The 56,439-nt window shown below is 71.8% G+C and carries 53 protein-coding genes (2 of these 53 running past the window's edge); 26 read left to right on the top strand and 27 right to left on the bottom strand.

Annotation, left to right across the window (positions count from 1 at the left end; translation table 11 throughout):
* The 3 genes in view from ACZ7CF_RS30580 to ACZ7CF_RS30590 are tightly spaced (each overlapping or abutting the next) and all read right to left on the bottom strand, a layout consistent with a single transcriptional unit that may run on beyond the window.
* A protein-coding gene (locus ACZ7CF_RS30580; protein ID WP_470371204.1) for a DUF4910 domain-containing protein crosses the window boundary here: on the bottom strand, window positions 1-870 show its 5' portion. 783 nt of this gene lie to the left of the window's left edge; the window shows 870 of its 1,653 coding nt (coding positions 1-870); it begins with the start codon at window positions 868-870; the stop codon falls past the left edge of the window.
* Window positions 867-2,579 carry an aminotransferase class I/II-fold pyridoxal phosphate-dependent enzyme gene (locus ACZ7CF_RS30585; protein ID WP_470371205.1) on the bottom strand — a complete coding sequence of 571 codons (1,713 nt, stop codon included), beginning with the start codon at window positions 2,577-2,579 and terminating at the stop codon, window positions 867-869. Before ACZ7CF_RS30585 ends, ACZ7CF_RS30580 begins: the two co-directional genes overlap by 4 nt.
* Complete coding sequence (locus tag ACZ7CF_RS30590) at window positions 2,572-3,771, bottom strand: tRNA lysidine(34) synthetase (RefSeq protein WP_470371206.1); 1,200 nt, start codon at window positions 3,769-3,771, stop codon at window positions 2,572-2,574. The genes ACZ7CF_RS30585 and ACZ7CF_RS30590 overlap by 8 nt, the downstream gene beginning before the upstream one ends.
* Before the next feature lie 131 nt (window positions 3,772-3,902).
* Between ACZ7CF_RS30590 and ACZ7CF_RS30595 the strand changes: the two genes are divergently transcribed.
* Window positions 3,903-4,844, top strand: a complete 942-nt coding sequence (locus ACZ7CF_RS30595) for a GNAT family N-acetyltransferase (protein ID WP_470371207.1) — start codon at window positions 3,903-3,905, stop codon at window positions 4,842-4,844.
* Window positions 4,841-5,815 carry a hypothetical protein gene (locus ACZ7CF_RS30600; RefSeq protein ID WP_470371208.1) on the top strand — a complete coding sequence of 325 codons (975 nt, stop codon included), beginning with the start codon at window positions 4,841-4,843 and terminating at the stop codon, window positions 5,813-5,815. Before ACZ7CF_RS30595 ends, ACZ7CF_RS30600 begins: the two co-directional genes overlap by 4 nt.
* Here the strand turns inward: ACZ7CF_RS30600 and ACZ7CF_RS30605 are convergent.
* The 3 genes from ACZ7CF_RS30605 to ACZ7CF_RS30615 all read right to left on the bottom strand — a co-directional run bounded on the left by ACZ7CF_RS30605 (window position 5,762) and on the right by ACZ7CF_RS30615 (window position 7,867).
* Window positions 5,762-6,484 (bottom strand): nucleoside-diphosphate kinase, encoded by a 723-nt coding sequence (locus ACZ7CF_RS30605; RefSeq protein WP_360396393.1) that lies wholly within the window; start codon window positions 6,482-6,484, stop codon window positions 5,762-5,764. The genes ACZ7CF_RS30600 and ACZ7CF_RS30605 overlap by 54 nt on opposite strands.
* A 145-nt stretch (window positions 6,485-6,629) precedes the next feature.
* Complete coding sequence (locus ACZ7CF_RS30610) at window positions 6,630-7,706, bottom strand: nucleotidyltransferase family protein (RefSeq protein ID WP_360396391.1); 1,077 nt, start codon at window positions 7,704-7,706, stop codon at window positions 6,630-6,632.
* A 20-nt stretch (window positions 7,707-7,726) separates the two neighbouring features.
* Complete coding sequence (locus ACZ7CF_RS30615) at window positions 7,727-7,867, bottom strand: hypothetical protein (RefSeq protein WP_154697563.1); 141 nt, start codon at window positions 7,865-7,867, stop codon at window positions 7,727-7,729.
* 176 nt (window positions 7,868-8,043) lie between these two features.
* Here ACZ7CF_RS30615 and ACZ7CF_RS30620 point away from each other — a divergent pair, with 176 nt between their 5' ends.
* Complete coding sequence (locus ACZ7CF_RS30620; RefSeq protein WP_470371209.1) at window positions 8,044-9,237, top strand: AGE family epimerase/isomerase; 1,194 nt, start codon at window positions 8,044-8,046, stop codon at window positions 9,235-9,237.
* A 62-nt stretch (window positions 9,238-9,299) separates the two neighbouring features.
* Here ACZ7CF_RS30620 and ACZ7CF_RS30625 read toward each other — a convergent pair whose 3' ends face one another.
* Window positions 9,300-9,854, bottom strand: coding sequence for a hypothetical protein (locus tag ACZ7CF_RS30625; protein WP_360396387.1), 555 nt, complete (start codon window positions 9,852-9,854; stop codon window positions 9,300-9,302).
* A 23-nt stretch (window positions 9,855-9,877) separates the two neighbouring features.
* Between ACZ7CF_RS30625 and ACZ7CF_RS30630 the strand changes: the two genes are divergently transcribed.
* The 3 genes from ACZ7CF_RS30630 to ACZ7CF_RS30640 all read left to right on the top strand — a co-directional run bounded on the left by ACZ7CF_RS30630 (window position 9,878) and on the right by ACZ7CF_RS30640 (window position 12,989).
* Entirely contained in the window at window positions 9,878-10,543 is a 666-nt protein-coding gene (locus ACZ7CF_RS30630; RefSeq protein WP_360396385.1) for a response regulator transcription factor, read from the top strand.
* Complete coding sequence (locus tag ACZ7CF_RS30635; protein WP_360396383.1) at window positions 10,540-11,823, top strand: HAMP domain-containing sensor histidine kinase; 1,284 nt, start codon at window positions 10,540-10,542, stop codon at window positions 11,821-11,823. Before ACZ7CF_RS30630 ends, ACZ7CF_RS30635 begins: the two co-directional genes overlap by 4 nt.
* A 656-nt stretch (window positions 11,824-12,479) precedes the next feature.
* Window positions 12,480-12,989, top strand: coding sequence for an ATP-binding protein (locus ACZ7CF_RS30640; RefSeq protein WP_360396381.1), 510 nt, complete (start codon window positions 12,480-12,482; stop codon window positions 12,987-12,989).
* A gap of 183 nt (window positions 12,990-13,172) precedes the next feature.
* Here the strand turns inward: ACZ7CF_RS30640 and ACZ7CF_RS30645 are convergent, their stop codons facing one another.
* The 3 genes from ACZ7CF_RS30645 to ACZ7CF_RS30655 all read right to left on the bottom strand — a co-directional run bounded on the left by ACZ7CF_RS30645 (window position 13,173) and on the right by ACZ7CF_RS30655 (window position 16,377).
* A complete protein-coding gene (locus tag ACZ7CF_RS30645) occupies window positions 13,173-14,000 on the bottom strand; it encodes an extensin family protein (protein ID WP_458431344.1) in 828 nt (275 codons plus the stop codon).
* Between the two features lie 150 nt (window positions 14,001-14,150).
* A complete protein-coding gene (locus tag ACZ7CF_RS30650) occupies window positions 14,151-15,077 on the bottom strand; it encodes an SRPBCC family protein (protein WP_360396377.1) in 927 nt (308 codons plus the stop codon).
* Between the two features lie 31 nt (window positions 15,078-15,108).
* On the bottom strand, window positions 15,109-16,377 hold the full coding sequence (locus ACZ7CF_RS30655) for an NAD(P)/FAD-dependent oxidoreductase (RefSeq protein ID WP_470371210.1): 1,269 nt from the start codon (window positions 16,375-16,377) through the stop codon (window positions 15,109-15,111).
* A gap of 63 nt (window positions 16,378-16,440) precedes the next feature.
* Here ACZ7CF_RS30655 and ACZ7CF_RS30660 point away from each other — a divergent pair, with 63 nt between their 5' ends.
* The gene (locus tag ACZ7CF_RS30660) at window positions 16,441-17,922 is read left to right on the top strand and encodes an FAD-dependent oxidoreductase (protein ID WP_360396374.1); all 1,482 of its coding nucleotides are present in this window, start codon (window positions 16,441-16,443) and stop codon (window positions 17,920-17,922) included.
* 65 nt (window positions 17,923-17,987) lie between these two features.
* Here the strand turns inward: ACZ7CF_RS30660 and paaZ are convergent, their stop codons facing one another.
* Both paaZ and ACZ7CF_RS30670 read right to left on the bottom strand, forming a co-directional pair.
* Window positions 17,988-20,009 (bottom strand): phenylacetic acid degradation bifunctional protein PaaZ, encoded by a 2,022-nt coding sequence (gene paaZ, locus ACZ7CF_RS30665; protein WP_470371211.1) that lies wholly within the window; start codon window positions 20,007-20,009, stop codon window positions 17,988-17,990.
* Between the two features lie 250 nt (window positions 20,010-20,259).
* Window positions 20,260-21,165 carry a LysR family transcriptional regulator gene (locus tag ACZ7CF_RS30670; RefSeq protein WP_470371212.1) on the bottom strand — a complete coding sequence of 302 codons (906 nt, stop codon included), beginning with the start codon at window positions 21,163-21,165 and terminating at the stop codon, window positions 20,260-20,262.
* 71 nt (window positions 21,166-21,236) lie between these two features.
* Between ACZ7CF_RS30670 and ACZ7CF_RS30675 the strand changes: the two genes are divergently transcribed.
* Together ACZ7CF_RS30675 and ACZ7CF_RS30680 are read left to right on the top strand one after the other, a co-directional pair.
* Entirely contained in the window at window positions 21,237-21,905 is a 669-nt protein-coding gene (locus ACZ7CF_RS30675; protein ID WP_360396368.1) for a nitroreductase family protein, read from the top strand.
* 28 nt (window positions 21,906-21,933) lie between these two features.
* Window positions 21,934-22,794, top strand: a complete 861-nt coding sequence (locus tag ACZ7CF_RS30680; RefSeq protein ID WP_360396366.1) for an AraC family transcriptional regulator — start codon at window positions 21,934-21,936, stop codon at window positions 22,792-22,794.
* Here ACZ7CF_RS30680 and ACZ7CF_RS30685 read toward each other — a convergent pair.
* The 3 genes from ACZ7CF_RS30685 to ACZ7CF_RS30695 form a co-directional block, all read right to left on the bottom strand.
* A complete protein-coding gene (locus ACZ7CF_RS30685) occupies window positions 22,772-23,983 on the bottom strand; it encodes a hypothetical protein (RefSeq protein WP_360396364.1) in 1,212 nt (403 codons plus the stop codon). The two genes, ACZ7CF_RS30680 and ACZ7CF_RS30685, sit on opposite strands and share 23 nt — an antisense overlap.
* Window positions 23,959-24,780: an SDR family NAD(P)-dependent oxidoreductase gene (locus ACZ7CF_RS30690; protein ID WP_470371213.1), complete on the bottom strand. Its 822-nt coding sequence runs from the start codon at window positions 24,778-24,780 to the stop codon at window positions 23,959-23,961. The genes ACZ7CF_RS30685 and ACZ7CF_RS30690 overlap by 25 nt, the downstream gene beginning before the upstream one ends.
* Window positions 24,781-24,856: 76 nt before the next feature.
* Entirely contained in the window at window positions 24,857-26,533 is a 1,677-nt protein-coding gene (locus tag ACZ7CF_RS30695; RefSeq protein WP_470371214.1) for an AMP-binding protein, read from the bottom strand.
* 115 nt (window positions 26,534-26,648) lie between these two features.
* Between ACZ7CF_RS30695 and ACZ7CF_RS30700 the strand changes: the two genes are divergently transcribed.
* Window positions 26,649-27,413 (top strand): LuxR C-terminal-related transcriptional regulator, encoded by a 765-nt coding sequence (locus ACZ7CF_RS30700; RefSeq protein ID WP_360396358.1) that lies wholly within the window; start codon window positions 26,649-26,651, stop codon window positions 27,411-27,413.
* Window positions 27,413-27,874 (top strand): nitroreductase family deazaflavin-dependent oxidoreductase, encoded by a 462-nt coding sequence (locus ACZ7CF_RS30705; RefSeq protein WP_458431335.1) that lies wholly within the window; start codon window positions 27,413-27,415, stop codon window positions 27,872-27,874. Before ACZ7CF_RS30700 ends, ACZ7CF_RS30705 begins: the two co-directional genes overlap by 1 nt.
* A gap of 54 nt (window positions 27,875-27,928) precedes the next feature.
* Here ACZ7CF_RS30705 and ACZ7CF_RS30710 read toward each other — a convergent pair whose 3' ends face one another.
* Window positions 27,929-28,492, bottom strand: coding sequence for a TetR/AcrR family transcriptional regulator (locus ACZ7CF_RS30710; protein WP_360396356.1), 564 nt, complete (start codon window positions 28,490-28,492; stop codon window positions 27,929-27,931).
* Window positions 28,493-28,701: 209 nt separating this feature from the next.
* On the opposite strand from ACZ7CF_RS30710, the gene ACZ7CF_RS30715 reads away from it, so the two are divergent.
* Window positions 28,702-29,925, top strand: coding sequence for a family 16 glycosylhydrolase (locus tag ACZ7CF_RS30715; protein ID WP_458431334.1), 1,224 nt, complete (start codon window positions 28,702-28,704; stop codon window positions 29,923-29,925).
* 125 nt (window positions 29,926-30,050) lie between these two features.
* Here ACZ7CF_RS30715 and ACZ7CF_RS30720 read toward each other — a convergent pair whose 3' ends face one another.
* Window positions 30,051-30,908, bottom strand: a complete 858-nt coding sequence (locus ACZ7CF_RS30720) for an ornithine cyclodeaminase family protein (RefSeq protein WP_458431333.1) — start codon at window positions 30,906-30,908, stop codon at window positions 30,051-30,053.
* A gap of 45 nt (window positions 30,909-30,953) precedes the next feature.
* On the bottom strand, window positions 30,954-31,772 hold the full coding sequence (locus tag ACZ7CF_RS30725) for a P-loop nucleotide/nucleoside kinase family protein (protein WP_470371215.1): 819 nt from the start codon (window positions 31,770-31,772) through the stop codon (window positions 30,954-30,956).
* Between the two features lie 286 nt (window positions 31,773-32,058).
* Here ACZ7CF_RS30725 and ACZ7CF_RS30730 point away from each other — a divergent pair, with 286 nt between their 5' ends.
* From ACZ7CF_RS30730 to ACZ7CF_RS30740, 3 genes are all read left to right on the top strand, one after another.
* Complete coding sequence (locus tag ACZ7CF_RS30730; RefSeq protein ID WP_360396350.1) at window positions 32,059-32,334, top strand: hypothetical protein; 276 nt, start codon at window positions 32,059-32,061, stop codon at window positions 32,332-32,334.
* A 54-nt stretch (window positions 32,335-32,388) separates the two neighbouring features.
* Complete coding sequence (locus tag ACZ7CF_RS30735) at window positions 32,389-35,514, top strand: phosphodiester glycosidase family protein (protein WP_470371216.1); 3,126 nt, start codon at window positions 32,389-32,391, stop codon at window positions 35,512-35,514.
* 127 nt (window positions 35,515-35,641) lie between these two features.
* Window positions 35,642-37,303 carry a DEAD/DEAH box helicase gene (locus tag ACZ7CF_RS30740; protein ID WP_360396346.1) on the top strand — a complete coding sequence of 554 codons (1,662 nt, stop codon included), beginning with the start codon at window positions 35,642-35,644 and terminating at the stop codon, window positions 37,301-37,303.
* Here ACZ7CF_RS30740 and ACZ7CF_RS30745 read toward each other — a convergent pair.
* From ACZ7CF_RS30745 to ACZ7CF_RS30775, 7 genes are all read right to left on the bottom strand, one after another.
* On the bottom strand, window positions 37,300-38,040 hold the full coding sequence (locus ACZ7CF_RS30745; protein ID WP_470371217.1) for a class I SAM-dependent methyltransferase: 741 nt from the start codon (window positions 38,038-38,040) through the stop codon (window positions 37,300-37,302). The genes ACZ7CF_RS30740 and ACZ7CF_RS30745 overlap by 4 nt on opposite strands.
* A 281-nt stretch (window positions 38,041-38,321) precedes the next feature.
* Window positions 38,322-38,720 (bottom strand): VOC family protein, encoded by a 399-nt coding sequence (locus ACZ7CF_RS30750; RefSeq protein ID WP_360396340.1) that lies wholly within the window; start codon window positions 38,718-38,720, stop codon window positions 38,322-38,324.
* A gap of 4 nt (window positions 38,721-38,724) precedes the next feature.
* Window positions 38,725-39,516 carry a helix-turn-helix domain-containing protein gene (locus ACZ7CF_RS30755; RefSeq protein WP_470371218.1) on the bottom strand — a complete coding sequence of 264 codons (792 nt, stop codon included), beginning with the start codon at window positions 39,514-39,516 and terminating at the stop codon, window positions 38,725-38,727.
* Window positions 39,517-39,589: 73 nt separating this feature from the next.
* The gene (locus ACZ7CF_RS30760) at window positions 39,590-40,555 is read right to left on the bottom strand and encodes an ABC transporter permease subunit (RefSeq protein WP_470371219.1); all 966 of its coding nucleotides are present in this window, start codon (window positions 40,553-40,555) and stop codon (window positions 39,590-39,592) included.
* The gene (locus tag ACZ7CF_RS30765) at window positions 40,552-41,451 is read right to left on the bottom strand and encodes an ABC transporter ATP-binding protein (RefSeq protein WP_360396334.1); all 900 of its coding nucleotides are present in this window, start codon (window positions 41,449-41,451) and stop codon (window positions 40,552-40,554) included. The genes ACZ7CF_RS30760 and ACZ7CF_RS30765 overlap by 4 nt, the downstream gene beginning before the upstream one ends.
* Window positions 41,448-41,843: a GntR family transcriptional regulator gene (locus ACZ7CF_RS30770; RefSeq protein ID WP_360396332.1), complete on the bottom strand. Its 396-nt coding sequence runs from the start codon at window positions 41,841-41,843 to the stop codon at window positions 41,448-41,450. Before ACZ7CF_RS30770 ends, ACZ7CF_RS30765 begins: the two co-directional genes overlap by 4 nt.
* 51 nt (window positions 41,844-41,894) lie before the next feature.
* Window positions 41,895-42,872 (bottom strand): ROK family transcriptional regulator, encoded by a 978-nt coding sequence (locus ACZ7CF_RS30775; protein ID WP_470371220.1) that lies wholly within the window; start codon window positions 42,870-42,872, stop codon window positions 41,895-41,897.
* A gap of 37 nt (window positions 42,873-42,909) precedes the next feature.
* Between ACZ7CF_RS30775 and ACZ7CF_RS30780 the strand changes: the two genes are divergently transcribed.
* The 9 genes from ACZ7CF_RS30780 to ACZ7CF_RS30820 all read left to right on the top strand — a co-directional run bounded on the left by ACZ7CF_RS30780 (window position 42,910) and on the right by ACZ7CF_RS30820 (window position 53,440).
* Window positions 42,910-43,917: a Gfo/Idh/MocA family protein gene (locus ACZ7CF_RS30780; RefSeq protein ID WP_458431322.1), complete on the top strand. Its 1,008-nt coding sequence runs from the start codon at window positions 42,910-42,912 to the stop codon at window positions 43,915-43,917.
* Window positions 43,914-44,381: a heme-degrading domain-containing protein gene (locus ACZ7CF_RS30785; protein WP_470371221.1), complete on the top strand. Its 468-nt coding sequence runs from the start codon at window positions 43,914-43,916 to the stop codon at window positions 44,379-44,381. The genes ACZ7CF_RS30780 and ACZ7CF_RS30785 overlap by 4 nt, the downstream gene beginning before the upstream one ends.
* Window positions 44,382-44,783: 402 nt before the next feature.
* Complete coding sequence (locus tag ACZ7CF_RS30790) at window positions 44,784-46,190, top strand: family 2B encapsulin nanocompartment shell protein (RefSeq protein ID WP_360396324.1); 1,407 nt, start codon at window positions 44,784-44,786, stop codon at window positions 46,188-46,190.
* 3 nt (window positions 46,191-46,193) lie between these two features.
* Entirely contained in the window at window positions 46,194-47,273 is a 1,080-nt protein-coding gene (locus ACZ7CF_RS30795; protein WP_470371222.1) for a terpene synthase family protein, read from the top strand.
* Window positions 47,266-48,276, top strand: coding sequence for a terpene synthase family protein (locus tag ACZ7CF_RS30800; protein ID WP_470371223.1), 1,011 nt, complete (start codon window positions 47,266-47,268; stop codon window positions 48,274-48,276). Before ACZ7CF_RS30795 ends, ACZ7CF_RS30800 begins: the two co-directional genes overlap by 8 nt.
* 37 nt (window positions 48,277-48,313) lie before the next feature.
* Complete coding sequence (locus ACZ7CF_RS30805; RefSeq protein WP_360396318.1) at window positions 48,314-49,714, top strand: family 2B encapsulin nanocompartment shell protein; 1,401 nt, start codon at window positions 48,314-48,316, stop codon at window positions 49,712-49,714.
* Window positions 49,715-49,716: 2 nt separating this feature from the next.
* On the top strand, window positions 49,717-50,775 hold the full coding sequence (locus ACZ7CF_RS30810) for a family 2 encapsulin nanocompartment cargo protein polyprenyl transferase (protein WP_470371224.1): 1,059 nt from the start codon (window positions 49,717-49,719) through the stop codon (window positions 50,773-50,775).
* Between the two features lie 27 nt (window positions 50,776-50,802).
* Entirely contained in the window at window positions 50,803-51,744 is a 942-nt protein-coding gene (locus ACZ7CF_RS30815; RefSeq protein ID WP_360396314.1) for a 4-hydroxy-3-methylbut-2-enyl diphosphate reductase, read from the top strand.
* Window positions 51,734-53,440, top strand: coding sequence for a 1-deoxy-D-xylulose-5-phosphate synthase (locus ACZ7CF_RS30820; RefSeq protein ID WP_360396312.1), 1,707 nt, complete (start codon window positions 51,734-51,736; stop codon window positions 53,438-53,440). Before ACZ7CF_RS30815 ends, ACZ7CF_RS30820 begins: the two co-directional genes overlap by 11 nt.
* Window positions 53,441-53,905: 465 nt before the next feature.
* Here the strand turns inward: ACZ7CF_RS30820 and ACZ7CF_RS30825 are convergent, their stop codons facing one another.
* Window positions 53,906-55,033: a citrate synthase gene (locus tag ACZ7CF_RS30825; RefSeq protein ID WP_360396310.1), complete on the bottom strand. Its 1,128-nt coding sequence runs from the start codon at window positions 55,031-55,033 to the stop codon at window positions 53,906-53,908.
* A gap of 41 nt (window positions 55,034-55,074) precedes the next feature.
* On the opposite strand from ACZ7CF_RS30825, the gene ACZ7CF_RS30830 reads away from it, so the two are divergent.
* Window positions 55,075-56,184 carry a citrate/2-methylcitrate synthase gene (locus ACZ7CF_RS30830; RefSeq protein ID WP_470371225.1) on the top strand — a complete coding sequence of 370 codons (1,110 nt, stop codon included), beginning with the start codon at window positions 55,075-55,077 and terminating at the stop codon, window positions 56,182-56,184.
* On the opposite strand, the gene ACZ7CF_RS30835 is transcribed toward ACZ7CF_RS30830, so the two are convergent.
* Window positions 56,177-56,326, bottom strand: coding sequence for a hypothetical protein (locus ACZ7CF_RS30835; RefSeq protein ID WP_470371226.1), 150 nt, complete (start codon window positions 56,324-56,326; stop codon window positions 56,177-56,179). The genes ACZ7CF_RS30830 and ACZ7CF_RS30835 overlap by 8 nt on opposite strands.
* Window positions 56,327-56,396: 70 nt before the next feature.
* On the opposite strand from ACZ7CF_RS30835, the gene ACZ7CF_RS30840 reads away from it, so the two are divergent.
* On the top strand, window positions 56,397-56,439 hold the beginning of the coding sequence (locus ACZ7CF_RS30840) for a GlxA family transcriptional regulator (RefSeq protein ID WP_470371227.1). Its footprint extends 902 nt past the window's final position; the window shows 43 of its 945 coding nt (coding positions 1-43); its start codon is at window positions 56,397-56,399; its stop codon lies off the right edge, out of view.

Below are 56,439 nucleotides of genomic sequence, written 5' to 3' on the forward strand. Positions count from 1 at the left end.
CGAGGGTTTCTCGTCCGGTGACCGTTCGATCACCAGCGGCCCGCCGCACAGCGCCTGGTCCTCCCCGGCCATGTCGACGTTGACCGCGACCGCCGGCACCGGCGCGTCCTGCAGGTAGGCGGCCGTGCCCACGAACTCCGGTCCCCACACGAACCGCACCGGCGCACCGGCCGTCTCGCGCAGCAGCGACGCGACCGCCATCAACGCCGCCACACCGGAGGCGTTGTCGTTGGCGCTGGGCCGCGGGTGGCACAGGTGGGCGGTGAGCAGCAGCTCCGGTCCCGTTCCCGGGAGGAGCCCGGACACCACCGGCATCTGCACCGGCTCGCCCAGCTCGACCGAGACCCGCGCGTGCCCTGCCTGCCGCAGGACCGCGAGCTGCTCCTCGTCGACGCAGAACGCGACCAGCGGGCTGTGCGGGGGCAGCTCGACCCGCCCGGCGCGCGTGACGAAGCCGAAGACCCCGCGGCGGGCCAGCTCGTGCGGTGAGAGCTCCGGTGCCAGCACCAGCGCCCCCGGCCGGGTCTCCGCGCTCACCGGCACCGTGCGGCCCGCGCAGGCGGCCGAGAACGCCCCGAGCGCGTACGGCTGGTCCGGGTACGACACGAGCGCGGTGCCGCCGACCTCCAGGGTCGCCGACACCGGGGTCCACGCCGGCGGCCCGCGGAATGTCCACCACCGGCTCTCCGGCCGGTGCTGGCGCACCTCGACGTCGCGCAGCGGCACCCGGTCCGCCACGTACTCCGCCGCCCCCTGCAGCCCGGCCGACACCTGGTACCGGTCGAACTCGCACAGCGCCTTCACGTCGGCCATCGCCGCCTCGGCGTCGAAGCCGCGGTGCAGCGCGTCCACCAGCTCCTGCAACCTCACCCGAACACCGCCTCGCGCCGCTGCTGCGACAACGGCACCGACAGCCTGATGTCGTCCGGCAGCACCTTGCCCTGCAGACCGCGTTCCTTGAGCCAGACCTCGGCCGACAACGGCACGCGCACCCACGGCACCCGCGGGTCGCCGGGTGCCACGTCGGGCAGGAGGTCCACGAACGACGGCTTCACCGCCCTGATCCGGTCCCGCAGCGGCCGCAGCACGTCCCCCTGTTCCAGCAGGGCGAGCGCCAGGTCCAGCGACAGCGCCGACACGGCCAGCGGTGCGGCGACCTCCCGCACCCTGGACGCGATGTCCCTGGACGCCAGCGCGAACCCGACCCGCAGGCCGCCGCAGCAGTAGCCCTTCGACATGCTCCTGATGACGACGAGCCCGCGGCGGTGCGGCAGCAACCGCACCGCGCTGTCGTGCGGTTCCAGGTACGCGGCACACGTCTCGTCGACGATGAGGACGTCGGCCTCGATCTCACCGATCTCGTCGAGCCCCATGACCTCACCGGAGACGCCGGGCCGGTCCACCACGACCACGGCGGAGCCCTCCGGAGCCCCGATCGCGGCAGCGGCGAGCGCGAACTCGGGGTGCCCGGCGCAGGTGAAGCCGTCGACCGCCAGCGCGGCCAGCGACCGCAGCAACCCCGTCGCACCCGCACCACAGGTGACCTGCTCCGGTTCCAGGAACATCCCGAAGTACCGCTGCAGCACCGGTGCCGCCTTCGCACCGTACGGGTCGGCCACGTCGTAGCGGCGCGCCCGTTCCGCCACACCGCCCAGCGCCGCCCACGCCCGGTCGATGGCGGGTTGGACGAACTCCACCTCGTCCGGTGCCCACCGCAGGTCGACCCCCTCCGCCGCCCCGCGGTGCCCCTCCAGCGCCGACACCCGAGCGGTGGCGACGAACTGGACGTACCGCGTGTCCGCGGTGACCGGGGCACCCCTGGTGAAGTCCGCGTCCACGTGCTCGACGACGAACCCGGCCCGGTCGAGCAGCGAGGCGACCTCCGGCGGGTGGTACAGCCGCACGTCGTCGTGCAGCACGCACGACGACCCGTCGGGCCGTTCGACGCGCACCTCTCCCCCGCTGCGCCCGGTGAGCGGGTCGAAGCGGCGGTGGAACGTGAACGTGTGGCCGTCGACCTCCGCCACCGCGTGGTCCCGGTAGCCGCGCAGGATCGCCGTGGCGTTGGAGTGGTCGAGCACCAGCACCCCGCCGGGTCTCAGCACCGACCGCACCCGCCGCAGCAACCGCACCTGGTCCGCGTCACCGCCCCACCCGAACGCCTGCACGCACACGACGGCGTCGAACCCTGGATCGATCCCGCGTGGCGGGCCCCCAGGGGGTGCACTTGGTCCGTCGGAACCCGGCCCAGCGGAGTTCGGCCCAGCGGAACCCGGCCCCGAGGAACCCAGGCCGGCGAAGTCCGGCCAGGCCCCCGTCAGGTCGGCCGCCACGAAGACCCCCGGCCCGCGCCGGGCCTGGTCGACCGCCCACTCCGACACGTCGACCCCGACCACGTCGAACCCGGCGCGCGCCAGCCCGTGGGCGTGCCGACCCACCCCGCACCCGAGGTCGAGGACCCGCCCACCGGCCGGCAGCACCGACGTGAGGTAGGCGACCTCGGCGGCGGTGCGGGCCGGTGAGTACTCGGCGGCGGCGAAGACCCAGTAGTCCCGCGTGAAGAACGGGTGCTCACGCAAAGTTGAGTTCCCGGCGCGCGAAGAAGTCGCAGACGTCGCACACGTCGGAGGCGTTCTGCAGGCCCTCCTGCAGCAGGTAGACGCCGCCGCAGTAGCGGCACTTGGCCTCCACCATCGGGAACATGTACCGCTGCATGTTCTCGAACGCCGAGAACAGGTAGTAGTCCACGCCCGGCCACAGGTCGAACAGGTGGTCCGTCACCGCGTACGACATCGACCGCTCGTCCGGTCCCGTGGTGAAGCGGCCCGGTGTGCCCTGCCGGTTCAGCTCGGGCGCGACCAGCTCCAGGTACAGCGTCAGCTCCTTCTTCGTGATGCGGTACAACGGGAACACGTACCGCAGGCCGCCGATCTCGCGCGCCGGGATGCCGCCCATCCGGAAACCGGTCGTGTACCAGGTGACCATGGAGGCCACGAGGTCGTCGGCGTTGAAGCCGAACGCCACCGTCGAGGCGCCGCGGGCACGGGCGTCCTCCTCCAGCATCCGCCGCAGCACCTGGTGGCCGATCACCATCGTCAGGTGCGCGCCGTCGCCGGCGACGACCTCGTTCATGGCCTCCACGAACGGTTTGCGCAGCCGGAACACCCGCTCGACGTCCTCGGCGGTCACGATCACCTGGTCGATGCCGAGCCGTGCGCCGGACTCGCGGGCCGCGGCGAACGTCGCCGGTTCCTCCCAGTCCGGCAGGCCGGTGATCGTCACCGCGGTCATGTCGACCGCGGGCAGCCGGTCGCGGGTCCGCTCCAGCAGCGTCAGGTACGCCACGCTGTCCCGTCCGCCGGACAGGCCGATGACGACGCGTTCACCGGCGTTCAGCACGTAGCTTTGGACGAACGCCTCCTCGACGTACTGCACGAACGAGTCGGCGTCCAGCTGCTCGCACCGGTGTTCCAGCGAACCGTTGGTGTCGAACATGACCTTCTTGGTGTAGACCGGGTTCGGCGTGCCGTAGACGACGGTCTTGGGGCGGCGCGCCACGTCCAGGTCGTAGAAGCGGACCTGCCGCACCTGCACCACGTCGTCCGCGCCGATCACGACGGTGTCCTCGGCGACGATCTCGCCGTTGACCGACGTGAGCACCGCGTTGACCGGAATCCCGTGCCGGCGCAACACGTCCGGCAGCGGCTGGCCGGGGGAGGCAGCGAGCTCCTCGGTCGTGCCCAGCTTCGTCAGGAAGTACACCGATGCCATCTCGATCTCCTCGTTCGCCCTGGCACAGGTCGTAGAGTATGGGCGTGCCGAAACCACCTGCGTCAACGTCGATGCGCGTCGAGTTTTCCCGCTCCATAAGGGAATTCGATGCTGCCGATTGGGATGCGGTGGTGCACGCGGCCGGAGCGCCGGTGTTCTACGAGCACGCGTACCTCGACGCCTACGAGCAGGCACCGCTGACGACCATCGACGCCTTCGCCTACCTGGTGGTGCGGCGCGGCGAGCAGGCGGTCGCGGTGAACCCGATGTACCTCCAGACGGCGGCGGACCCGCTGGGCTGCCTGTACACCGCCTACCCGGAGGCCCGCGACCAGCCCGCGCTGCTCAGCCACACCTGGCACTGCTACGACGCGCACGTGCCGTCCACGATCGGCATCGACGTGGTGCCGACGGTCATCAACGCCATGCTGCGCACCGCGTCGCTGTTCCGCGCGCAGTGGTGCGGGTTCGTGAACGTGCGGCGCGGCAGCGAGTTCGGCCAGGAGCTGCGGGCGAACGGCCTGCCCGCGCGGCACCTGGTCGACCGGTGGGCGGCCGACCTGACCGGTGTCACCGACTACGAGCACTACCTGTCCCGGCTGGGCGAACGGGCGCGGGCGAACCTGCGGCGCAACGAGCGCAGGGCGCGCGAGGCCGGTGTCACGACGGAGGTCCTGCCGGTGACGTCGGCGTCGCTCGACGAGATCACGCCGTTGTGCGGCCGGACAGCGGCCCGGTTCGAGAACGGCGGTTTCTACCCCGAGGGCACGTTCGCGAAGTTCGTGCTGGCGCTGGGCGAGCGCGCGCACGTGATCGAGGTGCGCCAGCGCGGCCGGCTCGTCGCGGCCGGTGTCTGCCTCACCGACGCGACCCGGTTCCACACCTGGACGTGCGGTGTCGACTACTCGGTGGACGGCAACCACAGCCCGTACGGGGTGCTGTTCGCCGAGTCGGTGCGGCTCGCGCTCGCCCTGGGCAAACCGGTGCTTGAAGGCGGGCGCAGCAACGCCGTCTTCAAGCAGCGGCACGGGTTGAGCCCGCGCCACCTCGACGGCGTGCTGCTGCGCGCATGAGCATCCTCACCACTCCCACGTGGCTCGCCGTGATGGGCGGCCGGCTGCCGCCGCCGGTTCCGCTGCGCGCCGACGGGGTCGAGGCGCACGCGTTCGTCCAGCACGAGCCGCTGCCCACCGAGTTCTTCGACCTCGGGTACGCGCTGGCCGGACCGGCGCCCGCGCTGCCGATCACCCGCGAGCCCATCGACTCGCCGCCGTGGGTGCCGGTGCTGACCGTGATGGTGCCCGGTTACGAGTGCCTGCCCGTCGGTCCGCGCGCCACCGACCCGGAGGCGTTGCACGGCCTGGTCAACGCGGCGCTCGCGCACGACGTCCCGACGACGGCGTTCCTCTACACCCGGCCCGGTCCGCTGGAACCGGTGCTGCGCGAGCGCGGTTTCACGTGCGTGCCGCTGTCGATGACGTGGGACCTGCACCTGCCGGGCACGGGGGTCGCCGACTACCTCGCCGCGTTCCCCCGCAAGCGCCGCAAGGAGATCCGCCGCGAGATGCGGTCCGCCGCGGACGTCCGCCGCGAGGAGCCCGACCTCGACGAGCTCGCCGCGCTGAAGTGCCAGCTCGCGCGGAAGTACCGCGGCAGCGCCGACTTCGCCGCCGAACGCCGCAAGCTCGCCGACCTCGCGGCGATGGACGCGACCACGCTCGTGGCCCGGCCGGACAGCGGCAACGCCGTCGGCTACGCGATGTTCGCCCGCCACGAGGGCGACTGGACCTGCACCTCGGTCGGGTTCGACTACACCGACGACCGCTCGCGGCTGGCCTACTTCGGCACCGCTTTCTACGCGGCCGCGGAGCACGCGTACGCCGAGGGCGTGCGGACCATCGGCTACGGCCAGGGTGCGTGGGCGGCCAAGCGCGGCAGGGGGTGCACGGGAACGCCGCTCAACGGCTGGGTCCGCACCCGCGACCCGGAGCTAGCGCAGGTGCTCCGCCGCAGTGCCGCCACGACGCGGCGCGAAGTGCTGTGAGGTGGCGAGCACCAGCCGTTCCCACGGGTCGATCCGCACGCCGACGGTCGCCGCCAGCGCCGCGGCGTGCTCCACGTCGAGCTCCGGTGTCAGGAAGTCGTGCTCCAGCACCGCTTCCACCGGGTGGCCCGGCGGCTCGTGCCACAGCGCGGCCTCGATCCGCGAGTGCAGCCCGACGAGCACCTCGTCGAACCCGCGCGTCTCCGCGACCCCGCCGCGGGCCAGCGTCTTGAGCACCGGCCGCGGGTCGCCCGTGCCGGCGAAACCGCCGGGCAGGAACGCCGCGCTCTCGCGTGCGGAGTCCGCGGGCGTGTCCGAGCTGTGCATGAGCGCGAGCACCACGTTGATCGTCCCGAGGTCGCCGCGGATCGTGCCGGGGGCGGCCTGGGCGGGGTCGCTGGAGCCCTTGAGGGCCCGCAGCTCCTCGTGCGACCCGCTGACCTCCAGCGCCAGGAACGGGCCGTGGGCGAACAGCCGGTCGACGAGCCGGTAGAGGTAGCCCTTCCAGTGCTTGTCGATGTTCTCGGCGTGGAAGGCGTCCAAACCGGACGGTCGCCGGCCGATCAGGTGCCAGCGCAGCGGGGTGAAACCGGCCCCTTCGAGCCGGTCCAGGATCGGGACGCCGAGCTGCCGCGCCACCGCGTCGGGTCCCAGCAGCACGAACACCACAGCGTCCCGACCTCCTAGCGCCGCTTCTTGATCTTCGGCTTGACCGCCTGCTTGTGACCGTGCTTCTTCGCCATCTGGAGTCCTCCTACTTCTTCGTCGGGAGCTTGGGCTTGCGGGAGTTCACGGCCATGACCAACACACCTCCTCAGACGAACTCCTCGGCGGACGACGGCAGTTCGTCGCCGGGAGTCAGCAGGAACCGGGCAACCGGGGTGTCGACCCACGTCAGGTCCCCCCGCCCGCCGACGCGCACGCGGTCGGACCGCCCGTCCACCGGCAGCCCGAAGCACAGCAGCCCCGAGTCGAGCGCCCAGCGGGCACCGACCCGTTCGAACGCCCTGCGCCCGGCTGCGGGCAGCCCGCGGTCCACCATCCGGTGCTGCGCCCTGCGGGCCAGCCCGGCGGTGGACAGCACGCTGCGCACGGCCCGTCCCGCGCGACGCCGACGTGCTCTCACCACGGCGTCACGCGGGACTTGCGGCGACGGTCCCAGTTCTGCGCGCGCGAGCAGCGACGCCAGCTCCGCGTACTCGGGCCACAGGTCGAGCCGGTCCAGCATCCGCTCCACGTCACGGGGTTGCGCCGCCTCGACGAGCAACGCCCCGTCGAGGAGGTCGCGTGCCCGGAACGGCTGCTCGAACCGTTCGAACAGCAGCATCATCAGGTTCTTCACCGGCGCCAGGTCCGGTGTGAGCGTGAGCACCGGCGGCACCGCACCGAGGTCGCCGAGGCTCACGTAGCTCGTCAGCTCCACACCGTAGGGGAGCTGGTAGCGGTCGGGGTGCGGCATCCGGAAGCTCAGCAGCACCTGCAGTGAGTTGTCCACCCTCGTGAACGTGCCGGAGTCGAGCGTCCAGCCGCGTTCGACCAAAGCGGCTGCGACCTCCCACAGCAGTTCGGGTTTTCCAACGTGGTAATCGAGGTCGTTCATGTACCTGACCCAGCCGGCCGGGTAGAGCCGCCCGACCTCCAGGCCCTTGAGCGGAATGATCTCCGGGGAGTCCAGCGAGGCCGCCAGCACCCGGTAGAACGCGACCCGGTCGCGTTGCGCGGCCAGCTCGAAGGCCAGCCCGTCGTTCAGCTCACCCCACGCGGAGCACAGGGTGGCGAGGAACGACGGCTGCTTCTTGCGGGCGAGCCACACCGCCTCCGCCGGGTCGGCGGGTTCTTCGCCGCAGCACACCGCCAAGGCGCGAATCAGCGCATCAGCGTCGAGCTCCACGGCGAAGTCCCCTCAGCCGCTCAGTAGTTGGGCAGGCAGTCGGTGCAGGTGGTGCGGAACTTGGCCACCTGGACGGCCTGCCGGCGGGCGATCATCGCCTGCACCAGCGACGGCGTGAGCACGACCGGCGCGACCGGCTTGCGAACCCGTACCTGTGCCATCTCAAGACCTCCAACTCGATTCGACGCAATCGAGCGTAAGAATCAATTTTTCACACCGTCAATCCCAAGGTTTTCCGTACTGCCCATGCACAACCCGAATACCTCTTGCCGGACCTTGATCGTCTCTGGCAGGGTGGCGCCGGGCGCACGGAATCCGAAAGGGACTGGACGGTCTCGTGAACCTGTCTCGACGCACCCTCCTCGCGTCCGCCGCGACCACCCCGCTGGTCGCCTCCGCAGGCACCGGAACGGCCTCCGCCGACCCGGCCCGCCTGCGCGCGGCACTGGACTACGGCCTGGCGAAGCTCCGCGCGGTCGCACCGGGCACCACCTCGTTCCCGGAGATCACCCGCTTCGAGAAGTGGACCCACGTCGCCGACGGCGGCTGGGTCGGCGGCTTCTGGCCGGGCACCCTCTGGCTCGCGCACCTCGACTCCGGCGACCCGCTGTTCCGCACCCTCGCCGAGGCCGCGAACGACCGCCTGGCCCCGCGCCGCCTGGACCCCCGCGACCACGACCTGGGCTTCCTCTTCTCCCCCTCCTGGGTCACGGCGTACCGCCTGACGGGCAACCGGGTCTGGCGCGACGGCGCCGTCGACGCGGCGAACACCCTGACCCGGCGCTACAACGCCACCGGCCGGTTCATCCGCGCCTGGGGCCGCCTCGGCACCCCCGGCAACGCGGGCCGCGTCATCATCGACACGATGATGAACCTCGACCTCCTCGCGTTCGCCACCGAGCAGACCGGCGACCGCGGGTTCATCGACATCGCCACCGCCCACGCCCGCACCACCCAGACCCACTTCGTGCGCGCCGACGGCTCCACCCCGCACGTCTTCGACTTCGACCCGGACACCGGCGCACCCCTGGGCCCCGGCACCGTCCAGGGCTACAGCCCGGCCTCGTGCTGGTCGCGCGGCCAGTCCTGGGGCGTCTACGGCTTCACGACCATGTACCGCCGCACGGGCCTGCGCGAGTTCCGCGACACCGCCCGCAGGATGGCCGACTACGCCCTGTCCGTCCTCACCCCCGACAACGTCCCGGTGTGGGACTACCGCTCCCCCTTGGGCGCCAACGACGTCAAGGACTCCTCCGCGGGCGCGATCCTGGCCTGCGGCCTGCTGGACCTCGCGAAGGCCACCGGCCAGGAGCGCTACCGCCGGCGCGCGCTGCTGATCCTCGACGGTCTCGTCCGCACCTGCCTGACGTCGCAGTCGAGCCGGGCGGAGGCGGTCCTGGCGCGCGGCACCCGCAACCGGCCCTCGGAGGACGGCGTCGAGGTCTCGCTGCCGTACGGCGACTACTACCTGTTCGAGGCGATCCTGCGGGTGCTCCGGCCGGCGCAGATCGCGAAGGCCATCGGCCTGTAACCGTTGCCCCGTTGCGGAGCTGCCGCTCGGGCGGTTCCGCGGCGGGGCAACGTCCGTGCCGCCTACCTCTCGACCACCCGCGCGGTGGGCCCGCCCTCCCAAGTGGCCTCCAACCGCGACAACCTCCCCGCCGGGTCCTGGAAGTTCACCACCAACGGCCCACCGGGCTGCTCCACGCCCACCGCCCACCCCTCCGCGGGCGTGGCCGACAGCGCCTGCACCCCGGACGCCCGGAACCGCACCACGACGTCCCCGCCGCGCAGGTGGAACGCGTGCACGTACGACCCGTCCGCCTGCCATTCGCCGGCCGGGAGTTGAGCCGCCGACGCCCGCCCATCCGTAGTACTCGTCGGAACAGCTGACACCGGAGCGGACGAGCGCAGGGGAGGCCTGGTGGTCGTGGTGGCAACAGCGGCGGGAGCGGTAGTGGTGGTGGTCGGCACGGCCACGCTCATCGACTCGAAGGTCGGCATCGGCAGAATCCCGGGCCCACCGGTGGCATCGGCGACGGCAACGGGGGCGGGTTCCATGGCCGACCGGATTCCGAGCCAGGACAGCCCGACGGCCGCCGCGGTCACGACCGCCCACGCGGTCAGGTACCCGATCGACCGTCTCACCGCGACGTCCCTCCGTTAGCGACATGGCATCGGTACTCCTGGTGGAGGACGACTCCGCCGTGCGCGCCGCCATCACGCGCGCGCTCACCGACCAGGGCCACGTCGTGCACGGTGTGGCGCTCGCGATCGAGGCGTTGCGCGAAGTCTCCGCGCACGCCTACGACGTCGTGGTCCTCGACCTCGGCCTGCCCGACCTCGACGGCGGTGACGCGCTGCGGATGATCCGGGGCGTCACCGACACGCCCGTCGTCATCGCCACGGCGCGCGACGACGAGCAGGAGATCGTCCGGCTGCTCAACGCCGGTGCCGACGACTACCTGGTCAAACCGTTCTCCAGCGAGCACCTCGGCGCGCGGGTGCAGGCGGTGCTGCGGCGGGCCAAGGACCACCGGCAGCTCAGGGTCGGCGGGCTGGAGGTCGACGTGGACCGCCGCAGGGCCGCTGTGGACGGTCAGGAGCTGTCGCTGACGCACAAGGAGTTCGAGCTGCTCGCGTTCCTCGCGAGCAGGCAGGGCGAGGTCGTGCCGCGTGCGGAGATCCTGCGGCACCTGTGGCCCTCGCACCGCGACGACCAGACGCTCGACGTGCACCTGAGCTGGTTGCGGCGCAAGCTCGGCGAACGGGCCGCCCGGCCGCGGTACCTGCACACGGTGCGCGGTGTCGGCGTGCGCCTGGTCGCACCGAGGTGAGGCGGTCACTGGTGCTCGTCGCTCTCGCGGCGACGAGCATGGTGGCGCTGGCGTTCCTCATCCCGCTCGCGATCGTCGTCAAGGGCGCCGCCCACGACCGCGCGCTCAGCGAGGCGCAGAAGCAGGCCGGTGCCCTCACGCCCGCACTGGTGATCTCGCGTACTCCGCAGGACGTGCGGCAGGCCATCGCGAGCACCCGCTACGGCGGGCAGCAGCGGCTCGCCGTGCACTTCAGCGGACCGGTCACGGTCGGCACCTCGCACATCACCGCGAAGGACCTCGCCGACGCGGTGAGGCAGGCGAGGGCCGGCGTCGCCGAACGCCCGGACGGCGTCGCCTACCTGCAGCCGATCGCCCTGGGCGGCAACGAGATCGCGATCGTCGAGGCGTTCGTGCCCGCGGAGCAGCTCACGCACGGCGTCATGGGCACCTGGCTCGCGCTGGCCGGTGTGGCGGTCGGCCTGGTGGCCGGGTCGGTGCTCGTCGCCGACCGGCTGGGCGCGCGGGCGGTGAAGGCCACGAGGGCGCTCGCGGACGGCGCGCGGCGCATGGGGCACGGCGACCTGTCGGCCCGCGTCCCGGTGCAGGGCCCGCCCGAGCTCAAGGAGGTCGGGCGGGCGTTCAACGCGATGGCCGAACGCGTCCGGCACCTGCTCGCCGCCGAACGCGAGGTGGTCGCCGACCTCTCCCACCGCCTCAGAACACCCCTCACGGCCCTGCTGCTGGACGCGGACACCCTCGGACAGGGGATGGGGGCGGACCGCATCCGCGCGGCCGTGAAGGGGCTTGAGAGAGAGGTCGACGAGATCATCAAGGCGGCCCGGTCGGGTCTCCAGCCGGAGAGCACGGCCGTGGACGCCTCGGGCGTGGTGCGCGACCGGCTGGTGTTCTGGTCCGCGCTCGCCGACGACCAGGACCGGCCGTGGACGGTCAGGGGCGCCGACCGCCCGGCGCTGGTGCCGCTGGCCCGCACCGACCTCACCGCGGCGCTGGACGCGGTGCTGGGCAACGTCTTCCGCCACACGCGGGAGGGCACGCGGTTCGGTGTCGCGCTGGTGCACCAGGCCGACCTGGTGGCGCTGGTGGTCGAGGACGCGGGCCCCGGCATCCGGGACACCGGGCACGCGGTGCTGCGCGGCACCAGCGGTGGCGGGTCCACCGGGCTGGGGCTCGACATCGCCCGCAGGGTCGCGGAGAGCACGGGTGGTTCCCTCCACGTCGACCGCGGGCCTCTGGGTGGTGCACGCGTCCAACTGAGGCTCCGGAGGGTCGTGTCGTGAACACCGCCGGCGGCGCGGACCCCGGGACGGGGTCCGCGCCGCCGGCGGGCACCGGCCGGCCGCGCTGCACCGCTGCCGCACCACCGGGTTCCGAGCAGGAGGGAGGAACCGGTGAGCAGTGCGCACGTGCCCTTCCACACCGGTGTGGTGAGGTGGATCTGCCGGGGCTCTCGGCGCCAGGTGTGGGGACCGGCGTGTTCAGGTGGTCGAGGTGACCGCTGTGGCGATCACGACCGAAGTTAGCCGACGGCCCGGCACCGCTGATCCACCGTTCAGACGATTAATCCGTTTTAAATATTTTTAAGTGCCGTGATGTCGCCACCACCCCGAAATGGAAATGCGCCCCACGACCAGCGCGACGGCCTGGCACCGTCCCCCTCGTCGCCCCGCCGCAGCAGGCGCCCCTCCCGGCACCCGGTACCGGTTCGCCCGGAAGCGATGCCGACTCCCGTTATCACGGAAAGTGATCATGGGGCCCCGCCATTCCCACACTGAGTGAACAACAGGCCCTCTGGTCGTGACTTGAGCGTGACTTTTGACGGACGGGTCAACCGGGCCGTTGCTTCCTCCGTATACCCATGTAGATTCCGGCACACCGCGACGGCCATGTGGGTGTCTGTCGTGGCCTCGCGCGCCGCACGCGAAACGGAGGCAGCATGCAGGCGAACGCCCCGACCGCCCAGGTCGACGACCTGACACTCATCGCGCTGCCCACCGCGGTGAACTGCGCGGACCTGTTCGTCCGGTTCACACTGGGCGAGTGGCGGCTGCGCAACATGGTCGGCGAGTGCTCCGCCGTCGCATGCGCCCTGGTGGAGGCGGCGATCGAGGCCGCGGACCCGAAGACCTCACGGCTGATCACGCTGCGGCTGCGGCTGACCGGCGACTACCTGGTGGTGGAGCTGGAGGCGGCCCGGTTCGTCATGCCGCCCACCTCCCCCGACCTGCGCACCGGTGAGCTGCAGCTCAGCGGTGGCGTGAAGCTGATCTGGTGCGAGATCCCGCTCCCGACCGGCGTGAACGCGACCGCGGTCCCGCTCCCCCGCCGCGAACGCCGCCGCTCGCCGGCCGCGGAGGCGCTGGGCGACGAGCCGGAGGTCGATCCCGAACTCATCCAGCGGATCCTGTTCGGCCTCGGCGGCCCGGGCGGCAGCGCGCCCAGGTAGGCACTTCCCCACCTCACGGCGAGGGGCGCATCCACGGTGCTGGATGCGCCCCTCGCCGTTTTCAGCGCGGCAATTCCCCAAGCTTCCTCGCGCATTCACGAGGTGCGGTGAACGCACCGCTCGTGAATCGAGACCGGCCGACCGCGAAATGTCACGGCAAAGCCGGTCGATGCGGAGCGCGGGTCAGATGTTCTGGTTCGCGAAGCCCTTGGTCGCGATCTTCGACAGCATCGACTGCCACACCGACGAGCTGGTGTGCGGGTCGCCGGTGATGGCGAGCGCCGACTTGAGGCCGGTGAACGCGCTCGTGGTGGCCGGGCCCCAGATGCCGTCGATGGCGAGGCCGGCGCCGCGGAAGTTGTTGCACACGGCCTGGACGAACTTGGTGTCGGACTCGGAGTCCTTGACCGCGCGGACCGGCATGCCGCCGAAGTCGGCGTGGATGTGGTCGGCGTGGTCGGCGTTGTACCAGCCGTCGAGCACGTAGCGGAACCGGCGGCGGCACACGGCCTCGGTGGCCAGGTAGCGCTTGCGGACCGACGCGGTGCCCGACGCGTGGGCCTGGTCGAGCGGGGAGGTGGTGTTGCCGCCGGACCAGCGGACGTGGTCGAGGTCCATGGCGGTGCCGGCGCCGTGCTGGCCCGCCTTGTCGACGTAGAAGCCGGCCGAGACGATGTAGCTGATCGAGCCGTAGCTCGACGACAGGGAGCGCAGGTCGCGGATCCACGCGACGAGCGCGGTGTAGAACGCGTCGGTGCACTGCCAGTTGCGCGCGGTGGTGTTGCCGCGGTTGGAGCGCCAGTAGTAGACGGGCGTGCCGTCGATCTTCTGGAACGTCATCAGCGCGGCGGCGCTGACGTCGGAGGCGGTGAACTCCTCCTCGCGGTGCTGGTCGCCGATCTTCGGGTCGGCGGCCGCGAGGCCCGGTGCGACGGTGGACAGGCCGGCGAGACCGGCGACCGCTGCCGCGCCCGTGACGAAACCGCGCCTGGTGACGTTGTTCTCGAACACCCCAGTTCTCCCTCTGTGCTCAGGCCGGTGCCGCCAGGAGGAAGAGCCTGTCCGTGCAACCGGCCTGAGGGAGTCTAGGGATCGCCCCCGAGCCGGGGAACGCGTCCTGACCTGCGGTTTTCCTTTGCCTTTACCGCGGTGCGCGACGGCTCAGCCGACGTCGCCGAGCACCCGGATCAGCGACCGCTCGGTGTCGCTGCCGAGCTTCTCCAGTGCGAGCTTCGCCACCGGCGCGCCGAGCTTCGCGAGGCCGGTGAGCTCCACGTGCACGTGGTAGCCGACCTTCGTCGTGCCCGGTGTGCCGCCCGCGGTGACCGAGATGTCGTCGACGGTGGTGGCGGTGCCGTTGCGCCCCTCGAACCGCAGCCGGTCCGGGTCGTCCCTGGTCAGCTCGTACACCAGCTCGGTGCGGCGGCCGAGGAACGTGGAGACGTTGCGCCAGCGCGAGCCGACCGCGACGGGGCCGTCGTCCAGCCGCGCGCACGTGACGGTGCCGGGGTCCCACTGCTCGGTGCGGGCGAAGTCGCGCAGGTAGCCGACGACGTTCTCCGGGGAGGCGGCGACGGTGAACGTGCGCTCGACGTCCACTCCTCCGAGGCCGCCGGCGTCGGCGCCGGCGGGCTGCTCCGCGGTGAACACCTTCGGGGCGATCCGGATCCGCTCCCGCTCGACCACGCCCGCCTGGCCCTCCACCCGGCTCAGCAGCCGGTCGAACCGGTCGGTGTCGGCCCCGGGCAACGCGCGCAGCGTCCGCCACAGCGCCGCCTTGCCCTCGACGGCCAGCCGCAGGCCCTCCAGCTCCAGCACGTCGCTCAGCGGTGAGCGGCTCAGCAGCCGGCCGTTGAGCTTGAGCCGCCCCGCCTTCTCCGCCAGCCGGCCGATCGCGGCCCTGGCCGCGCGGGGTTCCACGCCGTAGCCGCGCATCACGTCGAGCAGCTCCTCGCGGTCGGACTCGACGTCGTCGGCGAGCGCCCGCAGCTCGGGCCGGGTGCGGCTGATCCGGCGGGCCAGCTCGGTGCTCGCCACCTCGGCCGTCAGGTGGTCGTTGAGGTAGAGGCCCAGCAGCTCGGTGTTCACGCCAGGGCGGGTACCCGCACCCGCGCCGGCGCTAACTGCCGGTGGACCCGTCCCGCGCCTGCACCGGTTGCAGGATGATCGACTGGGTCCGCCGGCCGGTCACGATGTTCCAGCCCCAGTTCGCGAGCACGGCGATCCGGTTGCGGAAGCCGACGAGGAACGCGATGTGCACCACCGCCCACGCCACCTTGCCGATGACGCCCCTGAGCCGCAGCTTCTTGATGTCCGCGACGGCGTCGGCGGGCGAGATCGTGGCCATGGTGCCGAGGTCGAGGTACTTGAACGGCCGGTGGGTGCGCCCCGTGAGCCGGGCCTTGATCACGCGGGCGACGTGGTGGCCCTCCTGGATCGCGGGCTCGGCGATGCCCGGCAGGTCGTTCAGGTTCGCCATGTCGCCGATCGCGAAGATCTCCGGCGTCACCGAGCAGTCGGCGGGGTCCACCTTGATCCGGCCCTTGCGGTCGAGCTCGGCTCCGGTGGCCTCGGCGATCTTGCGCGACAGCGGTGAGGCCTGCACGCCCGCGGCCCAGATGATCGTGCGCGCCTCGACCCGGTCACCGTCCTTCGTGGTCAGGCCGCGGTCGTCGATCGACTCGACCATGGCGCCGGTCATGACCGTGACGCCGAGCTGTTCGAGCTTGGCCCGCGCGTGCTTGCGCAGCGGGTCGGAGAACGGCGGCAGCACGTGCGGCACGGCATCGAGGAGCGTGATGCTCAGGTCGCGCGGGTCGATCTCGCGGAACTGGCCCTTCAGGGCGCGGCGGGCGAGGTCGGCGAGCTGGCCCGCCAGCTCCACGCCGGTCGGGCCGGCGCCGATGACGGCGAACGACAACCACTCCTTCGGGTCACTGGTGACGGCGTGCTCGAACGACCGCAGCAGCCGTGAGCGGAGGTCGACGGCCTGCTCCAGGGTCTTCATCGGCGGCGCGTGCTCGGCCCACTGGTCGTTGCCGAAGTAGCTGTCGCGGGCACCGGCGGCCACGACCAGCGTGTCGTACGGGACCCGGTGGGCGGTGCCGTCCGCGAGGTCGACGTCGACCAGCCGCTGCTGCGTGTCGAACCCGGTCACCTCGCCCAGCAGCACGTGCGCGTTGCGTTGTTTGCGCAGGATGGCGCGGAACGCGGGCGCGATGTCCCCTGCCGGCAGCAACGCCGTCGCGACCTGGTAGAGCAGCGGCTGGAACAGGTGGTGGTTGGTGCGGTCGATCAGCGTGACCTCGACGTCGGCGTCCTTGAGCCCGCGCACGACGTTCAGGCCGCCGAACCCTCCGCCGACGACGACTACCCGGTGCTTACCCATGCACCCCGCATACCCCGCCACGGCCGCAGGCATGCAGAGACCACTCGCGGGTACCCGGCCGCCATGACCACCACCGGCGACCAGTCGCTCTGGCTCTCCGCACTGCCCGCCCGACCCCGTCCGCAGCTCACCGGCACCCACTCGTTCGACGTCGCGGTCGTCGGCGCCGGCATCACCGGTCTGACCACCGCGTTGCTGCTCAAACGCCGCGGCCTGCGGGTCGTGGTGTTGGAGGCCGACCGCGTGGCGTCCGGCGCGTCGGGCAACAACACCGCCAAGGTGACCGCGCTGCAGTCCACTGTGTACTCGACCCTCGTGCGCACGCACGACGTCGCGACCGCCGCCGATTACGCCGCCGCGTCACTGGCGGCCGTGGGCCAGGTCGCCGACCTCGTGCAGCGCGAGGAGATCGCCTGCGACCTGCGGCGCGGTTCCGCCGCCACCTACGCCTACGCCGAGGACGAGGTGGCGACCGTCGAGGCCGAGTTCCGCCACGCGCGGCAGGCCGGGCTGCCGGTCCGCCTCGACGCGGACCTCGACCTGCCGTTCGAGGTGCACGCCGCGGTGCGGCTGGACGACCAGCTGACCCTGCACCCGGTGAAGTACCTGCACGGCCTGGCCGCCGCGGTCGACGGTGACGGCAGCAAGGTCTACGAGCACAGCCGCGTCCTCGACGTGACCGGGCAGAAGCTGTCCACCAAGGACGGTGAGGTGCGCTTCAACCGGCTCGTGCTCGCGACGCACTACCCGCTGCTCGACCGCGGCCTGTTCTTCGCCCGCCTGAAGACGCCGCGCTCCTACGCCATCGCCGCCCGGCTGGACGGTCCGCCGCCCAGCGCGCTCGCCATCAGCGCCGGCAGCCCGTCGTGGTCGATCAGCGCGTACGGCGACCAGCTGATCGTGTGCGGGCAGGGTCACGAGACCGGCAAGCCGGTGCAGGAGCCGTACCGGCGGCTGGAGGAGTTCGCCCGGCGGCACTGGCCGGTCACCGAGGTGACCCACCGCTGGTCGGCCCAGGACCCCACGGCCTACGACAGCCTGCCGATGATCGGCAGCTACACGCCCGGCGCGGACACCATCTTCACCGCCACCGGGTACATGAAGTGGGGCCTGACCTCCGGCACGTTCGCCGCCACCGTGCTCGCGGACCTCGTGACCGGCAAGCCGAACGACCTCGCCGAGCGGTTCAGCCCGCACCGGCTGTCGCTGAAGTCGTTGCCGGCGCTCGTGAAGAAGAACGCCGAGGTGGCCGTGGAGATGGTCGGCGACCGGGTGCTGCCGGCCGACGCCACGAACAGCGACGCGCTGCCGCCCGACCACGCGCACGTCATCCGCGACGGCCTCGGCAAGACCGGTGTCTACCGCGACCCGGAGGGGCAGTTGCACGCCGTGTCCATGCGCTGCACGCACCTCGGGTGCCTGGTGCGGTTCAACTCGGCCGAACGCAGCTGGGACTGCCCGTGCCACGGCTCGCGGTTCGACGTGGACGGCAACGTGCTGGAGGGACCGGCCACGCGGCCGCTGCCCCGGCGCGACCCGAAGTAGCCCGGCTCCTCCTGAACACAGCGGGCCGGCGGCGCAGGTCGCCGCCGGCCCGCTGTGCTGTGCTGTCAGCTCTTCGCGACCAGCGTCAGCACGTCGTAGCGCGCCACCGACTCGCCCTTCTGGTTCGCCACGTCGGCGTCCCAGCGCACCTCGCCGTAGTCCTGGTCCTCGCGCGGCGTGATCTGCTTGACCGTGAGCGTCACCGTCAGCTCGTCGCCGGGGAACGTCGGCGTGACGAACCGCAGGTTCTCCAGGCCGTAGTTCGCGAGCACCGGCCCCGGTTCCGGCGAGACGAACAGGCCCGCCGCGAACGACACCACCAGGTAGCCGTGCGCGACCCGCCCGCCGAAGAACGGGTTGGCCGCGGCGGCCTCCTCGTCCATGTGCGCGTAGAACGTGTCCCCGGTGAACTCGGCGAAGTGCTCGATGTCGGCCAGCGTCACCGTGCGCGGGCCGGCCACCACGGTGTCACCGAGCCGCAGCTCGGCGAGCGTCTTGCGGAACGGGTGCACCTCGGCCTCGGTGCGCGGCGCCCCGGTGACCCACCGGTTCGTCACGGCGGCCAGGGCCTTGGGCGAGCCCTGCACGGCGGTGCGCTGCATGTGGTGCAGCACGCCGCGCATGCCGCCCATCTCCTCGCCACCGCCGGCGCGGCCCGGTCCGCCGTGCACCAGCATCGGCAGCGGCGACCCGTGCCCGGTCGACTCCCCCGCGTCGTCGCGGTCGAGGACCAGCAGCCGCCCGTGCCACGGCGCCACGCCGACGACGACGTCGCGCACGAAGCCGGTGTCCGCCGAGACGATCGACCCGACCAGCGAGCCGGAGCCCCTGGCGGCCAGCGTCACCGCGTCGTCCACCGAGTCGTACGGCATCAGCGTGGACACCGGCCCGAACGCCTCGACCTCGTGCGGCTGCACGGCGTCCGCCGGCGCGCGCAGCAACATCGGCGACATGAACGCACCGCGCTCGGCGTCGGCGTCCACGAGGGACAGCGCGCCGTCGCCGTAGACCACGGAAGCGTTCTCCCGCAGCGCCTTCAGCGACCGCAGCACCTCCTCGCGCTGCTCCAGACCGGCGAGCGCCCCCATCTTCACCGACCTGTCGGCCGGGTTGCCGATCACCACCTCGGCGAGCTTCGCGGCCGTCGCCTCGCCCACCGCGTCGATGAGCGACGACGGCACCAGCGCACGGCGGATCGCTGTGCACTTCTGACCGGCCTTGGTCGTCATCTCGGCGACGAGCTGGCCGACGAACAGGTCGAACTCCGGCGTGCCCGGCACGGCGTCCGGCCCGAGGATCGAGCAGTTGAGCGAGTCCGCCTCGGCGTTGAACCGCACCGACGACCGGATCACGGCCTGGTGCGTGCGCAGGTGCTGGGCGGTCGACGCGGAGCCGGTGAACCCGACCAGGTCCTGCTCGGTCAGGTGGTCGAGCAGGTCGCCGGCCGACCCGCAGACGAGCTGCAGCGACCCCTCCGGCAGCAGACCGGAGGCGAGCATCAGCTCGACCAGCTTCTCGGTCACGTACGCGGTCTGCGAGGCGGGCTTGATCAGCGACGGCACCCCGGCGATGAACGCGGGCGCGAACTTCTCGAGCGGCCCCCACATCGGGAAGTTGTAGGCGTTGATCTGCACCGCGACACCGCGCAGGGGCGTGCAGATGTGCTGGCCGACGAACGTGCCGCCGCGGCCCAGCGGCTCGACCGGCCCGTCGACGTAGACCTTGTCGTTGGGCAGCTCACGCTTGGCCTTGGAGGCGTAGCCGAGCAGCACGCCGAAGCCGCCGTCGACGTCGATCCACGAGTCGGACCGCGTGGCACCGCTGCGCGCGGACAACGCGTACAGCTCGGCCTTGTGCTCCTTGAGGTACAGGCCGAGGGCCTTCAGCAGCTGCGCGCGCTGGTGGAAGGTGAGCTCGCGCAACGCCGGCCCGCCCACGCGGCGCCCGTGGTCGAGCGCGGCACCCATGTCGATGCCCGCGGACGAGATCCGGGCGATTTCCTCACCCGTGACGGCGTCGTGCAACGGCGCGCCCTCGGCGTCCGGCGTGTGCCACTTCCCCGACACGTAACTGCGCAGCAAGCTCATCGAGCCAACCCTTCTCCGCGAGGGGTGGTGGATCCTCACCACCCGTCCCACGGCAACGTATCAGCGACCACCCCGCCCCTCCCTGACGCACGCATCTGCAAGTACCACCAACCCAACATCAACAGGCACTTTTCCACTACCAACAGCACCCCCGGCCGCCCTGCGCACGCAAGTCTGCTTCGGCAGGTGACGAACATGTTGGTGGTGGTCAGCGGGGGTTTGATCATGTGTTGGTGGTACTTGCAGTTGCTCACGGGCGGAAGAGGACCGCGCAGTGGTCCGCGAACGCCTGCGCGCGCCGGGTCAGCGGACCGCCCTGCGCCCAGCCCAGCACCACCGGCGTGGTGGGCACGGCGTCGCGCAACGGCAGGCTCACCACCTCCAGCCCCTCGTAGGACTGCGACACCGCCGGCTGCTGCACGGTCATCGAGTAGCCGAGGCCGCGCGCCACCAGGGACCGGGCCAGCTCGAAGCTGCGGGCCCGGTGCGCCACCACCATGTCGAGCCCCGCCGCCGCGAACACCGAGCGGAAGTAGTGTTCACTCGGCGGGACGTCCAGCAGCACGAACGGGTCACCCGCCAGGTCACGCAGGTGCACCGCGCGTCGCCGGCGCAGCCGATGTCCCTGCGGCAGCAGCACCTTCGGCTCCTGGTCGTACAGCCTGCGGAACGCGAGACCCGGCTGCAGGTCCTGGTCGTAGAGGAACGCGATCTCGCAGCGGCCGGTGAGCAGGTGCTCGCCGATCTCCGGCAGGCTCCCCTCGACGAACCGCACCGACACCCCGGGGTTGGCCTGCTCGAACGTGGCCATCGCCGCCGGCAGGTGGAACGGCGCGATCGGCGCGTAGCAGCCGACCACGAGCGTCCCGCCGACCGTCCGGCTCAGCCCGCGGGCCTGCGCGCCGAGGTCGCCCAGTGCGCCGACCACCCTGCGGGCGTCGGCGAGCACCCGCTGGCCGGCGGCGGTCAGTGCCGCTCCCCTGCGCGGTGACCGGACGACCAGCTGCAGGTCCAGCACGCGTTCGAGCTCGGTGAGCGCCAGCGAGACCGCGCCCTGCGAGACGTGGCACCGGGCCGCTGCGCCGGTCAGCGACCCGGTCTCGGCGACGGCGACCAGGTACTCCAGCTGCCGCAGCGTCACGTTCGGCAGATTCATGAGCTGAACTTACAACTGGCCTGAGAAACTTGAGCTGGTCTTCGGCTGCGCGGATCGGCATCGTCCAGGGCGTGACCCGAGAGCACCGCCACCCGTTCCTGCCGTACACGCCACCGCGCCTGCCGATCGCGGAGGGCCTCGACCGCGGCCGGGAGTTCCACCGGTTGCTCGACCGGCGCCGTTCGGTGCGCTGGTTCTCGCCGGACCCCGTTCCCGCCGAGGCGATCGAGGTGGCGGTGCGGGCCGCGAACACCGCCCCGAGCGGCGCGCACCAGCAGCCGTGGCGGTTCGTCGCGACGGCCGACGCGGAGGTGAAGCGCCGGGTGCGGGAGGCCGCCGAACGGGAGGAGCGCCACTTCTACCGCGAGCGCGACGTCCCCGAGTGGCACGCGGCGCTGGCGCGGCTGGAGACCGACGAGCACAAGGAGTTCCTGGAGGTCGCGCCCTGGCTCGTGGTGGTGTTCGCGCAGAAGCAGCAGAACGGCCGGAAGACCTACTACACCAACGAAAGCGTCGGCATCGCGTGCGGGTTCTTCATCGCCGCCCTGCACTCGATGGGCCTGGCGACGCTGACGCACACGCCGAACCCCATGACGTTCCTGACCGACCTGCTGGGCCGCGAGTCCGAACGGCCCTACATCCTGTTCCCGGTCGGGTACCCCGCCGACGACTGCGAGGTGCCGGACCTGCACCGCAAACCGCTGTCGGAGGCGCTGACGTTCGTGGACGGGCTTGCCTGATCCTCCGGCGGCGAGGACCATCACCGCGGTGGACGAGCTGCGTGACCTGATCCTCCGGCACGCCCGGCCGGACCTGAGCACACCGGTGGAGGACGTGCTCATGGCCAAGGTCGTCCGCGGCCACGAGGGCCCGTCGACGACCGGCACGATCCTCGCGTTCGTGGCGCAGGGCCGCAAACGCATCGCGCTCGGCGACCGGGTCCACGACTACCGGGCGGGCCAGTACCTCGTCGCCTCGGTCGACCTGCCGATCACCGGTGACTGGGTCGGCGCGAGCCCGGCGCACCCCGCGCTCGGCCTCGGCATCGTCCTGCGGCCGGAGGCGGTGGCCGAGCTGCTGCTGCGCCACGACCTGCCGCGGACCACCGGCACCCCGCAGGGCCTGGCCGTCAGCGACGCCACCCCCGAGCTGCTCGACGCCGTCACCCGGCTGGCCCGGCTCGTCGCGCGGCCGCGGGACGCGCGGGTGCTCGCCCCGCTGGTCAAGCAGGAGATCCTCTGGCGGGTGGTGAACAGCGACCAGGGCGCCGCCGTGCGGCAGCTGGGCAGCGGCGACTCCAGCCTCGCGCACATCTCCAGGGCGGTGAGCTGGATCCGCGCGCACTACGCGGAGTCGTTCAAGGTCGAGGACGTCGCACGGGTCGCGGGCATGAGCGAGTCGGCGTTCTACCGCAACTTCCAGGCCGTCACCGCGCTGAGCCCGATCCAGTTCCAGAAGCAGATCCGCCTGCAGGAGGCCAGGGTGCTGCTCGCCACCGGCACGGACGTCACGCGGGCCGGCCACCGGGTGGGCTACGACAGCCCGTCGCAGTTCAGCCGCGAGTACCGGCGCCGGTTCGGCGTGCCGCCCAGCCGCGACACCGCGCTCAGCCCCGAACCTGCTTTCTGAGGTCCAGGTACACCGCGCGCACCGCCAGCGTGCGCTCGACCCGTTCCACGACCGAGGCGAAGAACTGCCGCCGGTGCTCGTTGTCGCTCATCGACGTCACCGACAGGTACATGCTGCCGAACGCCGCGAACAGCGTGGCGTTGCGCAGCATCGCCGACGGCAGGCCCAGGACCGGGGACATGACCGGCGGCGACCCGATCCACTGCTCGGCCACCGCCGGCGTGACCACGATCAGCCCGAGCAGCACGAAGAACGCGAACAGCGCCAGCCCGATCACCGCAGCCTGCACGAGCTGCCTGGTGGCGAGCATGACGAGCAGGTTGCGCAGCTGCCTGCCAGTGAGCCGCTTGGGCTGCAACGGTTCCGCGACCTCGACACCGGCCAGCGGGGTGCCCTCGCACGCCCGCGCCAGCACCTCGGGGCGCAGGTCCTGCTCCACCCGCCCGATCTCCTCGCGCAGCCGGGCCGCCGCGGCGAGCACGGTGATGGCCGCGAACAGCAGCACGACGAGGCTCACCCGCTGCCACGACAGCTGGTTCATCGCCTGCCACAGCTCACCGGTGAAGAACAGGAACAGCGTCACGAACAGCATCGGCGGCAACGCGCGGCCGAGCAGGTGGACGCTGTTGCGCAGGTCGTGCAGGACGTGCCGGACCGCCGCCCGCACCAGCCCGGCCACGCCGTAGGTCGTGAACACCATCGCCGCGACGAACGCCACCCCGAAGAAGACGACGAACCCGACGAGCCCGAACAGCTCCTCGCCCGGCGCGGTGATCGTGTCGTCGATCACCAGCTGCAGCAGCGGAACCGCGACCGGCATCGCCGCGTACGCCCCGAGCAGCAGGAAGGTCGTGCGCCGCGAGAACGTCGGCAGCCGCCGCACGAACACCGAGATCACCGCCCAGGCGCCCACCGTCACCGCGACGACAACGCCGAGCAGCACCCACCGGCCCGGCCCGGCCGCCCGCAGCGGCACCAGCCACGCGAGGCTGCCGGCCGCGATGAAGGCGAGCACGGGCAGCATCCGCGGCAGCACGTGCGTGAGGAAGGCGTAGCCCTCGATCATGGTCGGCGCGCCCTGCCGGACGAACCACTGCTCGGTCCGCCGGACCGCGGTCGAGGAACGCATGCGCGAGATCTTCCCCCAGTCCTCCGGCGGCAGCGTCACCGCCGCCGGTCGAACAACCACGCCATCGCGCTGAAGTAGTGCGTGGGCGCGATGCGGGCCAGCGCGTCGAACACGTGCGCGTCCGGTCCGACGAGGATGCGCGCCTTGCCCTTCTCCACCCCGCGGTGGATGACCTCGGCTGCGCGGTCGGGCGTGGTGAGCGCGATGGCGTCGAAGTCGGCCGCGATCTGCTCCAGGTCCCGGCCGCGGTCCTCGGGGTCGCGGCGGATGCGGCCGTTGCGGATGATGTTGGTCTTGATCCCGCCGGGGTGCACGGTCACCGCGCTGACGCCGGTGCCGCGCAGCTCCTGCCGCAGCGAGTCGGTGAAGCCGCGCACCGCGAACTTCGCCGCGCAGTAGGCGCTGTTGTTCGGCATGCCCACCAGCCCGTAGACGCTGGAGGTGTTCACGACGACGCCGTAGTTCTGCTCCACCAGCATCGGCAGGAACGCCCGCGTGCCGTTCACGACACCCCAGTAGTCGATGTCGAAGAGCCAGGTGTCGTCCTCGGGCACGGCGTTCAGCACGCTCGTCGCCGTCGCCACGCCCGCGTTGTTGAACACGGCGGCCAGCGGCAGGTCGAGCCACTCCCGCGTCTCCCGGGCGAAGCGCTGGAAGTCCTCCGCGTCGCGCACGTCGAGCACCCGGCTCAGCACCGGCCCGGACAGCGTGGCCGCCGTCTTCGCGAGCTCCTCCTCGTTCACGTCGGCGATGACCACCGGGGAGCCGTGCCGGGACAGCCGCCGCGCGAGGCTGCGGCCCATGCCGGAGGCGGCACCGGTGATCACAGCGGGCCGACCGGCGATCTTGCGCACCATGGGTGTGCTCCTGTCGTCGTGGGCGAGGTCGTCCACGCTCCCAGTGATCGCCGGTCGGCACCAGGTCGAGCGACGGTCACCCGCGCAGTTCGGGGAACTGCTCGTCGCGCCACTCCGCCGCCTGCTCGACGCCCTGCTCCTCGCGGCCGCGCAGGTCGACGCGGCGGATCTTGCCGGACACCGTCTTGGGCAGCACGGCGAACTCCAGCCGCCGGATCCGCTGGTAGGGCGCCAGGTTCTCGCGGGCGTGCCGCAGGATCTGCAGCGCGGTCTCCCTGGTCGGCTCCCAGCCGGGGCTCAGCGCCACGTACGCCTTGGGCACGGCGAGCCGCAGCGGGTCGGGCGCGGGCACGACGGCGGCCTCGGTGACGGCCGGGTGCTCGATCAGCACGCTCTCCAGCTCGAACGGCGAGATCTTGTAGTCCGAGGCCTTGAACACGTCGTCGGACCGTCCGATGTAGAACAGGTAGCCGTCCTCGTCGCGGGAGGCGATGTCGCCGGTGTGGTAGTGACCGCCGGCCATCGCCTCGGCGTTGCGCTCCTCGTCGCCGTGGTAGCCGGCCATCAGCGACATCGGCCGCTCCCCCAGGTCGATGCAGATCTCGCCCTCGTCGGCGCGCTCACCGGTGATCGGGTCGACCAGCACCACCGGCACACCGGGCAGCGGCCGTCCCATCGAGCCGGGCTTCACGACCTCACCGGGCAGGTTGCCGACCGACAGCGTGGTCTCGGTCTGGCCGAACCCGTCCCGCAGGGTGAGGCCCCAGTGCTGCCGGACCTGCTCGACCACCTCGGGGTTGAGCGGTTCGCCCGCGGCCACGACCTCCCGCAGCGCACCGGGTCCGCCGCTGAGGTCGGCCTTGATCAGCATCCGCCACACCGTCGGCGGCGCGCAGAACGTGGTGACGCCCTTCGAGCGGAGCTGCTCCAGCAACGCCGCGGCGTCGAAGCGGGCGTAGTTGTAGACGAAGATCGTCGCCTCGGCGATCCACGGCGCGAAGAAGCAGCTCCACGCGTGCTTGGCCCAGCCGGGCGAGCTGATGTTGAGGTGCACGTCGCCGGGCCGGATGCCGATCCAGCGCATGGTCGTGACGTGCCCGACCGGGTAGGAGACCTGGGTGTGCTCGACCAGCTTCGGGCGGCTGGTGGTGCCGGAGGTGAAGTACAGCAGCAAGCGGTCGTCGGCGCGGGTCTGCGGGTGCGGCAGCGGGGTGTCCGGCTCGTCGCCGGCCTGCGCGTAGTCGAGCCAGCCGGCCCGCGCGCCACCGCCGACGGCCATCAGCACCGTGCCGGTGTCCTCCCCGGCCACGCCCTCGAACTTGTCCGCGTCCTCGGCACGGGCGAGGACGTGCCGGACGGCACCGCGCCGCAGCCGGTCGGCGAGGTCGGCGGGCCCGAGTGCGGTGGTGGTCGGCATGATCACCGCGCCGAGCTTCATCACCGCGAGCATCGACTCCCACAGCTCGGCCTGGTTGCCGAGCATGATCATGACGCTGTCGCCCTTGCCGACGCCGTGCCGCGCGAGCCAGTGCGCGACCCGGTTGGACCGGCGGCGCAGCTCGTCGAACGAGTGCGCGCGCTCGCGGCCGTCCTCCTCGACGATGTGCAGCGCGGTGGCGGCGTTGCCCTCGGCGATGACGTCGAACCAGTCGTGCGCCCAGTTGAAGGCGTCCGGGAAGCTCGGCCAGCGGAACGACCCCGGGTCGGTGAGCATCAGGTCGCGGGCCGCGCGGTAGGTGTCGTGACTGGCCATCGGTTGGCCTCCTTTCGCTGGCTGACGAGGGTGCGGTGGCCCGAGGGCACGCCGATACCCCCGGACGGGGGTGCACCCCTTTTCGAGGGTGCTCCCGTCAGCAAGACTGCTGGACGTGCTGCCGGACCGCTTCCCCGCGTTGCTGCCGCAACGCCTGGACATGCTCCGCCGCGCCACCGGGTTGCCCGTGGTGTTCGGCGGCGCTGTCACGGCGGCGAACCAGCTGCTGCTCTCGCACTTCCACGGCACCCGCGGCACGTCGTTGCACGGCCTGCGGGTCGGTTCCGGCCGCGGGCTGGGCGGCACGGCCGTCGCGATGGGCACGCCCGTGCGCGTCAACGACTACGCCTCCACCCGCGCGATCACCCACGAGTTCGACCCGATGGTCGTCGGTGAGGAGCGCCTGACCTCGGTGTTCGCCTATCCGGTCGCGGTGCGCGGCACTGTGCAGGGCGTGCTCTACGGCGCCGTGCGCGGCAACGCCACCGTCGGCGACCGGGCGATCAGGCTGGCCGGCGCGATCGCGCAGGGCTTCGCACAGGACCTGGACATGCCTTCTCTGCACACCCAAGCGGCACTCCGCGAACTGGCCGAGGTCGCCCGCCTCGTCGACGACCCGGCGCTGCGCGACCGGCTCCGCAAGGTCCACCACGACCTCGGCGGCGAACCCGTGACCGGCTCCGTTCCCACGACGCTGACCCCGAGGGAGCTCGACGTGCTGCGGCTGGCGGCCGTGGGCGCGGCGAACCGGGAGATCGCGAGCGAGCTCGGCCTGAGCGCCGAGACCGTGAAGGCGTATCTGAAGGGCGCGATGCGCAAGCTCGGCGTCCACAACCGCACGGCCGCCGTGCACGCGGCACGGTCCTCAGGGGTGCTGTGATGGCACTCGCCCGGTGGCTCGGCGAGCAGAGGTGGCTCGCGAACCTGCGCCCGGTCGTCATGGCGTTCGACCGCGCGCTGTACCGGGTCAGCGGCGGCCGGGTGATGACGACGTCGTTCAGCGGCCAGAAGGGCCTGACGCTGATCTCGACGGGCGCGAGGAGCGGTCAGCGCCGCGAGACGCCGGTGCAGTACGTGCCCGACGGCGACAGCGTGCTGGTCGCCGGCACGAACTGGGGCCGGCCGGACCACCCGGCGTGGACCGCGAACCTGCTCAAGAACCCGGACGCGCAGACGAACGTCCGCGGCACCATCCGCCCCGTCCGCGCCCGGCTGCTCGAAGGCGCCGAACGGGACGAGGCGTGGGGCAAGATGCTCGCGGTGTGGCCCGCGTTCGACGGCTACGTCACGCGCTCCGGGCGGGCACCGCGGGTGTTCCGGCTGGTTCCCGCGTCCGGCTGAGCTCCCGGGCGAGCCACGCGCAGCCAGTCGGCAGCAGCACGCCGTGCGCGATCTTCACGTGGTCCCCCCGAGGCTGTCGAGGTACATCCGGACGAGCTGGTCGTAGGTGTCGTCGAGCTCCTCCGGCAGGCCGAACCCGCCGCGGGCCTCGAGGTCGGCGAACCCGTGCACGAGGACCCGCAGCCGGCGCGTGGCGTGGACGGCGTCGGAACCTTCGAGGCCGTACCCGCGCAGCGTCGCGAGCATGACCTCCATCAGCCGCACACCCGCCTCCCGCAACGACGGGTCGTGCAGCGGGTCGACCGACATGGCCGCGTACCGCCTCGGGTGCTCGCGGACGTAGGCGCGGTACTCGTGCATCAGCACGGTGACCGCGTCGTCGCCCGCCCTGCCGAGGACCGCCTTTGTGAAGCGCTCGGTCATGTCGTCGAGCGCGCGCACGGCGACGTGCGCCTTCAGCTCCGCGAGGCTGCCGACGTGCTTGTAGAGCGAGGGCGTGGCCACCCCGGTGCGCGCGGCGACGGCGGCGAGCGTCAAGCCCTCGACCCCGTGCTCGTCCAGCACCGCCACCGCGGCGTCCACGACAGCGGCGGTGCTCAGCCTGGCTCGAACGTTCACAGCCCGGAGGCTAATGCCCTTAGCCTCATCGCGCAAGCGAGTCCGTTCGTGTCAACTGGCTCCAAACCTGCTGGTCACGGCCTGGAGTTCTTGAGAGCGCTCCCACGTGACGACAACCTGAAAACGTTTACAAGTTGACCGAGAGTCACGGCGCGACAACACTTCCGAACCACTGGGCGCACAACTAAACACCCGGAAAGGTCGGTTCGATGCAGCGACGCATCGGGACGGCCCTTGCCGCCGCCTTGATGGTGGCCGCAGGGATCACCGTCGCCACCACCAGCCAAGCTCCCCCTGCCAACGCGGCGGTGACCTGGGCCGACGAGTTCAACGCTCCCGCCGGCACCGGTGTCGACGGTGGCAAGTGGAACATGGAAGTGGGCAACAACAACGGCAACAACAGGGAACACCAGTGGTACCAGGCCGGTACCTCCAACGCGGCGCACGACGGCCAGGGCAACCTGGTCATCACCGCCAAGAAGGAGAACCCCGGCAACTACAACTGCTGGTACGGCCGCTGCCAGTACACGTCCGCGCGCATCAACACCGCGAACAAGTTCACGCAGACCTACGGCCGCTTCGAAGCGCGCATGAAGATGCCGCGCGGCAAGGGCATCTGGCCCGCGTTCTGGATGCTGGGCGCCGACATCAACACCGGCAACCCGTGGCCGGGCTCCGGTGAGATCGACATCATGGAGTTCCTGGGCCACCAGACGAACACCGTGTACGGCACCATCCACGGCCCCGGCTACTCCGGTGCCGGCGGCAAGTCACACGCCTACAACGGCCCGAACTTCTCCGACGGCTTCCACAACTTCGCGGTCGACTGGAAGCCCGGCGAGATCACGTGGTCGGTGGACGGCAACGTCTACGCCCGCAACACCCCGACCGACGTCAACGGCAACCCGTGGGTGTTCAACAAGCCGTTCTTCATCATCATCAACCTCGCGGTCGGTGGTGAGTGGCCCGGCTACCCCGACGCCAGCACGACGTTCCCGCAGCAGCTCGTGATCGACTGGGTCCGCGCCTCCTCCAGCGACTCCACCCCGCCCGCCGGTGGCTCGGAGATCCGCGGCATCGGCGGCAAGTGCCTCGACGTGCCCTGGGCCAACACGGCCAACGGCACGCCCATCCAGATCGTCGGCTGCAACGGCAACGCCGCCCAGAAGTGGAGCCGCCCCGGTGACGGCACCATCCGCGCACTGGGCAAGTGCCTCGACGTCAACGGCGGCGGCACCGCGAACGGCACAGTGGTCCAGCTCTGGGACTGCAACGGCTCGGCAGCCCAGAAGTGGGCCGTCAGCGGGGCGCAGGACATCGTGAACCCGCAGGCCAACAAGTGCCTCGACACCGTCGGTGGCGCCTCGGGCGACGGCACGAGAACGCACATCTGGCAGTGCCTGGGCGTGGCCAGCCAGAAGTGGCAGGTCTGACCTGAGAAGTCTCCGCGCGGACCGTTCACGGCCCGCGCGGAGGTGCGAACTGGGCGTGCACCCCTCGCGGCGGAGAGGGTGCGCGCCCAGTTCTCGTTGTCAGGTCTTGTCTTCAGGCTGTGCGTTCACGTCAACAGCTTGGCGACCGCCCAGTCCTGCACCGCGATCCCGACCGACTTGAACACGGTCCGCCCCTGCCGCAGCGGCGGGTTCCCCAGCGCCGCCCCCAGCTCCACCAGCGCCTCCAGCTTGAGCACCCCGGACCGCACCGCCCGGATGATCTCCCCGGCCTCGCTCAACGCCGCCTCGACCTGGTCCACCACCACGACCTCGGCGCTCGCCAGCAACTCCTGCGGCAGCTCCCGCATCACCGGCCGGTAGGACCCGATCGCGTTGACGTGCACCCGTTCCTTCAACGCCTCCATCCGGAACAACGGCACGGTCGCCGCCGTCGCACAGCACACGACGTCCGCCTGCGCCACCGCCTCGTCGGCCACGGCCGCCACGTCCAGCACGGTGTCCGGCAACTCGTCCCTGAGCCCCTCCAGCAACGCCTCGGCCCGCCCGAGGTGCCGGTTGAACACCACGAGCTTCTTGAGCGGCCGCACCGCGTGCACCGCCCGCACCTGGTCCGCGGCCTGCGCCCCGGCCCCGAGCAACGCCATCTGCCCGGCGTCCTCGTCGGCGAGCAGATCCGTCGCCACCCCCACCACCGCACCGGTCCGCAACGTCGTCAACGGCACCGCATCCGTCGCGAACTGCCCGCCGGGGTGGCTGAACACCACGGTCCCGGTGATCACCGGGTCCCGCTCGACCTCGATGCTGACGACCTTCACCGCGGTCGACGCGCTCGGCCGGTGGTGCACCGCCATGACCAGCGACCGGCTCTCCCCGAACGCCTGCCGCGGCGGCAGGTCGAACTCCCCCGCGGTGAGGCCGGTGAACGCGTCCCGGACGGCTTCGATCGCTGCGGGCATGGTCATGGTTCGGATGGTAACGACCTGCCGTGGCACCTCGGCGGTGCGCCGTCAGGTGGTGATGTGCCGCAGGACTGCGGCAAGGGTCAGCTCGCGTGGTTGAACGGTGTCCACAGAGAGCGCCTCCCCGTGCCAAGGGGGAAAGCCGGCCAGCCGCTGCCGCATGTTGGACCAGTCGCCGGCGTCATGCCAACCGGGGATCCCGCGGCTGCGCCCTTCGAGCCTGCCGCGGTGGATTTCCGGGTCGGAGCAGCGGCACACGACCGCGCGGAGCTCCGCACCGGCTCGGCGTGCCAGGCTGCGCCAGCGGTTCCTGGTCGCCACCTCTTCGGTGGGGTGGTCGAGGATCACGGACTGCCCGGCGACGAGCTGCCGCAGGGCGAGCGTGGTCAGCACTTCCTCAGCGATGGCCAGCGGAGCCTCGAAGTGGCGACCGCCGAACGGGGTCAGCGCGCCGAGCAGCCAGTCGGTGGCGAAGACCGGGATCCCCAGCTCGGCGCCTGCCGCGTCGGCCAAGGTGCTTTTCCCGCTGCCGGGCACCCCGGAGAACACGACAAGCCGCGTTTTCGTGGCGGCGGAAGGCAAGTCGTAGTCCGTGAAATCGGCCGGCAACCTCGGTGTCAGATCCGTCGGCACGAGTTCGGTGACCCACGTGCCGGCAATTCGATGCGGCCGGGCGGTCTCGACGACGCAGGAAACGACATCGACGGTGCCGTCGTGGCGGCGGATCCGCGCCTGGGCGGTGGTCTCGCCGACGTCGAGACCGACCACGACGACCGGCGCGTAACGGGCAGCTCGACCGCGGGTCACCTCGACGTACCTCTCGGTTGTGACGACGGCGGTGAACTCCGGCGCGAGCACGTCGGACACGTCAGCTCCCCAGCCGGGCTTCCCGTCCAGGCCGTCGAGGACCCATTCCAGCCGTGCCAGGGCAGGACTGGCCTTGATGCGGTGCACTGTCCCCCCAGGCGAAGTGGTCGAGGCAAGTGGATCAAGCCTACTCAGGAGGCATGCTTGAACGCCGGCGCCTGAACATCACCGCAGTTATGTTTTCGATACCACTCGACCTCGAAACAACCCGTAAGACCCCGCCTTGGAATTGTTCCACGATCCAGAATGATTCTGTGAAGTACCGCAAGAGCGAGGGGATCTTGCCGTGGCCGTCGACGTTCTGACCGAGGACCTGCTGCGCACGTCGCTGTCCCGCCTCTCCCGCGAGGTGGTGGCAACGCACCCGGAGTTCGGCGAGCTGCTCGCCCGCCACATGTTGCTGACCTGTGGAACGGCACCGGACCCGGAACGGGCGGCGCACTTCGAGGAGCTCGGCACGTTGCTCATCGACCTCGGGCACCTGTACCTGGCCGAGGCGAACGAGCTGCGGACAGTTCCGGAAGACCGTGCACCGGACGAAGAAGTGCGCCGGGCCGGGTGACCGGGCGCGGTCCGTCAGGCGGATCTTCACCGCACCGGTCTATGGTCGCGAACTGTGACGAGACGCGCACTACCGGTGATGGTCGCCGCGGCCCTCCTGACGCCCGCCCTCCTGACGCCCACCGCCGTCCTGGCGCCCGCCCCGGCCCATGCCGGCATCGGCGGTCACATCGAGACGGAACGGACCACCACACCGGTCGCCCCCGGCGTCACGCTCAGCTCCTTCGACTGGTACCGCCCCGGCGGGTGGACCCGCGGTGACGCCATGACGGTCGACCTCACCGGCGGCACCGGGGTCGGGTACGTCGACGCCGGCTCGGTGAGCGCGGCCCGGCCGCTCTCGCTGCAGACGCCGAGGGCGGTCGCGGCGGTCAACGGGGACTTCTTCGACATCGGCAACTCCAACGCGCCCGAAGGCGTCGGCGTCCGGGACGGGCGGCTCGTCAAGTCCGGGCACGGGCGCGCTGTCGGCATCGACGCGGCCGGGGTCGGGAGCGTCATGGAGACGTTCTTCGAGGGCACGTTGAACGGCGTCCACCGGATCACGCAGCTCAACAGCGCGCAGATCGACGTCGACGGCATCGGCGTGTTCACCCCGTTGTGGGGCGGCTACTCCAGGGCGCGGGCCGTGCAGGGTGCCGCGGACACGGCCGAGGTCAGGGTTTCCGGCGACGTCGTCGAGGAGGTCGGTGCGCCGGGTGACCGGCCCATCAGCGGGTACGTGCTCGTCGGCCGCGACCGGGGTGCGGGCGTGCTCCGGCAGCTCAAGCCGGGTGACCGGGTCGAGGTCACCTACGCGAGCCGGACCAGCGACGGCAGCGAGCCCGTCACGGCCATCGGCGGGCGGCAGCTGCTGGTGCAGGACGGCAGGAACGTCGCTCCGGTGGACGCGCTCCACCCGCGCACGGCGGTCGGCTTCTCGCGGGACGGCAGGAAGATGGTGCTGCTCACCGTCGACGGGCGGCAGGGTGCGCACCTGCCGGGCCTGGACCTGCGCGACCTGGCCGACACGATGATCGAGCTGGGCGCCCACAACGCGCTCAACCTCGACGGCGGCGGGTCGTCGACCATGCTCGCGCGGGAACCGGGCAGCACCGCGCTCAAGGTGGTCAACACCCCGTCGGACGGCGCGGAACGCCCGGTGGCCAACGGGCTCGCGCTCTACGCGCCGCCGGGCTCGGGGCGGCTCACCGGGTTCCACGTCCAGCCGGCCGACCAGCGGGTGTTCCCCGGCCTCACCCGCAGGATCACCGTCCGCGGCCACGACGAGACGTTCGGACCGGCCACGAGCCCGCACCTCACGCGCGCCACCGGCGGGTGGGCGGTCGGCGACACCTTCCACGCGGCACAGCGCCCCGGCAAGGCTTCGTTCACCGTCCACAAAGGTTCGACACACAAGACGGTCGGCCTCACCGTGCTCGGCGAGCTCGCGCGGCTCGCCCCGGCGGAACAGCGGATCAGTCTCGCGCCGGACGGGCGGAAACCGCTGCGCATCAACGGGTTCGACGCCGCCGGCTACAGCGCGCCGATCGAACGCGCCGACCTCGACCTGGACTACGACCGCTCGGTCGTCGACGTCACGCCCGACCTCCAGGTCGTCGCGAAGAAGCCCGGCGCGACCACGATCAGGGCACGGGCGCAGGGCAGGGAGGCGCTGACGGCCGTCACCGTCGGCGCGGCCGACGAGCTGCTCGCCCCGTTCGACGACGCTCCGCAGTGGAGCTTCGGGTCGGCGCGCGCCACCGGTTCCGCCGCACCCGAGCCCGCCGGCCACACCGGCACCGGCCTCCGGCTGAGCTACGACTTCACGAGGTCGACCGGCACCCGCACGGCCTACGCGGTGCCGCCGAAACCGTTGCGGGTCAACGGACAACCGCTGGAGCTCTCCGCGTGGGTGCACGGCAGCGCACGGGGCGAGTGGACGGCGTTCACGGTCACCGACGCGAGCGGCCAGTCCCGCTCCCTCTACGGCCCGCACATCACCTGGACCGGCTGGCAGCGGCTCTCCGTCCCGGTGCCGGGCGAGCTGGAGTTCCCGATCGCGGTCACCCGCTTCTACGCGATCGAGACGAGAGCAGACCGCTCGTACCGGGGCGAGGTGGTCGTGGACGACATCACCGCTCGGGTGCCGCCCGCGGTCGCGCTCCCACCGGTCGCCGAACCGCGCGAGGAGGTCATCGGCCCCGCCACGGGCTGGCGGTTCGCGGTCATGTCCGACGCGCAGTTCGTGGCGAGGGCTCCGGACAGCGCCCTGGTGCGGGCGGCGCGCAGGACCCTGCGGGAGATCAGGGCCTCCGGTGCCGAGTTCGTCGTCGTCAACGGCGACCTGGTCGACGAGGCCTCCCCCGCCGACCTCGCGTTCGCCCGCAGGGTGCTGACCGAGGAGCTCGGCGACCTCCCCTGGTACTACGTGCCGGGCAACCACGAGGTCATGGGACCGGGCACGATCGACGGGTTCCGGCGCGAGTTCGGGGCGACCCACCGCACGTTCGACCACCGGGGCACGCGGTTCGTGCTGCTCGACTCGTCCACCGGCACGCTCAGGGGCGGCGGAACCGACCAGGTCGAGATGCTCGGCCGCGCGCTCGGCACCGCGCCCGGTCACACGGTCGTGCTGATGCACCACCCGCCGCGCGACCCGACGCCCGCGCGCACCAGCCAGCTGGCCGACCCGCTGGAGGCGCGGTACTTCGAACGGCTGCTGGCGGAGAACGGCAGGGCCACGTTCATCGGCGGCCACGTCGGCGGGTTCTTCGCGTCCGAAGTGGACGGCGTCCACTACGTGGTCAACGGCAACTCCGGCAAGGCACCGGCCGAGGTCGGCGGGTTCACCGGCTGGACGCTGGTGGGCGTCGGCGAGCACGGCGTGCGGGCGGAGATCCGGCCGCACGTGGACTCGTTGGCGCTCAACGCACCCGCGACCGTGCGCGGCCAGGTGCGGATCGAGCCCACCATCGCGCAGGGCGACCGGACCGTCCGGCTCGACTACCCGATGGCCGCGACCTGGACCGGCTCCCGCTCGCTGCACGTCGGCGGGGCGCAGGGGCTGCGGCCGTGGCACGTGGCGTGGTTCGACCCGGAGACCGGAGTACTCACGGCTGTCCGGTCTGGACAGGTGGAGATCGCGGTCGCGGTGAACGGTGTCGTGGCGCGAGCGGGGATCTCGGTGCGGCGCCGGTAGCGGCGCACCACCCCGGGGCCGGCGGCGGGTGCGCACGGCCTCGGGGTGATTCTCTCACTTCCCGCTCCGGTGCCGACCAGCGGACCTAGTCGGGTGTGGCAACCGCCGGTAAGGGAAGATGTGCGCCATGACCACCGCCGACAACGGTTTCGCCGACCTGGGGCTGCGGCCCGACATCCTCAACGCGCTCACCACGCTGGGCTACGAGGAGCCGACGCCGATCCAGAGCGAAGCCATCCCACCGTTGCTGGCGGGCCGTGACCTGCTCGGCCAGGCGGCCACCGGTACCGGCAAGACGGCGGCGTTCGCGTTGCCGCTGCTCGAACGCATCGCCGACCAGATCGGCAAGAGCGACAAACCGCTCGCGCTGGTGCTCGCCCCGACCCGTGAGCTGGCGGTGCAGGTGTCGGAGGCGGTGCACCGCTACGGCCGGCACCTGGGCACGCGGGTGCTGCCGATCTACGGCGGTCAGCCGATCGGGCGGCAGCTGCGGGAGCTGTCCCGCGGTGTCGACGTGGTGGTCGCCACCCCCGGCCGTGCCATCGACCACTTGGGACGCGGCACGCTGCAGCTCGACGCGCTGCGGATCGTGGTCCTCGACGAGGCCGACGAGATGCTCGACATGGGCTTCGCGGAGGACATCGACGCGATCCTCACCGAGACCCCGGCCGACCGGCAGACGGTGCTGTTCTCCGCGACGATGCCGCCGCGCATCGACCGCATGGCGAAGAGCCACCTGCGCAGCCCCGAGCTGATCCAGATCGAGCGCGAGAAGACCCAGCCGGGCGAGGCGCCGCGGGTGCGCCAGACCGCGTACCTGGTGCGCCGCGAGCACAAGCCGGCCGCGCTCGGCCGCGTGCTGGACGTCGAGTCGCCGACCGCCGCCGTCGTCTTCTGCCGCACGCGCGACGAGGTCGACCAGCTCACCGAGACGCTGAACGGCCGCGGCTACCGCGCCGAGTCGCTGCACGGCGGCATCAGCCAGGAGCAGCGCGACCGGGTCATGGCGCGACTGCGCTCCGGCACGGCCGACCTGCTGGTGGCCACGGACGTCGCAGCACGCGGCCTCGACATCGAGCAGCTCACGCACGTCGTGAACTACAACGTGCCGTCCGCGCCCGAGGCGTACACCCACCGCATCGGCCGCGTCGGCCGCGCGGGCCGCGAGGGCGTGGCGATCACGCTGGTCGAGCCGCGCGAGAACTCGATGCTGAAGACGATCGAGCGGGTCACCAAGACCAAGATCCCGGTCGAGAAGGTGCCGACGGTCGCCGACCTGCGCGCCCGCCAGCTGGAGCTCACCCGCTCGTCGCTGCACGAGTCGCTGCTCGAGGACGACCTGTCGCGCTTCCGCGTCGTGGTCGAGACGCTGGCCGACGAGTTCGACGTGATGGAGATCGCGCTCGCCGCCGTGAAGCTCGCGCACGAGGCCTCCGGTGCCGCCGCGGACGAGGAGGAGATCCCCGAGGTCCGCCCGCGCGAGGACCGCCCGCGCCGCGACGGTGCCCCCGCCGGTCCCCGCCGGGAGCGCCGCGGCCCGTCCGAGGGCATGACCCGCCTGTTCCTGGGTGCCGGCCGCTCGTCGGGCATCCGCCCGCAGGACATCGTGGGCGCGATCACCGGTGAGACCGGCCTGAAGGGCCGCGAGATCGGCGCGATCGAGATCGCGGACCGGTTCTCGCTGGTCGAGGTGCCCGGCGAGGCCGCGAACGACGTGATCACGCAGCTGCGCGACGCGACGATCAAGGGCAAGCGCGTGACCGTGCGCCGGGAGCGCCAGCCCCGCTAGGGCCGACGGGCCTCGACCAGCAAGCGCGTCGAGGTGCACGCGAACTCGCCGTGCGCCTCGATGTGCTCGTGCATCGCCTTGAGCCGTTCCCGGTACCCCTCGACGGTGAAGCCGGGAACGGTCCACAGGACCTTGCGCAGGAAGTGCACCACCGCGCCGACGTCGAAGAACGCCACCCGCAGCGCCACGGGTTCGAGCCGCAGCACCTCCAGCCCGGCGGCCTTGGCGTCCCGCCGCGCGCTCTCGGTGCTGCGCGTCTGGCTGACCGGCTGCGGCCCCATCATGAAGTCGGTGAGCTCGCGGTTCGTGCCGGCCCCGATCTGCTGCGACAGGTAGGTGCCGCCGGGCCGCAGGACCCGCGCGACCTCGGCCCACGGCGTCACGACCGGGTGGCGGCTGAGGACGAGGTCGAACGCGGCGTCCCGGAACGGCAACGGCCCCTCGTCCGGCACCCGCAGCACCGCGGCGCCGGGCAGGTTCTGCCGGGCCACGGCAGCGTTCGGCGCCCACGACTCGGTGGCCACCAGCACCGGCGGCTTGACCGGCGCGGACGCCGTGACCTCTCCCCCGCCGGTCTGCAGGTCCAGCGCGGTCCCGACCCGCGCCAGCCGTTCGGCGATCAGCCCCGCGTAGCCCCACGGCGGTCGTTCCTCGGTGGCACGGCCGTCGAACCAGGAGAAGTCCCAGCCCTCCAGCGGTACCGCCGCCCCCTCGGCGACCAGCTCCTCGAACCCCATGACCGCAGATGCCACCACATCGGGCCGGTCCCGGCCATCGAATACGGCGGCACCTGCCCGTGCGCGAGACGCCCGCGTCCTCATCGTCCCGTGCACTGCCCCGGGCAGGTGCCGCAGCGAGGACAACGACCGAACGGCCGTCCGGTTACGCCTTTGAGACGCAGCTCCAGCGACCGTACGGCCTAGTCACTCGATTCAGTCCCGCAGGCGGTAGGCCCGGAGCACGGTCTGGTCCACCGAGCTGACCCCAGGACACTCCGCGACCGGTGCGGCGGGTTGCGTCAGGCGCCGCGATAGGTGCCGAAGCTCCAGCGGTTGCCCTCGGAATCAGCCACGGTGAAGCCGCGCGACCCGTAGTCCTCGTCGCGCAGCCCGCGGATCTCCGTCGCGCCGTGCGCCAAGGCCTGGGCGTGGATCTCGTCCGGGCGGTCGGTCACCACGTACACGGACGCGCGGCCGGCGGCGGTCGCCCCTGGCTCGCCGGCGGACCGCTGCGCGGACCCGAGCATCACGCCGCCGCCCTCGGGCCAGACCAGCTCGCAGTGCACGACCTCGCCGTCGGCCGGCCCCGGCACGACGAGGTGTTCGCGGAAACCGAAGCCCTCGACCAGGAACCGGATCGCGGCGGGTGCGTCCCGGTAGGTCAGCGTGGGCCAGCAGGTGGGTGCGGGTGTCGTCATGGGACTACCTTGCGACGTGCGGGCCCTCGCTGCCTTGGACGAATGGAAGCTCGGCCGTGATCCACTCGGTGGGCGTGGCCCCGCACAGCGCCCGCCAGTCCCGGTTGAGGTGCGCCTGGTCGGCGTACCCGCAGGCGGCGGCCACCTCGGTGAGCGTGGGCCTGCGTTCGCCGCGCAGCATCCGGTTCGCCCGCTCGAACCGCATCACCCGGCTCGCGACCTTCGGCGTGAGCCCGTACTCGGCGGCGAAGCGGGCGCTGAGGTGCTGGCGGCTCCACCCGACCTCCGCGGCGATGGCACCGACCCCGGCGCCGTCGGCGAGCCGCTGCCACGCCCACGCCACCTCCACCTGCTGCCGCACCGGCCGCAGCAGCCCGCCGAGCACCCGGTCCAGGTGCGCGAACCGGTCCAGCCACGTCGGTGCGGCCCGCAAGCGCTCGCGCAGCTCCCCGGCGGGCGCGTCGAGCGCGTCCAGCCCGACGGACACCCCGGCCAGCTCCCCCGCGGGCACCCCGAACAACGCCCGTGCGCCCAGTGGCGTGAGGTCGCACTGCACGCCGTGCTGGAACCCGTCGTGGGTGATGAGCACGGCCTCGTCGTGCAGCCCGCCGCACAACGCGGAGAAGCGGCCCTCCGGCAGGTCGACCGTGCCGTCCAGGGTGACGACGAGCGTGAGCGACCGCGAGGGCAGGCCGCGGTGGGTGCCGGGCGCGGTCCGCATCCGGTAGCCGGAGTACCGCGTCACGAACGGCCGCAGCCGCGGGTGCGGCAGCCCGACGACGTGCTCGACGTCCACGCCCCAATGGTAAGCACCGCCGCACTCCTCCCCCTCCCTGCCTGCCCCGGCATCTGCAAGGGGGATGCGGGGTCTAGAGCAGGCGGCGCCGCACCCGCCACACCACCACGCCGAGCAGGACCGCCGCGACGGTCGCGAACAGGGCCGACTCGATGAGCTGGAACGTCCAGAACCGGTCGGCCGGGTGGTAGACCTCGAACCGCTGGACGCCCCGCTCGTGCAGGAACTGGTTGAGGTTGGTGCCGGCCCGGTCGGCGCTGTCCTCCAGTGCGAGGTACTCGGTGGAGCTCAGCCTGCGCCCGGTGGCGTCCGCGTAGCCGCGCTCGACCGTCCAGTCGGCGAAGCCGGGTGCGGCCCGGTCCTGGGCGCCGCCGACGGGGACCGGTTTCGTGGCGGTGAGCGGTGTGGCGTACGCGGGACGGGCCAGCAGCGCCACCGACATCCGGGCGGCGAGGAACGCACCGAACGCGACGCCGAACGCGGGCAGGCTGCGCCGCAGGACCGCACCGGCGGCGGTGGCCACGCCGAACGCGAACAGCGCGTACGCCACCGGAACGAGCCCCTGCAGGTCGAAGGCGTCGTACTGGAACCGCCCCTCCCACGCGTCGAACGGCCGGCGGAACCACGTGAGCACCGCGGTGAACAGGCCGGTGAGCGCGACGGTGACGCCGGCCAGTGCGAGGAGCTTGGCCGCGAGCCAGCGCATCCGCGGCACGGCCTGCGTCCAGGCGAGCTGCCAGGTGCCGTCCTCCAGTTCGCGCGCGAGCAGCGGCGCCCCGAGGAACGCGCCGATGACGACGGGGACCAGGTAGAAGGCGGCCAGGAGGTTCTCGACGAACCCGTACTCGTCGTCGAGCCGGCGGAACGCGGCCGTGCAGGCGTCGCTGACCCCGGCCTGCCCCTCGCACCGGGCGGGACCGCCGGGGAACAGGTCGTGGGCCTGCGTCCCGAGCACGAGCAGGGCGATGCCGAACGCGCCGACGAGCAGGCCCAGGACGCAGACTTCGGTCCGGTGCTGGCGCCAGAGCAACCACGTCATGACGCCCCCACCGCCGTGACCTCGGCACCCGGCTCCGACGGCCGGCTCAGGTACGCGAGCACCAGGTCCTCCAGCGCGACCGGCCGGGCCTGCCACCCCGGCGCGACCGGGAGCCCGCCGTCGCGGACCAGCAGGGTCGTGTGCCGGTCGCTGTGGACGGCCTCCACGACGGTGCCGGCCCGGTCGAGGTCGGTGGCCGTGCGCGGGCCGACGAGCAGCCGGTGCTCGGCGAGCAGGGTGTCGATGTCGCCGGTGAGCGTGACCCGGCCCTGGTTGAGCACGACCAGGTGGTCGCAGACGCGTTCCAGCTCGTGCACGACGTGGGACGAGAACAGGACGGTCACGCCTCCTTCGGCCACCGCGCCCATGAGGACTTGGAGGAACTCGCGCCGGGCCAGCGGGTCGAGGCTCGCCACCGGCTCGTCGAGCACGAGCAGGTCCGGCCGCTTCGCCAGTGCCAGTGCCAGCGCGACCTGGGCCTGCTGCCCGCCGGAGAGCGTGCCGGTCCTGCGGTCGAGCGGGATGCCCAGCGCCGCCAGCCGGCGTTCGGCCAGCCCCTGGTCGAACCGCAGGTTGCAGGTCCGGCCGAAGCGGAGCATCTCGGCGACGGTGAACCGCTTGTACAGCGGGTGGTCCTGGGCCAGGAACCCGATCCTGGACAGGGTGTGCGGGGTGCTGGCGGTGACGTCGTGGCCGAGGACCTCCACCGTGCCGGTGCTCGGCGCCAGCAACCCGACGACCAGCCGCAGCAACGTGGTCTTGCCCGCGCCGTTCGGCCCGACCAGGGCGATCACGCCGCCCGCGGGCAGGGACAGGGTGCAGTCGCGCAGCGCCCAGCCCTTCCGGTACCTCTTGCCGACACCGTCGGTGCGCAGCGCAAACCCGGCCGCCGTCACGCCACGTCCTCGTTCCTGACCTGCTGGTGCACCGAGGTGAGCAGCGCGGTGACCGCCTGCTCGTCGAGGCCCGCCGCGTAGGCACGGCGCAGCCAGGTCGCCAGGCCGCGGCGCAGCGACGTGTACGTCGAGGCGGGCATCACGGGCGACTGCTGCTCGTTGACGAACGTGCCCTGGCCGGGCCGGCCGGTGACCAGGCCCTCCTGCTCCATCTGCCGGTACGCCTTGGCGACGGTGTTCGGGTTGATGGCCAGGTCCTCGACCACCTCGCGGATGAGCGGGAGGCGGTCACCGGGGTGGAGGAAGCCCAGCAGCACCGCCTGGCGCACCTGCTGGACGAGCTGCAGGTACGGCGGCACGCCGGAGTGGGTGTCGAGCCGGAAGACGAACACGGGAGCCCCTTACTGCTTTGCTAGTACCATAGTAAAGCAGTAAGGGGCTCGCTAGAACAGCTCGTCCAGCACGAGCAGCGCGGCGCCGACGGGCACGAGGTCCGGGCCGTGCGCCGACACGCTCACGTCCACACCGGCCAGTGCCCGCAGGTACAGCTCCGGCGACTCCAGGACCCGCCGTCCACTGAGGACGATCTGGTCGAGGTCCAGCAGCTGCACCAGGTTCACCACCGCGGCCGCGAGCACCCGCGCCGCCTCCGTCCCGGACACCGCCGCGTTGTGCACCGCCTCCACGCACCCGCGCCGCCCGCACACGCACAGCGGGCCGTCGAGCTGGATCGTGGTGTGCCCGAACTCGCCCGCCCCCGACCGTGCGCCGCGGTGCACCTCGCCGCCGAGCAGCAGACCCATGCCCAGGCCGGTGCCGGCGAACACCAGTGCCGCGTCGCGCAACGGCCGGGCCCACGCCTCAGCGAGCACGGCCGCGTTCGTGTCCTTGTCGACCACCACGGGCAGTCCCAGCCGTTCCTCGGCCAGCACCCGCAACGGCACCGCCGACCAGCCGGGCAGCCCGTTCGGGGACACCACCCCGTCGCGGAAGTCGAGCGGGCCCGCGATGGCGATGCCCAGGCCCAGCACGTTCCCGCCCGGCTCGACCAGCGGCGCGAGCGCGTCCAGCACGTCCGCGGGCGCGAACATCGGCGCGAGGGGCACGACCGACGACGACACCTGCGCGCCGGTGAGGTCGAGGCGCACGACCCGCAGCTCGTCGCGGTCGACGTACGCGCCGTAGGCACAGGCACCGTCGGCGCGCAGCCGCAGCGACGTCCGGGGCTTGCCGCGACCGCCGCCGCGCACGGTGCCGGTCTCCTCCAGCAGGCCGGCCGCCAGGAGCCGTGCCACGATCTTCGACACCGCCTGCGGGGTCAGCCCGGCGCGGTCGGCGATGTCAGCCCTGCTCAGAGCCCCTGAGCGCACGAGCCCGAGCACTGTCCGGTCGTTGTGCGAGCGCACTGCGGCGAGGTCCACCTGGCAATTATGCAACAGCGTTGCTTTAATCGGGACCATGACACGGGCAGGACTGCTGGGGTACGGCATCGCGGGACGCGTCTTCCACGCCCCGCTCATCACCTCGACCGAGGGCATGGAGCTCGCCGCGGTCGTGACGGCGAACCCGGAGCGGCAGGCGCAGGTGCGCGCCGACCACCCCGGGGCGCGCATCGTCACCGCGGACGAGCTGTTCGCCATGGACCTCGACCTGGTGGTGGTCGCGACGCCGAACCGGACGCACGTGGAGTACGCGCGGCGGGCGGTCGAGAAGGGCGTCGCGGTCGTCGTCGACAAGCCGTTCGCACCCACGAGCAGCGAGGCGCGGGAGCTGGTCGACGCGGCCCGCGCGAAGGGCGTGCCGCTGACGGTCTTCCAGAACCGCCGCTGGGACAGCGACTTCCTGACCGTCCGGGAGGTCGTCGGGCGGCTGGGTGAGGTCCGCCGGTTCGAGTCCCGCTTCGAGCGCTGGGTGCCCGAGGTCTGGGACAACTGGCGCGAGCGGGGTGCGCCGGAGGAGGCCGGCGGGCTGCTCTACGACCTCGGCGCCCACCTCGTCGACCAGGCCCTGGAGCTGTTCGGGCCGGTCCGGCACGTCTACGCCGAGCTCGACCTGCGCCGCCCCGGCGTGCGGGTCGACGACGACGTGTTCGTGGCGCTGACGCACGAGAACGGCGTCCGCTCGCACCTGTGGGCCAACGCGCACGCCGCCCACCACGGGCCGAGGTTCCGCGTCCTGGGCAGCGAGGGCGCGTTCGTCGTCGACGGCCTGGACGGGCAGGAGGACGCGCTCGCCGCCGGTGGCCGCCCGGCGGATCCGGACTGGGGCGCGGAGCCCCGCACCGGCCGGCTCGGCGTGCTCGGCGACGCCACCGAGGTGCCCCTCGAACACGGCGCCTACCAGCACTTCTACCGCGAGCTGCAGGCCGGGCGGATTCCGGTCGACCCGGCAGGGGCCGTGCACGCGCTGCAGGTCATCGAGGCCGCTTTCACGTCCGCACACGACAACCGGGTGGTGACCCTGTGACCAGCGAAGAGCTCTTGGCGCAAGAAGAACGGCTGCAGTTCGGCTCCTTCGACAACGACATCGCGATCGAGCTGGGCCTGCACCTGCTCAGGGCGGCTCGCGAGCAGGGCCTGCCCATTGCGATCTCGGTGTGCCGTGGCGGGCACCGCCTGTTCCACGCCTCCCTGCCCGGCACCGCGCCGAACAACGACCGGTGGCTGGAGCGCAAGGCCCGCGTGGTCGAGCTGTTCGGCCACAGCTCGTTCCAGGTGGGCACGTCGTTCCGGGAGAAGGGCACGACGTTCGAGGCGGCGTCACGGCTCGACCCCGACCGGTACGCGGCGCACGGCGGCGTGTTCCCCGTGATCGTCCGCGGCACGGGGCCGGTGGGCACGGTCGGCGTGTCCGGCCTGCCGCAGGCCGAGGACCACGCGTTCGTCGTCAGCCAGCTGGAAGCTTTCCTGAACGCCACGGGAGCGCAATAGCACGAATGACGTCCGGCCCAAAACCGGGTTTTCGCCGCAGTGTGCGACGAGTTCCCGGGAGTGGCATTGACGCACACCGCTTCGGGTGGATTTCGATTGCATTCGAAGCGGTTTCATATAGCAGGGTACTGCCGTCCACCAATACCACAATGGAGTGGTCTTACAGGACCAAACGAGTGACAGCTTCGGAACTCCGAAGAATCAAGCCTCTTCACTCTTCTGCCGATACCACGGTTGCCGGTACGGCAGAAGTTGTACCCTGCGTAGCACCCATAGGCGTAAACCACCCACCCGAATGTCGCCTTCTTGGCCGCTTCCCACTTCTCATCCGCGAGAACTAACGTCCATTCCGGCCTTTGTCGGATTGGTCCATCAGCGCATTGAGATAGGTGGGTGCAGGTTGTGACTGTGACGGATTCTGACCTCAATGAGGGCCGTCAGCAGCTGAGTTTGGGTACGGCCGCCGCTCGTAATCTGGCCACGACCACCAAGTCCGTACCCCAGATGCAGGGAATCACCTCCCGCTGGCTGCTCAAGGTGCTGCCCTGGGTGCAGGCGGCGGGTGGCGCCTACCGCGTCAACCGGCGCCTCACCTACACGCTGGGCGACGGCCGCGTCTCGTTCACCAACACCGGCTCCGAGATCCGGGTCATCCCGATGGAGCTCACGGAGCTCGCGCTGCTGCGCGGGTTCGACGACGACGCCGTGCTGGCCGCGCTGGCCGGTCGGTTCCAGCAGCGCGAGTACCGCGTCGGCGACGTCATCGTCGAGCAGGGCCGCCCGAAGGACCAGGTCGTGCTGATCGCGCACGGCAAGGTCGACAAGGTCGGCACCGGCGAGTACGGCGGCCAGACCGTCCTGGGCAACCTCGCCGACGGCGAGTACTTCGGCGAGACCGTGCTCGCCGGGCCGCAGGGCGAGTGGGAGTACACCGCGAAGGCGGTCACCCCGGTCACCGTCCTGACCCTGTCGTGGGAGGACTTCCAGGCCCTCAACGGTGAGGCCGGCGGCCTGCGCGCGCACATCCAGCAGGCCTACAACAGCCGCAACAAGCCGCAGAACAAGCACGGCGAGGCCGAGATCGACATGGCGGCCGGCCACGACGGCGAGCCGGTGCTGCCCGGCACGTTCGTCGACTACGAGCTCTCGCCGCGCGAGTACGAGCTGAGCGTCGCGCAGACCGTGCTGCAGGTCCACACCCGCGTCGCGGACCTCTACAACCACCCGATGGACCAGGTCGAGCAGCAGCTGCGGCTCACGATCGAGGCCCTGCGCGAACGCCAGGAACACGAGATCGTCAACAACCGGTCGTTCGGCCTGCTGCACAACGCCGACCTCAAGCAGCGCATCCACACCCGCACCGGCCCGCCGACCCCGGACGACTTCGACGACCTGCTCTCGGTGGTGTGGAAGGACCCCTCGTACTTCCTGGCCCACCCGCGCACGATCGCCGCGTTCGGCCGCGAGTGCAACAAGCGCGGCGTCTACCCGCAGCACATCGACTTCAACGGCCAGCAGGTGCCTGCCTGGCGCGGCATCCCGGTGCTGCCGTGCAACAAGATCCCCATCTCGGACACCCGCACGTCGTCGGTGATGCTCATGCGCGTCGGCGAGCAGAACCAGGGCGTCATCGGCCTGCACCAGACCGGCATCCCCGACGAGTACCAGCCGGGCCTGTCGGTGCGGTTCATGGGCATCAACGACCAGGCGATCATCAACTACCTGGTCAGCGCCTACTACTCCGCCGCCATCATGGTGCCGGACGCGATCGGCGTGCTGGAGCACGTCGAGCTCGGTCGCGAGGGGTAGGTCTTGGCCTCCTTCACCATGCCGGAGTTCTACGTGCCGCACCCGGCGCGGATGAACCCGCACCTCGAACGGGCCCGCGTCCACTCCACGCAGTGGGCGCGGGACATGGGGATGCTCGACACCGGGGTGTGGACCGAGGAGGTCCTCGCGGGCGACGACTACGGGTTCATGTGCGCGTGGACCCACCCCGACGCCCCCGCGGACGTCCTCGACCTCATCACCGACTGGTACGTCTGGGTCTTCTACTTCGACGACGAGTTCTTCGCGGAGTTCAAGCAGACCAAGGACGTGGCGGGGGCGAAGGCCTACCTGGACCGGCTGCCGGCGTTCATGCCGCTCAACGGCACCGATCCGTGGCCGGAGCCGCAGAACCCGACCGAGCGCGGTCTCGTCGACCTGTGGCAGCGGACGATTCCGCTGATGTCGCAGGACTGGCGGCGCCGGTTCACCACGAGCACCCACAACCTGCTGCTCGAGTGCATGTGGGAGATCAAGAACATCGAGAGCGGCACGGTCGCCAACCCGATCGAGTACATCGAGATGCGCCGCAAGGTCGGCGGCGCGCCCTGGTCGGCGAACCTGGTGGAGGTCTCCGAAGCTGCCGAGGTGCCCGCGTCCATCGCGGGCACCCGCCCGCTGCGGGTCCTCTCCGACACGTTCTCCGACGCGATCCACCTGCGCAACGACATCTTCTCCTACGAGCGGGAAGTGTTGCGCGAGGGCGAGAACTCCAACGGTGTGCTGGTGTTCGAGAAGTTCTTCGGCCACGACACGCAGACGGCGGTCGAGGCGGTGAACAAGCTGCTCACCTCCCGCCTGCACCAGTTCGAGAACACCGTGTTCACCGAGCTGCCGGTGCTGTTCGCCGAGCACGGGACCGACCCGTCCGAGCAGGCCCGCGTGCTGAAGTACGTGAAGGGGCTGCAGGACTGGCAGTCCGGGGGCCACGAGTGGCACCTGCACGCCGGTCGCTACACCAAGTCCGACTCGGGTGCGGGCAACAGCGCGTTCTTCCGCACGATCCTGCGCGGGCCGACCGGCCTGGGCACGTCCGGCGCGTGGCTCGGGGTGGCCCGTGGTTGAGCTTCCCGAGTTCGAGATGCCTTACGCGGCACGGCTTTCGCCGCACGTGGACCGCGTCCGGCAGCACAGCAGGGCGTGGGCGCGGGACATGGGCATGTTCACCGGTTCGCCGTGGACGGAGGCGTTCTACGACGCCGCGGACTACGGCGGCTTCACGCCGCTGGCGTTCCCGGCGCTGCCGGCCGAGGAGCTGCGGTACGTCAACGACTGGGGCGTCTGGGGCTTCTACGTCGACGACGCGTTCCTCGACGGCTTCCTGCGGCCGCGCAACCTCGCGGGCGGCCGGGCGTTCGCCGCCCGGCTGAAGGCGGTGCTCGCGGACCCGTCGGTGCCGGCGGTGAACCCGGCCGAGAGGGGGCTCGCGGACCTGCTGTCCCGCGGCACCCCCGACGAGGCCGACCGCGCGATGCTGCTCGACTACCTCGACGCACTGCTGTGGGAGCTGCACAACACCGTGCAGGGCCGTGTTCCCGACCCGGTCGACCTGGTGGAGATGCGCCGCAGGTCGATCATGGGTGAGCTGTCGGCCCGGCTCGTGCGCAAGGCCGCCCGCGCCGACCTGCCGGAGGAGCTGCTGCGCAACTCCACGATGAGGGCGCTGGTCGACTCGTTCGGCGACGTCCCGTCGCTGCGGATGGACCTCTTCAACCACGACCGCGTGCACGCCACCGGCGGCAGCACGACCAGCGCGGTGCTGGCGGTGCGGCAGTTCTTCGACTGCGAGCTGCAGCAGGCCGTGGACCTCGTGGGCGACCTGATCTCGGCGCGGCTGCGGCAGATCGGCACGATCATGGCCGAGCTGCCTGCCCTGGCCACCGAGTACGACCTCGACGCCGAGGCGACGGCCGGGCTGTCCCGGTACGCCGAGGCCATGCGGTCGTGGCTGGCCGGTGAGCTGCTGTGGACGCAGCGCTCCGGCCGCTACCGCCCCGCCACCACCCCCACCCGACGGTCGTTCCACGCGCCGTCCGGACTCGGCACCGCCGCGGTGCTGGTCCGCTGATCCCTCCTCCCGCTGAACAAGATTGGCAGGACTCGCAGTGACTGTTACCGATCCGGGTCTCGGGGTCGACGACAAGCAGCTGAGCCTCTCCAGGGCAGCCGCCCGCAACCTCTCGTCGACCACCAAGTCCGCGCCGCAGATGCAGGGCATCTCCCCGCGGTGGCTGCTGCGACTGCTGCCGTGGGTCGAGGCCAAGGGTGGTGCCTTCCGGGTCAACCGGCGGCTCACGTTCGCGATCGGCGACGGCCGGGTCACGTTCACCAGCGTCGGTTCCGAGGTGCGCCCGGTGCCGCAGGAGCTGGCCGAGTTCCCGCTGCTGCGCGGGTTCGAGGACGAGGACTCGCTGGTGGCCCTCGCGAGCCGGTTCGAGCAGCGCGAGTACCAGCCGGGCGAGGTGATCGCCGAGCGCGGCACCCCGGTGGACACCATCGTCGTCATCGCGCACGGCAAGGTCGCCAAGACCGGTCGCGGCAAGTTCGGCGACGACGTGGCGCTGGGCACCGTGGCCGACGGTGAGCACTTCGGTGACAACGAGGTGCTGTCCGGTGCCGAGGTGGCGTGGAGCTTCACCGCCCGCGCGCTCACCCACACGACCGTGGTCGAGCTGCCGCGCTCGGTGTTCAACCAGCTCAACCAGCAGGTCGAGCCGTTGCGCACGCACATCGAGCAGCAGCTCGCGCACCCGACGAACCCGCAGAACAAGCACGGCGAGGCCGAGATCGACATCGCCTCCGGCCACGACGGCGAACCGGTGCTGCCCGGCACGTTCGTCGACTACGAGCTGCGGCCGCGCGAGTACGAGCTGTCGGTGGCGCAGACGGTCCTGCGCGTGCACACCCGCGTCGCCGACCTCTACAGCCAGCCGATGGACCAGGTCGAGCACCAGCTGCGGCTCACCATCGAGGCCCTGCGCGAGCGGCAGGAGCACGAGCTGATCAACAACCGGGAGTTCGGCCTGCTGCACAACGCCGACCTCAAGCAGCGGCTCAGCACCAGGTCGGGACCGGTCACGCCGGACGACATGGACGAGCTGATCTCCCGGCGCCGCAACACGAAGCTGATCCTGGCCCACCCCAGGGCGATCGCGGCGTTCGGCCGGCAGCTGTCCGAGCGCGGCCTCTACACGCCGACGGCCGTGGTGGAGGGCAAGCCGATGCAGACGTGGCGGGGCGTGCCCATCGCGCCGTGCGACAAGATCCCGGTCAGCAAGAACGGCACGACGTCGATCATCGCGATGCGCCTGGGCGAGGAGAAGCAGGGCGTCGTCGGCCTGCGCCAGACCGGCATCCCCGACGAGTACGAGCCCGGCCTGAACGTGCGGTTCATGGGCGTCGACGAGCACGCGATGCTCAAGTACCTGGTGTCGACCTACTACTCGGCCGCCGTTCTCGTGCCGGACGCGCTGGGCGTGCTGGAGAACGTGGAGATCGGTCTCTAGCGATGACAGCGGAGATGTCCTCCCCCAGCACCGAACGGCTCGCCGCGGGACGCCCCGCGGGCGAGGTGCTCGCGTGGAGCCGGAGCCTGGTGACCCCGGCTCTGCGCAGGGCCGTCAGTCAGCTGCCCGAGTCGATGCGCGTGATCGCCGAGTACCACTTCGGGTGGCGCGACGAGCACGGCAACCCGGTGCTGGAGAACAGCGGCAAGGCGATCCGGCCGGCGATGGTGCTGCTGGCGGCCGAGGCCGTCGGCGGCAAGGCGGCGGCCGCCATCCCGGCGGCGGTGGCGGTGGAGCTGATCCACAACTTCTCGCTGCTGCACGACGACGTGATGGACGGTGACGAGACCCGCCGCCACCGCGCCACGGCGTGGACCGTGTTCGGCGTCAACGCGGCGATCCTGGCCGGTGACGCGCTGCAGGCGCTCGCGGTGGACGTCCTCGCGGCGTCCGGGCACCCGCGGGCGCTGGAGGCGATCCGGGTGCTGGGCGACGCGGTCGTCGCGTTGCTCGACGGGCAGGCGCACGACCTCGACTTCGAGAACCGCACGGACGTGGTGGTGCCCGAGGTGGTCACGATGGCGCTGGGCAAGACCGGCGCGTTGCTGGGTGCCTCGACCGCGCTGGGCGCGCTGTACGGCGGCGGGACCGACGGGCAGGTCGAGTCGCTGCGCGGCTACGGCACCCAGCTCGGGCTCGCGTTCCAGCACGTGGACGACCTGCTCGGCATCTGGGGCGACCCGGCGGTGACGGGCAAGGCCGCGCACACCGACCTGCACAGCCGCAAGAAGTCGCTGCCGGTGGTGCGGGCGCTCACGGCCGGCACGCCCGCGTCGGAGCAGCTGGCGGCGCTGTACTTCCGGGCGGGCGAGCTGTCTGCGGCCGAGCTGGCGCTGGCGGCCTCGCTGGTCGACTCCGCCGGCGGGCGGGCGTGGAGCCAGGAGCAGGCCGACGAGCTGCACACGCGGGCGTTGCTGCACCTGGGCGAGTCCTCGCCGGCCGCGCGGGCGGCCGTGGAGCTCGGCACGCTCGCCCAGCTGGTCACTCACCGAGACCACTGACCGCCCCTCTTCCCCGGAAGGCGCCCGATGACGGAACACCCGCCGCGTTCGGTGCTGCTCGCCTCGCCCCGGTCGTTCTGCGCCGGGGTGGAGCGGGCTGTCGAGATCGTGGAACGACTGCTCGACCAGCGCGGTGGCCCGATCTACGTGCGCAAGCAGATCGTGCACAACGTCCACGTCGTGCGCGGTCTGGAGGCCCGCGGCGCCGTGTTCGTGGAGGAGCTGTCGGAGGTTCCGCCCGGTGCCACGGCCGTCTTCTCCGCGCACGGCGTCTCCCCCGCTGTGCGGGCCGAGGCCGCGGAGCGGTCGCTGGAGGTGCTGGACGCGACCTGCCCGCTGGTGACCAAGGTGCACGCGGAGGCGCGGCGGTTCGCCGCCCGCGGTGACACGATCGTCCTCATCGGACACGCCGGGCACGAGGAGGTCGAGGGCACGCTGGGCGAGGCGCCCGACCGGATGGTGCTCGTGGAGACCGTCGCCGACGTCGAGGCGCTGGAGATCACCGGGCCGGTGTCGTACCTGACGCAGACGACGCTGGCGGTCGACGAGACGTCCGAGGTGGTCGCGGCGCTGCGGCGGCGGTTCCCGCACGTGCGCGGTCCCGGTTCGGACGACATCTGCTACGCCACCACCAACCGGCAGATCGCGATCCGGGAGGTGGCCGCGCAGTCCGACCTCGTGCTCGTGGTGGGGTCGCGCAACTCGTCGAACTCGGTGCGGATGGTGGAGCTCGCGGCCCGCACCGGCACCCCGGCGCACCTGGTCGACGACGCCTCGGAGATCGATCCGGCGTGGCTGGAGGGCGTGACGACGGTGGGCCTGTCAGCGGGTGCGTCGGCGCCACCGGAGCTGGTCGACGAGGTGGTGGCGGCGTTGGAGGCGCTGGGCACGGTGTCGGTGTCCACGCACACGACGGCGACCGAGACGATCTCGTTCACACTGCCGCTGGCGGTGCGCCGTGCTGGCTGACATCACCTCGCCCGCGGACGTGCGGGCGCTGTCCTCGTCCGAGCTGGCGCGGCTGGCCGCGGAGATCCGGTCGTTCCTCATCGCCAAGGTGCACCGCACCGGCGGGCACCTCGGCCCGAACCTGGGCGCGGTGGAGCTGACGATCGCGGTGCACCGGGTGTTCTCGTCCCCGGTCGACGTCGTGCTGTTCGACACCGGGCACCAGTCGTACGTGCACAAGCTGCTGACCGGTCGCCGCGCCGACTTCGACTCGCTGCGGCAGGCCGGTGGCCTGTCCGGCTACCCGTCCGCGGCCGAGTCGGCGCACGACGTCGTCGAGAACTCGCACGCCTCCACCGCACTGTCCTATGCGGACGGTCTGGCGAAGGCGTTCGAGCTCGGCGGCGTGGACCGGCGGGTGGTGGCGGTCGTCGGTGACGGCGCGCTGACCGGCGGCATGTGCTGGGAGGCGCTGAACAACATCGGCGGGTCGTCGCGGCCGGTCGTGGTGCTGCTGAACGACAACGGCCGTTCCTACGACCCGACGGCCGGCGGGCTCGCGGCGTCGTTGCTCGACGGCACGGCGCGCTGCCTGTTCGAGGCGCTGGGCCTGGCCTACCTCGGCGAGGTCGACGGGCACGACGTGCACGCCGTCGAGAACGCCCTGTGGGAGGCCAAGTCGCTGGGCCGTCCCGTGGTCGTGCACTGCAGGACGGTGAAGGGCAAGGGGTACGACGCGGCCGAGGCCGACGAGGCGGACCGCATGCACGCGGTCGGCGCGGCCGGTACCACCTCGGCACGCACGTGGACCGACGTGTTCTCGGACGAGATCGTGGCGATCGGCGCCGACCGGCCCGACGTGGTGTGCGTGACCGCGGCGATGCTCGAACCCGTCGGCCTGCGGCCGTTCTCGGCGCGCTTCCCGTCCCGGGTGTTCGACGTCGGCATCGCCGAGCAGCACGCCGTGACGTCGGCGGCGGGCATGGCGATGGGCGGCCTGCACCCGGTGGTGGCCGTCTACGCGACGTTCCTGTCACGCGCCTTCGACCAGCTGCTGATGGACGTGGCGCTGCACCGGTTGCCGGTGACGTTCGTGCTCGACCGTGCGGGTGTCACGGGCCCGGACGGTGCCTCGCACCACGGCATGTGGGACGCCTCCGTGCTGCCCGTGGTGCCGGGCCTGCGCCTGGCCGCACCACGGGACCCGGCGTCGCTGGCCGCGTTGCTGCGCGAGGCGGTCGACGTCTCCGACGGCCCGACGGTCGTGCGCTACCCGAAGGCGTCCGCCGGCCCCGACGTGCCCGCGGTGCGGCGGGTGGGCCACTTCGACGTGCTGCACGAGACCCCGGACGCCGACGTCCTGCTGGTCGCGGTCGGCCCACTCGCCGGCCCGTGCCTCGCAGCCGCGGAGGAGTTGGCCGCACACGACGTCCGTGTCACGGTCGTCGACCCGCGCTGGACCGCGCCGCTGGACCCGCACCTCGTGAAGTACAGCAGCGGTTTCCGCCTGGTGCTGGCCGTGGAGGACACCACCTCGACAGGCGCGCTGGGCGCCCGCCTGGGCCAGGCGCTGGCAGGCGGCCCGACGTGCGTGGCGACGTTCGCCCTGCCCCCGCGCTTCCTGCCGCACGACTCCCGCGCTCGCATCCTGCGCGCCCACGGCCTGGACGCCGCGGGCATCACGACGAGCGTGCTGAAGCGCCTCGGCGTGCGCTGACCACCCGCGCCGCGAACGCAAGGCCGACCGCGCCGCCCCCACGCGGCGCGGCGTGGTGCAGGCAGGGCGGCGTGGAGCAAGCAGCGCGGCGTGGGCGGGCTGGGCAGCGCGGCACAAGCGGAGTGGCATCGTCAGCGCGGCGTAAGAGAGCGCGGGCGACGCGGCCGGCGCGACGCAGTCGCAGCGGGGCGAGCAGGTGGGCGGAGCGGCGCAAGCAAGGCGATGCGGCCAGCGCAGCGCGAGCTGACGGCGACCGCGTAAGCCGGACGACACGAGCGACGGTGTGGGCGAGGCGCGCCCACCGGCTCGCCGCCGGCGCGCAAGCGCGCCACCCAGGTCCCGTGCCGCACCCAAGCGCGCCACCCAGCGCCCGTGCCGTGCACAACCGCACCGCCCCGACGCCCGTGACACGCACTCACGCCCGACAGCTACCCCTTCGTCTGCCCCAGCGGTTGCGCCGGGCGGCTACGGGCGGTCGCCCGTGTACACGCCCAGCGTCCGGAACCGCAGCCCCGGCTCGGCGTACTCCTCGATCGCGTGCGCGATCCAGCCGACGATCCGGGCGATCGCGAAGATCGCCTCGCCGGCGTCGGGGGACATCTGGAACGTGACCCCGAGTTGGGCGAGGGCCAGGTCGACGTTGGGGAACGTGAGTGGTTGGGTGGCGATGACGCGGTCCGCCACCAGGTCGGCGTCGCCGTGGGTGCGCAGGAGGGCGAGCAGGTGGTCGGCGCGGGGGTCGTGGCGTTCGTAGACGGCGTGGCCGAAGCCGGGGATCGGCTCGCCTGCGCGCAGGCGTTCGGCCACCGCGGCCATCGGGTCGGGGGCGGCTTGCAGGAGGAAGCGGTGGGTGAGGGTGCTGGCGGTGCCGTGCTTCTGGCCCTCCATGGCGCCGAGGCCCGCGGACACCACGGCGTACGGGTGGGCGCGGGCGGAGGCGGCGACCCTGGCGGCCATCGTGGAGACGGCCAGGTCGTGGTCGGCGAGCAGGACCAGGGCCGCGTTGAGGACGGCGGGCTGGGGCGGTTCGGGTGACAGGCGGGCCCAGAGTCGGTCGGCGATGTCGGTGCCCTGCGGGCGTTGGATGAGCGGGAGGGACTCGACGACGTCGGCGATGAGGGCCTTGGCGGTCGAGACGGCGCGGTCGAGGTCGAAGCGCAGCGGGTCGCCGGCGCCGGCGAGGGCCACGGCCACGCGGACGCGGTCGGTGAGGGTCGCGCTGTCGGGGAGGGCCATCCAGATCTCCTGGCCCTCGGGGAACTCGACACCGGTGGTCTCCACGGCGGTCCACAGCCACTGCGCCACGTCCTCGAACCGGCGCGTCCCGCTCAGCTCGACGGCGGAGCGGCCGCGGTAGAACAGCCGGTCGTGCTCCAGCAGGGAGATGCGGGTGCGGATGCGATCGGTCACAGCGGCCACTGCTCCGCGCGCACCAGTGCGCTGCGCCAGGGCCTCGACCTCGGCGACGTCGAACATGCTCGCGCGGTTCAGCTTCGTGCTGGTCAGCAGGCCGCGGCTGACGTAGGCGTACACCGTCGCCGGCTTCACGCCGAGGCGGCGAGCGGTCTGGATTGTCGTCAGCATTGATTCCATCAACGTTGACTGTACCTGGAGGTTGACGGAGCCTCTTGTCCATGTTGATTGATGCACCCAAAGGGTTGAAGGACGTCGTCGTCACCACCACCCTGATCGGGGACGTGAACGGGGCTGCGGGCTACTACCACTACCGCGAGCACGACGCGATCGAGCTGGCCAGGACCCGGTCGTTCGAGGACGTGTGGTTCCTGTTCGCCGAGGGCCGGCTGCCGGACGCGGCGGAGAGCGAGCTGTTCGCACGGCGGACGGCGGAGCTGCGCGAGCTGCCCGACGGCATCGCCGCCGTGCTGCCCGCCATTGCGCAGGCCGGGGTCACGCCGCTGGCCGGGCTGCGGACGGCGTTGTCGTTGCTGCCGTCGCAGCCGATGTGGGACGCGCCGATGGCGGCACGCCGGGCCGACGCGCTGCGCGTGTGTGCTGTGACGCCGACGATCCTGGCCGCACTGCACCGGCTCAAGCTCGGGCTTGAGCCCGTCCACCCCAGGGTTGAGCTGTCAACGTCGACGAACTGGCTGTACATGTTGACTGGACAGGAGCCGTCAACGTGGACGAGTCGTGCAGTCGAGCAGTACTTGATCGCGACGATCGACCACGGCTTCAACGCGTCAACGTTCACGGCACGCGTCGTCGCGAGCTCGGGAGCTGACGTCGTGTCGGCGGTGACGGCGGCGATCGGCACGTTCTCCGGGCCGCTGCACGGTGGCGCGCCGGACCGGGCGCTGGAGAGCCTCGACCTCATCGGCTCGCCGGACAACGTCGACGCCTGGGTGCGCGAGCAGATCGAGCAGGGCAACCGGATCATGGGCTTCGGTCACGCCGTCTACCGGACGAAGGACCCGCGGGCACGCCTGCTCAGGGAGATCGCGCTGGAGCGGCCGACGCCGCTGACGGAGTTCGCGACGACGGTCGAGCGCCGGGTGACCGAGCTGCTGGCCGAGCTCAAGCCGGGCCGGCAGCTGTACGCGAACGTCGAGTTCTACGCGGGTGTCGTGATGGAGCAGTGCGGGATCCCGCGCGACATGTTCACGCCCACGTTCGCGTGCAGCCGGGTGATCGGGTGGTGTGCCAACGCCCTGGAACAGTCCGAGGACACGAAGATCATCCGCCCGATCGCCCGCTACACGGGACCGCAGCCGCTCATCAAGTGAGGTACCGGATGTCGTTGCGCACGCGGATGCGGTCGCGGTCGACGACGTCGGAGGAGCCCGCCAGGCCGGCACTGCGGTCGCGGTGCCGGTCGAGCCAGACGGCGAGGACTGCCACTACCAGGAGGATCGCTGAAAGAGTCATGCAGAAAGTTTGCGGCCGACAAAATCCCGCCAACAGTGGCAGATCTGACGATGCACGCTAAAATCCTGCCATGCTCCGATCGGTGGCGGTTCCGCTCATCAACGGCGTCGCGC

It is taken from the genome of Lentzea sp. NPDC036955, from assembly GCF_055608005.1.

What these genes read in the sequence shown, in the direction of transcription:
- ACZ7CF_RS30590 (WP_470371206.1), bottom strand. Translation starts at nt 3,771, where the DNA reads ATGGCATCGGTGTACTTCCTGACGAAGCTGGGCACGACCGAGGAGCTC.
- ACZ7CF_RS30600 (WP_470371208.1), top strand. Translation starts at nt 4,841, where the DNA reads ATGAGCATCCTCACCACTCCCACGTGGCTCGCCGTGATGGGCGGCCGG.
- ACZ7CF_RS30615 (WP_154697563.1), bottom strand. Translation starts at nt 7,867, where the DNA reads ATGGCACAGGTACGGGTTCGCAAGCCGGTCGCGCCGGTCGTGCTCACG.
- ACZ7CF_RS30630 (WP_360396385.1), top strand. Translation starts at nt 9,878, where the DNA reads ATGGCATCGGTACTCCTGGTGGAGGACGACTCCGCCGTGCGCGCCGCC.
- ACZ7CF_RS30640 (WP_360396381.1), top strand. Translation starts at nt 12,480, where the DNA reads ATGCAGGCGAACGCCCCGACCGCCCAGGTCGACGACCTGACACTCATC.
- ACZ7CF_RS30655 (WP_470371210.1), bottom strand. Translation starts at nt 16,377, where the DNA reads ATGGGTAAGCACCGGGTAGTCGTCGTCGGCGGAGGGTTCGGCGGCCTG.
- ACZ7CF_RS30660 (WP_360396374.1), top strand. Translation starts at nt 16,441, where the DNA reads ATGACCACCACCGGCGACCAGTCGCTCTGGCTCTCCGCACTGCCCGCC.
- paaZ (WP_470371211.1), bottom strand. Translation starts at nt 20,009, where the DNA reads ATGAGCTTGCTGCGCAGTTACGTGTCGGGGAAGTGGCACACGCCGGAC.
- ACZ7CF_RS30670 (WP_470371212.1), bottom strand. Translation starts at nt 21,165, where the DNA reads ATGAATCTGCCGAACGTGACGCTGCGGCAGCTGGAGTACCTGGTCGCC.
- ACZ7CF_RS30690 (WP_470371213.1), bottom strand. Translation starts at nt 24,780, where the DNA reads ATGGTGCGCAAGATCGCCGGTCGGCCCGCTGTGATCACCGGTGCCGCC.
- ACZ7CF_RS30695 (WP_470371214.1), bottom strand. Translation starts at nt 26,533, where the DNA reads ATGGCCAGTCACGACACCTACCGCGCGGCCCGCGACCTGATGCTCACC.
- ACZ7CF_RS30705 (WP_458431335.1), top strand. Translation starts at nt 27,413, where the DNA reads ATGGCACTCGCCCGGTGGCTCGGCGAGCAGAGGTGGCTCGCGAACCTG.
- ACZ7CF_RS30715 (WP_458431334.1), top strand. Translation starts at nt 28,702, where the DNA reads ATGCAGCGACGCATCGGGACGGCCCTTGCCGCCGCCTTGATGGTGGCC.
- ACZ7CF_RS30720 (WP_458431333.1), bottom strand. Translation starts at nt 30,908, where the DNA reads ATGACCATGCCCGCAGCGATCGAAGCCGTCCGGGACGCGTTCACCGGC.
- ACZ7CF_RS30740 (WP_360396346.1), top strand. Translation starts at nt 35,642, where the DNA reads ATGACCACCGCCGACAACGGTTTCGCCGACCTGGGGCTGCGGCCCGAC.
- ACZ7CF_RS30745 (WP_470371217.1), bottom strand. Translation starts at nt 38,040, where the DNA reads ATGGGGTTCGAGGAGCTGGTCGCCGAGGGGGCGGCGGTACCGCTGGAG.
- ACZ7CF_RS30750 (WP_360396340.1), bottom strand. Translation starts at nt 38,720, where the DNA reads ATGACGACACCCGCACCCACCTGCTGGCCCACGCTGACCTACCGGGAC.
- ACZ7CF_RS30760 (WP_470371219.1), bottom strand. Translation starts at nt 40,555, where the DNA reads ATGACGTGGTTGCTCTGGCGCCAGCACCGGACCGAAGTCTGCGTCCTG.
- ACZ7CF_RS30780 (WP_458431322.1), top strand. Translation starts at nt 42,910, where the DNA reads ATGACACGGGCAGGACTGCTGGGGTACGGCATCGCGGGACGCGTCTTC.
- ACZ7CF_RS30810 (WP_470371224.1), top strand. Translation starts at nt 49,717, where the DNA reads ATGACAGCGGAGATGTCCTCCCCCAGCACCGAACGGCTCGCCGCGGGA.
- ACZ7CF_RS30815 (WP_360396314.1), top strand. Translation starts at nt 50,803, where the DNA reads ATGACGGAACACCCGCCGCGTTCGGTGCTGCTCGCCTCGCCCCGGTCG.
- ACZ7CF_RS30825 (WP_360396310.1), bottom strand. Translation starts at nt 55,033, where the DNA reads ATGGAATCAATGCTGACGACAATCCAGACCGCTCGCCGCCTCGGCGTG.
- ACZ7CF_RS30830 (WP_470371225.1), top strand. Translation starts at nt 55,075, where the DNA reads ATGTTGATTGATGCACCCAAAGGGTTGAAGGACGTCGTCGTCACCACC.
- ACZ7CF_RS30835 (WP_470371226.1), bottom strand. Translation starts at nt 56,326, where the DNA reads ATGACTCTTTCAGCGATCCTCCTGGTAGTGGCAGTCCTCGCCGTCTGG.